This window comes from Streptomyces iconiensis (genome assembly GCF_028657195.3).
GTDB lineage: Bacteria > Actinomycetota > Actinomycetes > Streptomycetales > Streptomycetaceae > Streptomyces > Streptomyces iconiensis.
Genome location: NZ_JANCPR020000033.1, coordinates 1 through 56,520 on the forward strand (window position 1 = coordinate 1; position 56,520 = coordinate 56,520).

General features: G+C 71.4%; 52 protein-coding genes and 2 pseudogenes (1 of these 54 only partly in view). 20 read left to right on the plus strand and 34 right to left on the minus strand.

The features are described 5' to 3' along the window. Positions 1-151: 151 nt before the first annotated feature. Positions 152-568 carry a hypothetical protein gene (locus NMN56_RS28495; protein ID WP_274044923.1) on the plus strand — a complete coding sequence of 139 codons (417 nt, stop codon included), beginning with the start codon at positions 152-154 and terminating at the stop codon, positions 566-568. Between the two features lie 47 nt (positions 569-615). Further along, on the plus strand, positions 616-1,326 hold the full coding sequence (locus NMN56_RS28500; RefSeq protein WP_274044922.1) for a nucleotidyltransferase family protein: 711 nt from the start codon (positions 616-618) through the stop codon (positions 1,324-1,326). A gap of 333 nt (positions 1,327-1,659) precedes the next feature. Here the strand turns inward: NMN56_RS28500 and NMN56_RS28505 are convergent, their stop codons facing one another. The 11 genes from NMN56_RS28505 to NMN56_RS28555 form a co-directional block, all read right to left on the minus strand. Then, positions 1,660-3,420, minus strand: coding sequence for a DoxX family protein (locus NMN56_RS28505; protein WP_274044921.1), 1,761 nt, complete (start codon positions 3,418-3,420; stop codon positions 1,660-1,662). 83 nt (positions 3,421-3,503) lie between these two features. Further along, positions 3,504-4,430, minus strand: coding sequence for a 23S rRNA (guanosine(2251)-2'-O)-methyltransferase RlmB (gene rlmB / locus NMN56_RS28510; RefSeq protein WP_274044920.1), 927 nt, complete (start codon positions 4,428-4,430; stop codon positions 3,504-3,506). 185 nt (positions 4,431-4,615) lie between these two features. After that, a complete protein-coding gene (gene cysS, locus NMN56_RS28515) occupies positions 4,616-6,013 on the minus strand; it encodes a cysteine--tRNA ligase (RefSeq protein WP_274044919.1) in 1,398 nt (465 codons plus the stop codon). Between the two features lie 73 nt (positions 6,014-6,086). Then, the gene (locus NMN56_RS28520) at positions 6,087-6,488 is read right to left on the minus strand and encodes a PPOX class F420-dependent oxidoreductase (protein WP_274044918.1); all 402 of its coding nucleotides are present in this window, start codon (positions 6,486-6,488) and stop codon (positions 6,087-6,089) included. A 70-nt stretch (positions 6,489-6,558) separates the two neighbouring features. Continuing rightward, complete coding sequence (locus NMN56_RS28525) at positions 6,559-7,821, minus strand: MFS transporter (protein ID WP_430542730.1); 1,263 nt, start codon at positions 7,819-7,821, stop codon at positions 6,559-6,561. Beyond that, complete coding sequence (locus NMN56_RS28530; RefSeq protein ID WP_274045069.1) at positions 7,797-9,524, minus strand: ABC transporter permease subunit; 1,728 nt, start codon at positions 9,522-9,524, stop codon at positions 7,797-7,799. The genes NMN56_RS28525 and NMN56_RS28530 overlap by 25 nt, the downstream gene beginning before the upstream one ends. A gap of 149 nt (positions 9,525-9,673) precedes the next feature. Then, a complete protein-coding gene (locus tag NMN56_RS28535; protein WP_274044917.1) occupies positions 9,674-11,203 on the minus strand; it encodes an ABC transporter substrate-binding protein in 1,530 nt (509 codons plus the stop codon). Between the two features lie 27 nt (positions 11,204-11,230). Then, complete coding sequence (locus NMN56_RS28540; RefSeq protein ID WP_274044916.1) at positions 11,231-11,821, minus strand: GNAT family N-acetyltransferase; 591 nt, start codon at positions 11,819-11,821, stop codon at positions 11,231-11,233. 147 nt (positions 11,822-11,968) lie between these two features. Beyond that, the gene (gene ispF / locus NMN56_RS28545) at positions 11,969-12,475 is read right to left on the minus strand and encodes a 2-C-methyl-D-erythritol 2,4-cyclodiphosphate synthase (RefSeq protein WP_274044915.1); all 507 of its coding nucleotides are present in this window, start codon (positions 12,473-12,475) and stop codon (positions 11,969-11,971) included. Further along, the gene (ispD, locus tag NMN56_RS28550; protein WP_274044914.1) at positions 12,465-13,244 is read right to left on the minus strand and encodes a 2-C-methyl-D-erythritol 4-phosphate cytidylyltransferase; all 780 of its coding nucleotides are present in this window, start codon (positions 13,242-13,244) and stop codon (positions 12,465-12,467) included. Before ispD ends, ispF begins: the two co-directional genes overlap by 11 nt. Before the next feature lie 244 nt (positions 13,245-13,488). Further along, entirely contained in the window at positions 13,489-13,971 is a 483-nt protein-coding gene (locus tag NMN56_RS28555; protein ID WP_016472332.1) for a CarD family transcriptional regulator, read from the minus strand. Positions 13,972-14,581: 610 nt separating this feature from the next. Between NMN56_RS28555 and NMN56_RS28560 the strand changes: the two genes are divergently transcribed. After that, a complete protein-coding gene (locus NMN56_RS28560; RefSeq protein WP_274044913.1) occupies positions 14,582-15,340 on the plus strand; it encodes a copper chaperone PCu(A)C domain-containing protein in 759 nt (252 codons plus the stop codon). 121 nt (positions 15,341-15,461) lie between these two features. On the opposite strand, the gene phoP is transcribed toward NMN56_RS28560, so the two are convergent. Both phoP and phoR read right to left on the minus strand, forming a co-directional pair. Beyond that, entirely contained in the window at positions 15,462-16,142 is a 681-nt protein-coding gene (phoP, locus tag NMN56_RS28565) for a two-component system response regulator PhoP (RefSeq protein ID WP_274044912.1), read from the minus strand. After that, positions 16,139-17,431 carry a two-component system sensor histidine kinase PhoR gene (phoR, locus tag NMN56_RS28570; protein ID WP_274044911.1) on the minus strand — a complete coding sequence of 431 codons (1,293 nt, stop codon included), beginning with the start codon at positions 17,429-17,431 and terminating at the stop codon, positions 16,139-16,141. Before phoR ends, phoP begins: the two co-directional genes overlap by 4 nt. 192 nt (positions 17,432-17,623) lie before the next feature. Between phoR and phoU the strand changes: the two genes are divergently transcribed. The 3 genes from phoU (at position 17,624) to NMN56_RS28585 (ending at position 20,381) form a co-directional block, all read left to right on the plus strand. Next, entirely contained in the window at positions 17,624-18,322 is a 699-nt protein-coding gene (gene phoU / locus NMN56_RS28575; RefSeq protein WP_274044910.1) for a phosphate signaling complex protein PhoU, read from the plus strand. Between the two features lie 731 nt (positions 18,323-19,053). After that, positions 19,054-19,638, plus strand: coding sequence for a DUF4232 domain-containing protein (locus tag NMN56_RS28580; RefSeq protein WP_274044909.1), 585 nt, complete (start codon positions 19,054-19,056; stop codon positions 19,636-19,638). A gap of 434 nt (positions 19,639-20,072) precedes the next feature. Next, positions 20,073-20,381, plus strand: a complete 309-nt coding sequence (locus NMN56_RS28585; protein ID WP_274044908.1) for a putative quinol monooxygenase — start codon at positions 20,073-20,075, stop codon at positions 20,379-20,381. A gap of 198 nt (positions 20,382-20,579) precedes the next feature. Here the strand turns inward: NMN56_RS28585 and NMN56_RS28590 are convergent, their stop codons facing one another. Continuing rightward, complete coding sequence (locus NMN56_RS28590) at positions 20,580-21,338, minus strand: phosphoglyceromutase (RefSeq protein WP_274044907.1); 759 nt, start codon at positions 21,336-21,338, stop codon at positions 20,580-20,582. 295 nt (positions 21,339-21,633) lie between these two features. On the opposite strand from NMN56_RS28590, the gene NMN56_RS28595 reads away from it, so the two are divergent. From NMN56_RS28595 to NMN56_RS28615, 5 genes are all read left to right on the plus strand, one after another. After that, a complete protein-coding gene (locus NMN56_RS28595) occupies positions 21,634-22,395 on the plus strand; it encodes a DeoR/GlpR family DNA-binding transcription regulator (RefSeq protein WP_274044906.1) in 762 nt (253 codons plus the stop codon). A 195-nt stretch (positions 22,396-22,590) separates the two neighbouring features. Further along, entirely contained in the window at positions 22,591-23,949 is a 1,359-nt protein-coding gene (locus NMN56_RS28600) for an ABC transporter substrate-binding protein (RefSeq protein WP_274044905.1), read from the plus strand. A gap of 4 nt (positions 23,950-23,953) precedes the next feature. Next, positions 23,954-24,925: a carbohydrate ABC transporter permease gene (locus NMN56_RS28605; RefSeq protein WP_274044904.1), complete on the plus strand. Its 972-nt coding sequence runs from the start codon at positions 23,954-23,956 to the stop codon at positions 24,923-24,925. A 119-nt stretch (positions 24,926-25,044) separates the two neighbouring features. Next, complete coding sequence (locus NMN56_RS28610) at positions 25,045-25,911, plus strand: carbohydrate ABC transporter permease (protein ID WP_274045068.1); 867 nt, start codon at positions 25,045-25,047, stop codon at positions 25,909-25,911. Further along, complete coding sequence (locus NMN56_RS28615) at positions 25,908-26,897, plus strand: zinc-dependent alcohol dehydrogenase family protein (RefSeq protein WP_274044903.1); 990 nt, start codon at positions 25,908-25,910, stop codon at positions 26,895-26,897. The genes NMN56_RS28610 and NMN56_RS28615 overlap by 4 nt, the downstream gene beginning before the upstream one ends. A 132-nt stretch (positions 26,898-27,029) precedes the next feature. On the opposite strand, the pseudogene NMN56_RS28620 reads toward NMN56_RS28615, so the two are convergent. Both NMN56_RS28620 and NMN56_RS28625 read right to left on the minus strand, forming a co-directional pair. Then, positions 27,030-27,469 (minus strand): annotated as a pseudogene (locus NMN56_RS28620) (GAF domain-containing protein); the annotation flags it as partial. A 527-nt stretch (positions 27,470-27,996) separates the two neighbouring features. Beyond that, complete coding sequence (locus NMN56_RS28625) at positions 27,997-28,800, minus strand: 3-hydroxybutyrate dehydrogenase (protein ID WP_274044902.1); 804 nt, start codon at positions 28,798-28,800, stop codon at positions 27,997-27,999. 307 nt (positions 28,801-29,107) lie between these two features. Here NMN56_RS28625 and NMN56_RS28630 point away from each other — a divergent pair, with 307 nt between their 5' ends. Next, positions 29,108-30,529: an MDR family MFS transporter gene (locus NMN56_RS28630; protein ID WP_274044901.1), complete on the plus strand. Its 1,422-nt coding sequence runs from the start codon at positions 29,108-29,110 to the stop codon at positions 30,527-30,529. 165 nt (positions 30,530-30,694) lie between these two features. Continuing rightward, positions 30,695-31,594 (plus strand): SDR family NAD(P)-dependent oxidoreductase, encoded by a 900-nt coding sequence (locus tag NMN56_RS28635; protein ID WP_274044900.1) that lies wholly within the window; start codon positions 30,695-30,697, stop codon positions 31,592-31,594. A 46-nt stretch (positions 31,595-31,640) separates the two neighbouring features. Here NMN56_RS28635 and NMN56_RS28640 read toward each other — a convergent pair whose 3' ends face one another. Continuing rightward, the gene (locus tag NMN56_RS28640; protein WP_274044899.1) at positions 31,641-32,006 is read right to left on the minus strand and encodes a darcynin family protein; all 366 of its coding nucleotides are present in this window, start codon (positions 32,004-32,006) and stop codon (positions 31,641-31,643) included. Between the two features lie 127 nt (positions 32,007-32,133). After that, entirely contained in the window at positions 32,134-33,024 is an 891-nt protein-coding gene (locus tag NMN56_RS28645; RefSeq protein WP_274045067.1) for an NAD(P)H-binding protein, read from the minus strand. Between the two features lie 115 nt (positions 33,025-33,139). On the opposite strand from NMN56_RS28645, the gene NMN56_RS28650 reads away from it, so the two are divergent. Together NMN56_RS28650 and NMN56_RS28655 are read left to right on the plus strand one after the other, a co-directional pair. Then, positions 33,140-34,084, plus strand: a complete 945-nt coding sequence (locus tag NMN56_RS28650; RefSeq protein WP_283742517.1) for a LysR family transcriptional regulator — start codon at positions 33,140-33,142, stop codon at positions 34,082-34,084. Positions 34,085-34,330: 246 nt separating this feature from the next. Beyond that, a complete protein-coding gene (locus NMN56_RS28655) occupies positions 34,331-34,651 on the plus strand; it encodes a hypothetical protein (protein WP_274044897.1) in 321 nt (106 codons plus the stop codon). Between the two features lie 63 nt (positions 34,652-34,714). On the opposite strand, the gene NMN56_RS28660 is transcribed toward NMN56_RS28655, so the two are convergent. Both NMN56_RS28660 and NMN56_RS28665 read right to left on the minus strand, forming a co-directional pair. Further along, the gene (locus NMN56_RS28660; protein WP_274044896.1) at positions 34,715-36,418 is read right to left on the minus strand and encodes a pectate lyase family protein; all 1,704 of its coding nucleotides are present in this window, start codon (positions 36,416-36,418) and stop codon (positions 34,715-34,717) included. Between the two features lie 73 nt (positions 36,419-36,491). After that, the gene (locus NMN56_RS28665; protein ID WP_274044895.1) at positions 36,492-37,094 is read right to left on the minus strand and encodes a TetR/AcrR family transcriptional regulator; all 603 of its coding nucleotides are present in this window, start codon (positions 37,092-37,094) and stop codon (positions 36,492-36,494) included. Between the two features lie 109 nt (positions 37,095-37,203). Between NMN56_RS28665 and NMN56_RS28670 the strand changes: the two genes are divergently transcribed. Both NMN56_RS28670 and NMN56_RS28675 read left to right on the plus strand, forming a co-directional pair. Next, positions 37,204-37,731, plus strand: a complete 528-nt coding sequence (locus NMN56_RS28670; RefSeq protein ID WP_274044894.1) for a nuclear transport factor 2 family protein — start codon at positions 37,204-37,206, stop codon at positions 37,729-37,731. Further along, complete coding sequence (locus tag NMN56_RS28675; protein ID WP_274044893.1) at positions 37,728-38,588, plus strand: NmrA family NAD(P)-binding protein; 861 nt, start codon at positions 37,728-37,730, stop codon at positions 38,586-38,588. The genes NMN56_RS28670 and NMN56_RS28675 overlap by 4 nt, the downstream gene beginning before the upstream one ends. 110 nt (positions 38,589-38,698) lie before the next feature. Here NMN56_RS28675 and NMN56_RS28680 read toward each other — a convergent pair whose 3' ends face one another. Together NMN56_RS28680 and mshA are read right to left on the minus strand one after the other, a co-directional pair. After that, positions 38,699-39,229, minus strand: a complete 531-nt coding sequence (locus tag NMN56_RS28680) for a type III secretion system chaperone family protein (RefSeq protein WP_274044892.1) — start codon at positions 39,227-39,229, stop codon at positions 38,699-38,701. Next, positions 39,222-40,580, minus strand: coding sequence for a D-inositol-3-phosphate glycosyltransferase (gene mshA / locus NMN56_RS28685; RefSeq protein ID WP_274044891.1), 1,359 nt, complete (start codon positions 40,578-40,580; stop codon positions 39,222-39,224). Before mshA ends, NMN56_RS28680 begins: the two co-directional genes overlap by 8 nt. 439 nt (positions 40,581-41,019) lie before the next feature. On the opposite strand from mshA, the gene NMN56_RS28690 reads away from it, so the two are divergent. After that, positions 41,020-41,892, plus strand: coding sequence for a class I SAM-dependent methyltransferase (locus tag NMN56_RS28690; RefSeq protein ID WP_274044890.1), 873 nt, complete (start codon positions 41,020-41,022; stop codon positions 41,890-41,892). Between the two features lie 163 nt (positions 41,893-42,055). On the opposite strand, the pseudogene NMN56_RS28695 reads toward NMN56_RS28690, so the two are convergent. From NMN56_RS28695 to NMN56_RS28705, 3 genes and pseudogenes are all read right to left on the minus strand, one after another. Further along, a pseudogene (locus tag NMN56_RS28695) lies at positions 42,056-42,451 on the minus strand (DUF2267 domain-containing protein); the annotation flags it as partial. Positions 42,452-42,630: 179 nt separating this feature from the next. Further along, entirely contained in the window at positions 42,631-43,041 is a 411-nt protein-coding gene (locus NMN56_RS28700) for an Hsp20/alpha crystallin family protein (protein ID WP_274045065.1), read from the minus strand. 275 nt (positions 43,042-43,316) lie between these two features. Then, a complete protein-coding gene (locus tag NMN56_RS28705) occupies positions 43,317-43,907 on the minus strand; it encodes a TetR/AcrR family transcriptional regulator (protein ID WP_274044889.1) in 591 nt (196 codons plus the stop codon). A gap of 259 nt (positions 43,908-44,166) precedes the next feature. On the opposite strand from NMN56_RS28705, the gene NMN56_RS28710 reads away from it, so the two are divergent. Further along, on the plus strand, positions 44,167-44,901 hold the full coding sequence (locus NMN56_RS28710) for an SDR family oxidoreductase (protein WP_274044888.1): 735 nt from the start codon (positions 44,167-44,169) through the stop codon (positions 44,899-44,901). Between the two features lie 87 nt (positions 44,902-44,988). Here the strand turns inward: NMN56_RS28710 and NMN56_RS28715 are convergent, their stop codons facing one another. Further along, entirely contained in the window at positions 44,989-45,864 is an 876-nt protein-coding gene (locus tag NMN56_RS28715; RefSeq protein ID WP_274044887.1) for an SDR family oxidoreductase, read from the minus strand. Between the two features lie 96 nt (positions 45,865-45,960). On the opposite strand from NMN56_RS28715, the gene NMN56_RS28720 reads away from it, so the two are divergent. Then, positions 45,961-46,737, plus strand: a complete 777-nt coding sequence (locus NMN56_RS28720; RefSeq protein WP_274044886.1) for a TetR/AcrR family transcriptional regulator — start codon at positions 45,961-45,963, stop codon at positions 46,735-46,737. Between the two features lie 166 nt (positions 46,738-46,903). On the opposite strand, the gene NMN56_RS28725 is transcribed toward NMN56_RS28720, so the two are convergent. The 8 genes from NMN56_RS28725 to NMN56_RS28760 form a co-directional block, all read right to left on the minus strand. Continuing rightward, positions 46,904-47,338 carry an NUDIX hydrolase gene (locus NMN56_RS28725; protein ID WP_274044885.1) on the minus strand — a complete coding sequence of 145 codons (435 nt, stop codon included), beginning with the start codon at positions 47,336-47,338 and terminating at the stop codon, positions 46,904-46,906. After that, entirely contained in the window at positions 47,335-48,579 is a 1,245-nt protein-coding gene (locus NMN56_RS28730) for a CHAD domain-containing protein (RefSeq protein ID WP_274044884.1), read from the minus strand. The genes NMN56_RS28725 and NMN56_RS28730 overlap by 4 nt, the downstream gene beginning before the upstream one ends. Positions 48,580-48,612: 33 nt before the next feature. Beyond that, positions 48,613-50,853, minus strand: a complete 2,241-nt coding sequence (locus NMN56_RS28735) for an RNA degradosome polyphosphate kinase (protein ID WP_274044883.1) — start codon at positions 50,851-50,853, stop codon at positions 48,613-48,615. Between the two features lie 175 nt (positions 50,854-51,028). Beyond that, a complete protein-coding gene (gene mshD, locus NMN56_RS28740; protein ID WP_274044882.1) occupies positions 51,029-51,925 on the minus strand; it encodes a mycothiol synthase in 897 nt (298 codons plus the stop codon). Positions 51,926-51,963: 38 nt separating this feature from the next. Then, positions 51,964-53,370, minus strand: a complete 1,407-nt coding sequence (locus NMN56_RS28745; protein ID WP_274045063.1) for a HAMP domain-containing sensor histidine kinase — start codon at positions 53,368-53,370, stop codon at positions 51,964-51,966. 53 nt (positions 53,371-53,423) lie between these two features. Next, on the minus strand, positions 53,424-54,170 hold the full coding sequence (locus NMN56_RS28750) for a response regulator transcription factor (protein ID WP_274045062.1): 747 nt from the start codon (positions 54,168-54,170) through the stop codon (positions 53,424-53,426). Positions 54,171-54,222: 52 nt separating this feature from the next. Next, positions 54,223-55,356 (minus strand): S1C family serine protease, encoded by a 1,134-nt coding sequence (locus NMN56_RS28755; protein WP_274045061.1) that lies wholly within the window; start codon positions 55,354-55,356, stop codon positions 54,223-54,225. Between the two features lie 246 nt (positions 55,357-55,602). Continuing rightward, positions 55,603-56,520: the 3' portion of a LacI family DNA-binding transcriptional regulator gene (locus NMN56_RS28760; RefSeq protein ID WP_274044881.1), read on the minus strand. It continues 156 nt past the right edge of the window; the window shows 918 of its 1,074 coding nt (coding positions 157-1,074); its start codon lies off the right edge, out of view; the stop codon is at positions 55,603-55,605.

Genomic DNA, 56,520 nt, shown 5'->3' on the forward strand with positions numbered 1-56,520 from the left:
CTCCCCTCCCTGCCCCTCCCCTCCCCCTGACTGGGCCCTGTGCGGCCGTGACCGGCCATGACCGGCCCACTCTCGAACAGCTCAAAATCGCCGTCCCTCGATGTGGTGACAAAATGTCGCCAAATCACTACCGCTCGCTACCATCACGGTCGTGAACCACGCAGCCCGCCGCATCGGCCGATCCCTCGCCCTCGTTCTCCCGGTCGTCCTCGTCCTGTCGGGGACACTCGCCGTCACCCGCGTCCCCTGGGCCACGGCACCCTCGGATTCCCAAGTGCTCACCGCCTCCGCCGAGAAGGCGTCCACACAGGCGAAGTCCCGTGCCCCGCAGGACGTGCTCAGGGAACGCCTCGTCGCCGAGCTACAGGAGGAGAACCCCAGCACGGCGCTGACCAGCCTCCAGCGCGAGATCACCCGCAAGCCGACCCTGGCGCGGCACTGCGCGGCGATCGCGCGGGCGCTGGGCAAGGCGGCGGTCAGGAAGTACGGCAGTGCGCACCGCGCGCAGCGCTACTCGCGGCCCGTGTGCGACACCTCCTTCGCCTACGGCGTCGCCCAGATGCACTGAACCGCGGCTCGAAGAGCGCGCCCGCCGGGGCGCATAGGCTGCGGCTCATGACCCAGCACCCGACTCAGGCCGTGATCCTTGCCGGTGGACAGGGATCACGGCTGCGGCCGTACACCGACGACCGCCCCAAGCCCATGGTGGAGATCCCCGGTACGGGCATCCCGATCATCGGCCACCAACTGGCCTGGTTGGCCTCCGAGGGCGTCACCGACGCCGTCGTCTCCTCCGGCCACCTCGCCGAGGTGCTGGAGGACTGGCTCGCGCAGGCCGAACTCCCCTGCCGCGTCACGACGGTGATCGAACGCGAGCCGCTGGGCCGCGGTGGCGGGCTGAAGTTCGCCGCGAGGTCGCTGCCCCGCCCCGACGAGCCGTGGTACGCGACCAACGGCGACGTCTGGACCCGCTTCTCGCTGCGCGAGATGGCCGCCTTCCACGCCGAACGTGACGCGACCGCCACGCTCGCACTGGCCCGCCCCCGCATTCCCTGGGGCGCCGTGGAGACGGACGAGTTCGGGCACGTTCTCGACTTCATCGAGGCCCCGCCGTCCCCGTACCTCATCAACGCGGGCGTCTACGTGTTCTCGGCCGGCTTCGCCGGTCTCCTCCCCGAGCGCGGCGACCACGAGCGCACCACGTTCCCCGGCCTCGCGCGCGAACGCCGCCTGGCGGGCTTCCCTCTCCCCCAGGGCTCCTACTGGCGTGCCATCGACACTGCCAAGGACCTGACGGAGGCAGCCAAGGAACTGGCGGACAAGTAGCACGCGAAAACGGCCCGCCGGGCCGGGAGCAACCAGCCCCGCAACATGCCCGTGGAGCACCAGTAGCGCGCCCGCACAGGCAGGGCACCAGTAGCACGCCAGCACAAGCAACGCACCAGTAGCGCACAACAACAGGCTTGGTCCTTATGGGCGTTCAGCGCGCCCGTAGTGCGCACGGCGCACGCGAAAGGGCTGCCGGCCCTCCCCTCGGAGGAGCCGGCAGCCCTCGTTCTGTGCCGCCGCCCGGACGGTGCGCGTACCGTCTGCGCCTGCGTGGCGCCTGCGTGGCGCTTACGTATCGGCTACGTGCCGCCTACGTGCCGTCCGCGCGGCTCAGCCCAACAGGCCGCCCAGGGCGCCGCTTCCGCCACCGCCGCCTCCCGACGACGAGCCACCGCCGTCCGAGGACGAGCCACCGCCGCCGTTCGCGGACGACGAGGAGGTGGCGGCACCGCTCTCCGGGCCGGCCGTCGTGCCGCCCGTCGCGGTCGGTGCCTGCTGCGGTGTGCGCTGCTGCTGCGGAGGCGCCGACTGCTGGGCGGCCGGGTCGCGCCGCGGCTGTGCCTGGCCCTGTCCCTGGCTCGGCGTGGTCTCGGGCCCGCTGGTGGCGCGCTGCTCGCCCGGGCTGGCAGCGGGGGACGAGGGGCGCTTCTTGCGGCGGTCTTGGCGCTCACCTGGCGTGCCCGTCGCGCCGGGGCCCTGGGACGCCTGGCCCGAGGTCGCGCGGTCTCCGGGCACCTCGGGGAGCGGGGAGCCCGGCAGCCTGTTGGTGGGCGTCTCACCGCGTTCGGGGACTGTGGCCGTCTGCGAGGAGCGTACGGCGCTGCCGAGCAGCGAGCCGACGAGCAGCGCGAGCCCGACGATCACCGTGGCGAGAACCGTGCCCCTGCGCAGTACACGGCGGCGCAGATCGCCGATCTCCACACGGGGTCCGAGCCTGCGCCATGCCTCGCTCGCGAGGCGCCCGTCGACGGAGTAGACCGGCGCTCCCGCGATGATCAGCGGGCTCCAGGCGGCGAGGTAGATGATGTCCGGCGCGTCGTAGGCGGGAACGGTGCTCCAGCTGACGGTCATCAGCAGGGCGGCCGAGAGCAGCGCGCCGAGCGAGGCCGCCACCCGCTGCCACAGGCCGAACATCGTCAGCACGCCCACGATGACCTGGAGGAAGGCCACCGTCAGGCCGGAGCCGACGGGGTGTGCCAGCGCGAAGTCGCGGAGCGGTGAGGCGATGGTCCACGGGTCGAGGGAGCGCAGCCAGGTGACCATGGAGCCGCGCCGGCCGCCGTCGAAGTAGACGGGGTCGCAGAGCTTGCCCATGCCGGCGTACACGGTGATGAAGCCGAGGAAGACGCGCAGCGGGAGGAGCACGACGCCGAGGTTCATCCGGCGCCCGGGATAGTACGCGTGCCGCACGCCGTCGCGGCGGCGCCGGTCGTCGGCGCCGGTGGCGTCCTGCTCGCCCTCGTAGGAGACCGTCTCCAACTCGCCGGTCTCGTACGGTTCGTCGTAGGCGCCGCGGGTGGGTCGTACGCCGCTCAGCAGCGGTTCGGCCTCGGAGGGCTGCGGGCTGCGTGGCGGCCCCACGACGGTTGCCGGGCCCGGACGGCCTTGGGGTGCGGGGTCGTTGACGCGGGGCAGCGCCTGTGTCGAGTCCGCCGGTGCGGGTTCCGTCCCGGTGAGGGTCGTGCCCCCCGCCGTCCGTACGGCCTGGAGCAGCCTGGTCGCTCCGGTGTCCTCGGGGCCGGCGTGACCGCTCCATACGACGGGCGCGCGGCGCCTGTTGCCCCCTCCCTGCGCCGGGGTGGGCGCGTGGCCCGTGACGGCGGGGAGGGGTGCGGTGTCCTCGAACGTCGTATGCCGGGCGCCGCGCACGGGAGTTGGGGGCGTGCCGGGCGGTGCGGCGGCGGACGCCGAGCCGAGCCGCACACGGAAACTCGCGTGGCTGACGACCACTTCGGCGGGGTCTGACGGGACCTTGACCGTGCTCAGTACCGGCTCGTCGTCGAAGAAACCGCGCGGGCTTGCCCCTGGGCTGCCCCCAGGGCTTCGGCCCGGAGCGCCGGGTGCGCGGGGTGTTCTGGTGTCCACACTCATCTAACCGAGTGATGGACGCTTAGGACACTGCCTTGACCCCGCCGATCTGTCCGAGACCCGTCAAGATCACCAGCGTCGCGACGTCAGCGGCGCCGTGACGCCTCGTAGAGGACGACGCCCGCCGCGACACCCGCGTTCAGCGACTCGGCGCCACCCGGCATCGGGATGCGCGCGAGGATGTCGCAGGTCTGCCCCACCAGCCGGGAGAGGCCCTTGCCCTCGCTGCCGATGACCACGACGAGCGGCCCGTCGAGGGCAGCGACGTCATGGAGTTCGACATCGCCGTCGGCCGCGAGGCCCACGACGGTGAGACCCGCCTTCTGGTACTGCTCCAGGGTGCGGGTGAGGTTGGTGGCGCGCGCGACCGGTGTGCGCGCCGCCGTACCGGCCGAGGTCTTCCACGCGCCGGCCGACATCCCGGCGGCACGCCGCTCCGGCACCACCACGCCGTGCCCGCCGAAGGCGGAGACGGAACGGACGACGGCGCCGAGGTTACGCGGGTCCGTCACGCCGTCCAGCGCGACGATCAGCGGCTCCTGGCCCTTGTCGAACGCCGCCGAGGCGAGGTCCTCGGGGTGCGCGTACTCGTACGGCGGGATCTGGAGGACGACGCCCTGGTGGTTGAGCCCGTTCGTCATCCGGTCCAGCTCGGGCTTGGGCGCCTCGACCAGGTGGATGCCGCCGCGCTCGCCCGCGTAGCGGACCGCCTCGCGCACGCGCTCGTCGTTGTCGATGAACTGCTGTACGTAGAAGGCGTTCGCCGGGACGCCCTCGCGGAGCGCCTCGACGACGGAGTTACGGCCTACGACCAGCTCGGAGGTGCCCTTGCCGCCGCGGGGGCCACCGCGCTGCTGCGGCTTGCCCTGCGTGCGGCGTGCCTTGGCCTGGGCGGCGCGCTGCTTGGCGTGCCCCTTGCGCATCTCGGCGGGCGGGGTCGGGCCCCTGCCCTCCAGGCCGCGTCGGCGATTACCGCCGCTGCCGACCTGCGCGCCCTTCTTCTTCCCGGCCATCAGGGCACCTACCTGTTTCCTACTACGTGTCGTTTGTGCGTACGGATACCAACGGTACCTGGCCGCGGCCCCTCCCTTTCCCGCTTCTCGCGGGGGAGGGCGCCCGCGCACCCCGTTCACGCGCGTCCGCGCTCGTCCTCAAGCGCCGCGGGGACCTGCCGCCCGGCGGCGCTTGAGGACGGGTTTCACTCTCCGCTCAGCTCCCAGCGGGGTCCGGACGGGGTGTCCTCGATGGCCAGCCCCGCGCGCTTCAGCTCGTCCCTGATCGCGTCGGCCGTCGCGTAGTCCTTGCGCTCGCGCGCTGCCTGCCGCTGGTCGAGGACGAGGCGGACGAGGGTGTCGACAGCCGAGGTCAGCTCGGAGGAGGAGCCGCCTTCGGAGGCCCAGGAGGGGTCCAGCGGGTCGAGGCCGAGGACACCGAGCATCGCGCGTACCTCGGCGGCAGCCGTGGCGACGGCCGGCTTGTCGCTCTCGCCGAGCGCCGCGTTCCCTTGGCGGACGGTGGTGTGAACGACGGCGAGGGCCTGCGGCACGGAGAAGTCGTCGTCCATGGCCTCGGCGAAGGCCGCGGGTACCTCGGGGGCCGGTGCCGTCTCGCCGACGAGTTCGCCGGCGCGCTGGAGGAAGCCCTCGATACGGCCGAAGGCCGACTCGGCCTCGCGCAGCGACTCCTCGCTGTACTCGATGGTGGAGCGGTAGTGCGGTCCGCCCAGGTAATAGCGCAGCACAATGGGGCGCCATTTCTTGACCATCTCGCTGACCAGCACGGAGTTGCCGAGCGACTTGCTCATCTTCTCGCCGCTCATGGTGACCCACGCGTTGTGTGCCCAGTAGAGCGCGAATTCGTCGCCGTACGCCTTGGACTGCGCGATCTCGTTCTCGTGGTGCGGGAAGACCAGGTCGACGCCGCCGCCGTGGATGTCGAAGGCGGAGCCGAGGTACTTGTGCGCCATCGCGGAGCACTCCAGGTGCCAGCCGGGTCGGCCGGGCCCGAACGGGGTCATCCAGGCGGGCTCGCCGGGCTTGGCGGCCTTCCACATGGCGAAGTCGCGCGGGTCACGCTTGCCGGTCTCGCCCTCGCCCGATGGCTGGAGGAGGTTGTCCAGCTCCTGGTTGGAGAGCGCCAGGTAGCCGGCGTAGGAGCGCACGTCGAAGTAGACGTTGCCGTCGGCGGCGTAGGCGTGGCCGCGGTCGATGAGGACGCGCATCATCTCGACCATCTCGGGGATGTGGCCCGTGGCGCGCGGCTCGTAGGTGGGGGGCAGGCAGCCGAGTCCGTCGTACGCGGCGTTGAAGGCGCGCTCGTTCTCGTACCCGATCGCCCACCAGGGGCGACCCTGCTCTGCGGACTTGGCGATGATCTTGTCGTCGATGTCCGTGACGTTGCGTACGAACGTCACTGCGTAGCCGCGGTAGGCGAACCAGCGGCGCATGATGTCGAAGTTCAGGCCGGAGCGGATGTGGCCGATGTGGGGCGCCGCCTGGACGGTCGCGCCACAGAGGTAGATCGAGACGCAGCCGGGCACGAGGGGGCTGAAGTCGCGGATCTGCCGGGCGCTGGTGTCGTACAGGCGAAGAGTCACGGGTTCAAGCCTAGTAGCCCGGGGACCGTGCCATGCCGCCACCTCGGCAAGGTCCCCGAGCGCCGCGGCCCTGTCAGACGGCCCCGACGAGCTTGCGGGGCGTGATGCGGACGACGACGCGCTCCGCTTCCTGCTCCGACTGCGGGTTGAACTCGGCGTAGCTCTTGCCGACGTACTTGCGCGCCAACTCGTCGATCAGTTCCTGACCGCCCTCGGTGCTCAGGGTGGCGGTGCCGCGCACCTCCACGTACGTGTACGGCGACTCGGCCGGGTTCACCAGGACGGTGACGCGGGGATCGCGGCGTATGTTCAGCACCTTGCGGCGGTCCACGGTGGTCGAGATGAGCAGGTCGTCGCCGTCCCGCTTGACCCAGACCGGGGACACCTGGGGGGTGCCGTCGGGCTGGACGGTGGCGACGGCGACGAAGACCTTGCCGTCGAGGATCTTCTTGAGGTTGTCGGAGAGCTGTGCCACGGGATGGGTCCTTCCCTCACGGTGGTGTGTCTCGTACGTACCTGTGCCTCGAAACGTAACCAACGTGCCGTCAGCGGCAGGGGTTCCGCACCCGCACAGCGCGGCCGGCGACGGCTCCCAGGAGGGGGACGCAGGCGAGCAGCGACCAGACGACCACTGGCGCGAGCCCTGTGCCGAACAGAGCGCCGGTCGCGGCGCTGCCGCCGAGGACGACGAGGCCGGAGAGCGACGACAACGCGCCCATGCTGAAGCCGAGATGGCGCTCGTCCACCAGTTCCGTCACCAGGGCGCGTGCGGCGGGCACGGCGAGCATCTGTCCGAGCGTGAGCAGCAGTACGTACACCGCGGCCGGGCCCAGCCCCGGCGTGCCCCGCAGCGCCGCGGGCGCCGCCGCCGCGACCGTGAGGAAGCCGGCGGAGACGACGGCCAGGCCCAGGCAGAGGGCCGTACGGTGCCCGATCCGTTCACCGGCGGCGCGGGTGACGGGGAGCTGCGCGCAGACCACCAGGAGGGAGGAGAGCGCGAAGAGCCAGCCGAGCGCCGCCTGGGATCCGGTCGCGCGGACGACCTCTTCGGGCAGGGCGAGGTAGAGCTGGTTGTAGGCGAGCAGGTAGGTGCTGTAGGCGAGGCAGAGCAGCAGGAAAGGGCCGTTCCGCGCGGTCGCGCGCAGCGCTCCTTGCGGGTGCCGGGCCGCGGCGCCGTCCCTGTGGTGCTCACCGCGCGGCATCCAGCGCCAGTGCCCTGCCAGTACGGCGACGAAGACGGCGGCGCCGGCCCAGCAGGCCGTACGGAAGTCGGCGAGCAGCAACAGGGAGCCCAGCAGCGGTCCGAGAAAGGCGCCTGCCTGCCCGGCGGCGGAGAAGACGGCGAGGGTACGGGCGCGCGGGTGCCCTGTGGCCTGCTCGTGGCGTACGGCCTGCCGTGCCGTCTCGGACTCGACGGCGGGCGAGAAGAGCGCGGCGGCGAAGCCGACGCAGACGACGGCGGAGACGACGGCCACCGTGCTCTGCGCGTACCCGAGCCACACGAACCCCGCTATGCGCAGCACGCACCCGGCGAGCACGACGGGACGCGGGCCGTAGCGGTCGGTGAGCGCTCCGCCGACGACGAACAGGCCCTGCTGGCTGAACGTCCGCAGCCCCAGCACGAGGCCCACCAGCCAACCGCCCATCCCGAGCGCACCGCCCAGGTGCTCGGCGAGGTAGGGCAGCACGGCGAAGAACCCGACGTTGAACGCGAGCTGGGTTCCGGCGAGAAGGCGTATGAAGGGCGGGAGCGTACGTATGTCGCCGAGGGAGCGGCCGGACTTCACCCCGAACGCCCCCGTCGCCACGGACGTACGCGCAGGCCGCCCAGCGCCCCCAGCACGACGGCGAGTACCCCGACCACCACCAGCGCGCCGGCGGGCGCGAGAACGGCCCAGGGCGCGCGCTCGGCGTACGGCATGTTCTCCGAGAGCATCCGGCCCCACTCCGGGGCCGGTGCCCCGGCGCCCAGGCCGAGGAAGCCCAGCGAGGCGAGTGCGAGGGCCAGCGCGGGGATGCGCAGGACGGCGTGGCGCACGACGGGCGGCAGGACGCCCGGCAGCACGTGTCGCCGCAGCAGGTACCAGCGTCCCGCGCCGAGCGCGAGCGCGCCTTCCAGGTGCCCCGAGGCCCGTTCCTCCTCGTACAGGCCCGCCGTGTGCGCGGCGAGCGGCGCCCAGGCGACCAGCGCGACGGCAGCGGCGGCGCCGTACTGGCCGGGCCCCGCGATACCCGCGACGACGAGCCCCGACAGGACGGGCGGCAGCGCGTTGACGACCTCGCGCAGGCCCTCGGTCCAGCGTGTGAGCACCCCGAGTGCGACGCCCGCGACGAGCGCGACGGCGGCGACGGCGACGGCCGTGAGCGCGGTACGCGCGGCGCCGTGGCCGAGCCGGGCGAGGATGTCGCGGCCGAGCGAGTCGGTGCCGAGCGGATGTGCGGCGCTGGGCGCTGCGAGCCTGGCCGCCGCGTCGACGTGCAACGGGTCGCGCGTGAGCCCGGCGACGACCACGGCGGCCAGCAGGGCGCCGAGCCCGGCCGCCGACCAGATCAGCGTGCGGCCGGGGCGCGGCTCGGCGCGGCGCAGCGCCGGCATGGCGCCCGCCTCCAGGGCAGGCCCGATGACGGCCCTGCGTACGGCGCGTACGGCGACGCCGACGGCGAGACCGAGCGCGAGCAGCGCCAGGACGCACGCCTGGAGCACGGGCAGGTCCTGTGCGAGCGCGGCGCTGAGCGCGGTGCCGCCGAGGCCGGGGATGGAGAACAGCGTCTCGACGGTGACGGCGCCGCCGGTCAGGCCGACCATGACGAAGCCGAACTGCGGGAGCAGCGGCGGCAGTACGCGCCGCAGCGCCTGCCGCGCGACGTGCGCGGGCGGCAGCCCGCAGGCGAACGCCGTACGGACCCACGGTTCGGCGAAGGCACCGGGCAGCGCGTCGTCCAGGAGCCGCCCGAGCAGCCCGCCAGCGGGGATGCCCATGGCGAGCGCCGGCAGCACGGCGGTGGCCGCTCCGCCCCAGCCGAGCGCGGGGAACCAGCCGAGCTGTACGGCGAACACGGTCGCGAACACGGCGGCCAGCAGGAACTCGGGCAGCGCCGCCAGCAGCGCTCCCACGGCGCCGGCCCGCGTCCGCCGGGGACGCGCGGCGGGGCCTCGCGCACCGGCGCTGAGCGTACGGAAGCTGAGCGCCGCGGCGACCAGTACGGCGACGGCGAGGGAGACGCCCATGAGGGAGAGCGAGACGCCGAGCGCGGACAGTACGTCGGGCGCGACCGGCTGCCCCGAGACCCAGGAGGTGCCGAAGTCGCCGCGTACGGCGCCCGCGAGCCAGTCACCGAGCAGCCTGAGCGGCCCCGCGTCGAGCCCGGTCCCGGCGCGGATGGCGTCGAGGGCGCCGGGGGTCGGCTCGCGGTCGGCGTAGCGGGCGTGCAGGATCGTGCGGGCCGGGTCCGTACGGGTCAGCCACGGCAGCAGCCCGACGACGGCGAGCACCCCTGCGGCGGCGAGCACGCGGCCCGCCGTGGCCCGGGACGCGAGGCCACGCACGGGCGCCGCCCAGCGCCTGCCGCTTCCCGCCGAGTCACCTGTCGCGCCGCGACGCCCTGCCCCGGCTGCGCGCGCGAGGCACGCGCGGAACACGCACGCGGCCAGGCGCGCGCTCACCCGACGCGGGTGTCGGCGGTGACCAGGGTGCGCTCCATCGGGTCGAGCGAGACGCCCTTGACGCCGCTCGCGATGCCCTGGATGAAGCGCTCGTGCAGGAGCGGCACGACGGCGTCGGTACGCAGCACGCGCGCCTCGGCCCGCATCTCGGCGTCCTGCCGCTCGGTCGCCGACTCGGTGCCGGCCGCTTCGTCGACGGCCTTGTCGACGCCCTTGTCGCACAGCTGCGACATGTTGAAGGAGCCCTTGCAGGTGAAGTCGGACTCCAGGTAGGAGACCGGGTCGCCGGTGTCCAGCAGGGTGTTGCGCGCCTGGACGAAGATGTCGTACTTGCCGGCGAGCGCGTCGGCCTCCATGCGCGCGTAGTCGCGCACCACTTGCTTGACCTTGAAGCCCGCCTTCTCGAACTGCTGCTGGAGCGCGGTGACGACCTCGGGCAGTTCGGGACGGTTGGTGTAGGTGGCGAGCGTGATCGTGCCGGTCTTCTTCACCTCGGACCTGGAGGCTGCCTTCGTCCTGTCCTTGACGGGAACCCGCTTGTCGGCCGCCCACTTCACGCCCGGCCCGAACAGGCCCTGCGGCGCGTCGGCGTAGCCCTCGTAGACGCTCTTGATGAGCGCCTTGCTGTCGATGGCCGCACGCGCTGCGGCGCGCAGCGCGGGGTCCTTCAGCGGGCCTCGTGCGGTGTTCATGTAGAGGCTGTTGGTGCGCGCCGTGGGCACCTCGTGGATCTGGCCCTTCTCCAGGACGGACGCCTGGGAGACGGGCACGTACTCCGCGATGTCGGTCTCGCCCGAGCGCAGCGCGTTGGCACGGGTGGTGCCGTTGGCGCTGAACCGCACGTCCACGCCAGGGGCCTTGGCCTTGCCGCCCCAGTAGTGCGCGTTTCTGTCGAGCTTCGCGCTGACGGTGCCGTTGAGCTTCGTGAGGGTGAACGGTCCCGTCGCGTGCCCTGCCACCTTCACCTTGCCGCCCTTGCCGTAGGCGGCGCCGGAGAGCACGGCCAGCGACGGGTTGGCCAGCCGCTGGGGCAGCAGCGCGTCCGGCTCACTACTGGTGACCCGTACGGTCCTCGCGCCCTGGGCCCGCGCCGTGAGCTTGCCCGCGTCGCTGAGCACACGGGGCTGCGGAGAGGCGGCCGACGCCTCGTCGAGCGAGCGCACGACGGCCTTCGCCTCGACGGGACTGCCGTCCTGGAAACGGGCCTTGCGCAGCGTGAACGTCCACGTGCGGTCGCCGTCCGACGGCTTCCACGAGGTGGCGAGCGCGGGCTTGGCGACGCCGGAAGCGTCGAGTTTGGTGAGCCCCTCGATGACCGAGAGGCGGCTGAGGGTGACGGCGTCGTCCCCGTACGGGCTCATCGCCTGTGCGGGCGGGAAGGCCATGGCGACGCGCAGCCGCCCACCGCTTCCACCGCCCGCCGAGTTCTCCCCACCGCAGGCGGTCAGCGCGGTGACGGAGAGCAGCGCGACGGCCGCGAGCGCGGCGGGGGTGCGGACACGGCGGGCCTTGAGTATGGGCGACATGAACGGGACTCTATCTGGAAATCATTGTCAACAACTGGCCGCGGTCGCGGCCATGGTTCCGGCACCCGCGCCACCCTGAGCGGCGGGAACGGGCAGCGGCAGCTCGAAATGGACGATCCCCTGCCCGCCGCCCGGCAGTTGACGTTCGTCACACACCTCGGCCGCCAGCGAGCGCCAGAACGGCTCGGCGCCCGGCACGGCCGGGTCGGTGTGCAGATAGATCGCGCGGTAGCCCCCGGCCTCCGCCACGAAGGCGCACAGTTCACGCACCATCGCGCGCGCGATGCCGAGCCGGCGGTACGCCGGCCGCACATAGATCCGGCACAGCTGCGCCGTGCTCCCCGACGGGAAGCGCTCAGCGACCCACGCGGGGTTCGGCGGCGACTGCGGACCCCGGTCCCGCACGGCGCCCGTCGCGACGATCTCGCCGCTCGCCCCGTCGGCGGCCACGAGGAGCGTGCGGCGCTCCGGGCGCAGATACGTGTTCTCGACGTCGATGATGTCGGCGTGCCAGCGCGGCACATAGCCGGAACGCAGGTCGCCGTACACCGTGTCGAGCATGACGCTGCGTGCGGCGTCGGCATCGTCGGTTGTCGCGGTGCGGAGTACGTAGGACATCCACACCAGACTAACTGCGTCTCATGTGCAACAACCGGGCGCTCGCGTTAAGCAGCCGGTGTCGACCTCGCCACACCCGCCCCCGGCCGGAGATGTGCCCCTTCGGCGGCGACGGGCCGGGGCGGCTGGGGGCACCCCAGGGGCGCCTCAGACGCGGACGACCAGCGCGGTGGCCAGGGCGGCAAGCCCTTCGCCCCGGCCTGTGAGACCGAGGCCGTCCGTGGTGGTGCCGGAGACGGAGACCGGGGCACCGACGGCTGCGGAGAGCGCGGCCGACGCCTCGGCCCTGCGGCGCCCGATCTTGGGACGTACGCCGATGACCTGGATCGCGACATTGCCGACGGAGAAGCCCGTCTCGCGGACGATACGGGCGGCCTCGGTGAGCAGGGTGACGCCCGAGGCACCGGACCACTCGGGCCTGTCGGTGCCGAAGTGCGCGCCCAGGTCGCCGAGCCCGGCGGCCGAGAACAGCGCGTCGCAGGCGGCGTGCGCCGCGACATCGCCGTCGGAGTGCCCGGCGAGCCCGTAGCGCTCGCCCTCCCACAGCAGTCCTGCGCACCACAGCTCACGGCCCTCTTCGAACGCGTGGACATCGGTGCCGATCCCGACGAGCGGCAGGGCGGCGAGGGGCGGAGCGGGGGGATCAGTAGGCATCGCGGGCCCTCCTGCGTGCGAGAACGGCCTCGGCGAGCACGAGGTCGAGCGGGCGGGTCACCTTGAACGCCTCCTCGTGGCCCGGCACGACGACGACATCGACGCCGAGCCGCTCCACCATGCCCGCGTCGTCGGTCGCGCCCTCACCCTGAAGAGCCACCCGCGCGTGCGCCTCGACGAGGACCTTGCGCGCGAAGCCCTGCGGGGTCTGCACGGCGCGCAGCCGCGACCTGTCGGGCGTGCCGGTGACGGGCTCGGGGCCGCCTTCACCGTGCGGCTCGACCTCCTTGACGGTGTCGGTGACGGGCAGCGCCGGCACAACGGCGGGCGCTCCGTTCCGTACCGCGTCGGCGACGGCGTCCACGGTCTCGGCCGGGACGAGCGGGCGGGCCGCGTCGTGCACCAGCACGGTGTCGACGGAGGGTGGCAGCACGTCCAGGCCGAGCCGTACGGACTCCTGGCGGGTCTCGCCGCCTGGCACGACCACGACACCGGACAGCTCGTTCTCGTCCAGGAGCGCGCGGACCTCGGTGGTCCCTCCGGCCGGCGCGACCACGACGACGAGGCCCACGGCGCGTGCCCGTGCGGTCGCGCGGACGGCGTGGATGAGCATCGGTGTGCCGCTCAGCACGCGCAGCGCTTTGGGAGCGCCGGGGCCCAGTCGTACGCCCTTGCCCGCGGCGGGAATGATGACGGCGGTGCGGGCGCCGGGGCCCTCAGAAATCGCCGTACCCCCGGAAGGGGCCAAGTCAGGGGATTCGATTGACATCGGTAGCGCGTTCAGGGTTTGTGTCCTCAGCCGAGTTGGGTATGGCCACAGCATGCCGGGCGCGACGCCCCGATCGGACCCTTCCGTGATCACCGGTCGAGGCAGCCGCCCGGGCCCGGCACACCACGGAGCCGCAGGTTCGGGCCCCTTGCACCACAGGGGCCCTCACACTGGGGCGAACGACGCAGACATGCCGCAGCGCCCGGCGACGACAGATGTCACCCGGGCACCGCGGCATTGTGTATCAGGACGCGAGAACCTCGTCGAGAAGTGCCTCGGCCTTGTCCTCATTGGTGTTCTCCGCGAGAGCCAGCTCGCTCACCAGGATCTGGCGTGCCTTGGCGAGCATCCTCTTCTCACCTGCGGAGAGCCCGCGCTCACGCTCACGGCGCCACAGGTCACGTACAACCTCCGCCACCTTGATCACGTCGCCGGACGCGAGCTTCTCAAGATTTGCCTTGTAGCGACGGGACCAGTTGGTGGGCTCCTCTGCATACGGTGCGCGGAGCACCTCGAAGACCCTGTCCAGCCCGTCCGAACCCACTACATCGCGCACGCCCACGAACTCCGCATTGTCCGCTGGCACACGAACCGTCAGGTCGCCCTGCGCTACCTTCAGAACCAAGTAGGTCTTGTCCACGCCTTTGATCTGGCGAGTTTCGATGGCCTCGATCAGCGCGGCCCCGTGATGGGGATAGACCACGGTGTCGCCAACCTTGAACGTCATGTGTCAGGTACCCCTTCCGTGGCTATCTAGGGTAACACGGGAACGCCTTCTTCTGAATGGCGTTTTCGCAGGTCAGGGCATATCTCGGGGCTTGACAAGCGCCCCTGTATCGTGCTGCGAGCGCGCAATGCAACCGGGTATTCGCAGGTGGGAGCGGTTGCGCGTACGCCCCGAAACGCGCCGGACACACCTCATGAAGCCCCGTGAGACACGGCCCCGTTGACCGTTTTGTCCTGCTGTAGGGAGCGGCGAGTTCGGCACGTGTTCCGCCTTTCCCAAGAATTGATCAAAGGGCACCCAAGGGCCTGTTGATCAATTCTTCATCAACCTCTCGCATTCACAGGAATCCCCCGTACGGATGTCCTCCGCGTTGTCACGTACTCGGTCATGCACTCGGTCACGGAGACGGTCATGTACTCGTCGCCGGATGACGTATGGCTGTATTGCCGTGAGTGCGGTTACCCGGTGGAGCGGGGCGCGGGCGGAGGGTCGGGTGCGGGGTCGCCACAGGCTGTCGGTAACCTGAGCGCGCACGAAAAGCCCATCCGTACGCGGCCGGCACGCTCACGATCGTGCTGCCGCCATAGCTCGCCTAGGAGTTGCCGCCGCCGTGAGCAGCAGCCTTCGACGCGGCACTCTCGCCGCCACCACCCTCGCGCTCGCCGCCGCCGTACTCACCGCCTGTGGAGCCGGGAACGGCGCGCAGACACTTGAGGTCAAGCCCGACAGCGCCGCGATGCGCGTCGGCACCATCAAGGTCCAGAACGTCAACATCGTGTCCGACACCGAGGGCTCCGGCGCCGCCACCGTCACCGGCCGCATCTTCAACGACGGCAAGAAGGACCAGACCCTCAAGGCCGTCAGCGTCGACAGCTCGGGCGAGCGTGCCGAGCTGAGCCCGGCCAAGGGCGAGAAGGCGGTGACCGTCCCCGCCGGCGGCTCGCTGGCGCTGGGCGGCAAGAACCACGCCGCCGCGCTCTTCACCGACGCCAAGGGCGCGGGTGTCAAGGACGGCAACGCTCAGGCGATCACGTTCGACCTCAGCAGCACGGGCGCGGTCAAGCTGCGCGCGACGGTCGTCGCGGCGAAGGGCGACCACAAGGCGTACGGGCCGAGCGCCCAGCCGACCGAGGGTACGCGGAACGGCTCCTCCGCCTCGCCCGGCGACTCGGCCTCGCCCGGCGACAAGCCCAAGAACGGCCGGCAGGCCGAGGACGGGCAGAAGCAGAACGGCCAGGAGCAGAACGGCCAGGAGCAGGGCGGGCAGGAGCAGCAGGGGCGCGGCGGCTCGCAGAGCAACGCCCCGGAGGCGCCGGGCGCCGGGGATGCGCAGGGCGCAGCGGAGCAGGGCACACACGCCGGGCACTGAGCCCGGGACGCCGCACAGGCGGCGGTCATCGCACGGCACGAGGCCGTGCCCCTCATGAAGGGGCACGGCCTCGCTTGCTGCGGCTGGGTGCCGGGGGGACGCCTTCCGGGCGTGGGCCGGTTTACGGCTCGAACTTGTAGCCGAGGCCGCGCACCGTCACGAGGTAGCGGGGTGCGCCCGGGTCGGGTTCGATCTTCGCGCGCAGGCGCTTGACGTGGACGTCGAGGGTCTTGGTGTCGCCCACGTAGTCGGCGCCCCAGACGCGGTCGATCAGCTGCATACGCGTGAGCACGCGGCCCGCGTTGCGCAGCAGCATCTCCAGCAGGTCGAACTCCTTGAGCGGCAGGTCGACCTTGTCGCCGCCGACCGTGACCACGTGCCGGTCGACGTCCATCCGTACGGGTCCCGCCTCCAGCGCGGCGGGGGTCACCTCCTCGGGCTCGCCGCGGCGGCGGAGCACCGCGCGGACGCGGGCGACCAGTTCGCGGGAGGAGAAGGGTTTGGTGACGTAGTCGTCGGCTCCTATCTCCAGGCCGACGACCTTGTCGATCTCGCTGTCCTTGGCCGTCACCATGATCACGGGAACATTGGAACGTCCGCGCAGCTGGCGACAGACCTCGGTGCCGGGCAGGCCCGGCAGCATCAGGTCGAGCAGCACCAGGTCCGCGCCGTTCCGTTCGAATTCATCGAGCCCATCCGGCCCTGTGGCCGCTATCGCGACCTCGAAGCCTTCCTTGCGCAGCATGTACGACAGTGCGTCGCTGAACGATTCCTCGTCCTCGACGACGAGCACTCGGGTCACGGGAGGACCTCCGGGGCGGAAAGTTGTTCGTCTGCCTGATCGACATAAGGCCGCTCTTCGTCGTCGAAGGCGGCCGGTTCCTGCAACGCGCCTGACAGGCGGTTCCGGCCCAGCCGGTCCGCCTCGGCCTTCTCCCGGGCGCTGCCTGCCTCCGGCAGTCGCAGGGTGAAGGTGGAGCCCTGGCCCTCGGCGCTCCATACGGTGACCTCCCCGCCGTGCGAGGCGGCCACGTGTTTGACGATGGAGAGCCCGAGACCGGTCCCTCCTGTGGCCCGGGACCTGGCCGGATCGACGCGGTAGAACCGCTCGAAGATCCGCTCCTTGTCCCGCTCGGAGATGCCTATGCCCTGGTCGGTCACGGCGATCTCGATCAGGTCGCCGCCGGGTGCGGCTATCCCGCGCCCGGCGACCTTGACCCTCGTACGGGCCGGGGAGTAGTTGACCGCGTTCTCGACGAGGTTGCCGAGCGCGGCGGCGAGCTGGCCCCTGTTGCCCCATACGTGCAGGCCCTCGGTGCCTCCCGCGCCCAGCGTGATCTGTTTGCTGTCCGCGCTCTGGCGGCTCCGTTCAATGGCCTCGTTCACCAGTTCGTCCACACGTACGGACTCCGAGTCCTCCAGTGGATCGTCGTTCTGTACTCGGGAAAGGTCGATCAGCTCCTGGACGAGGTTGGTCAGCCGCGTCGCCTCGTTCTGCATCCGCCCCGCGAAGCGCTGCACCGCGTCCGGTTCGTCGGCCGCGTCCATCACGGCCTCGGAGAGCAGCGAGAGCGCGCCGACCGGGGTCTTCAGCTCATGGCTGACGTTGGCGACGAAGTCACGGCGTACGGCCTCGATCCTGCGGGCCTCCGTCAGGTCCTCCACCAGCAGGAGCACCAGACGGGAGCCGAGCGGAGCAACCCGTGCGGAGACCGCGAGGGCATCACCTCTTCCCGTACCGCGCCGGGGCAGATCCAGCTCGACCTGGCGTATCTCGCCGTCGCGCCGGGTGTCCCTGGCCATCTGGAGCATGGGTTCGACCGCGAGCTTGCCGCCGCGCACCAGCCCCAGCGCGTACGCCGCCGAGCTGGCCTTCACCACCGCGTCACTCTCGTCCAGCACCACGGCGGAGGAACGGAGTACGGACAGGACGGTGTCGACGCCCGGTGGCAGCCCCGCCTCGGTGTGCAGCGAGCTCCGGGTGGGGCGGGACTGCTCACGCTCGCTCCAGCGGAACGCCAGCACCGCGATCACGCCGGTGCACAGCCCGGCGAGCGCTGCTGCCGCGGCAACAGCCGCATTCACGTCCATACATCCAGGTTATGCGCCCGCGCAGGCACACCCCCAGTCCCGGCGGCCCGAGCGGAAGAGCTGTCGCCCAGTGTTTACCCGGAGTGGGCCCCGGGTTCACCGGAGAGGTCGGAAGCCGTCGCATTCCGGGCAGACCGTGGGAGCGTAGGGGCCAGGCCCCTGACAGAAGATCCGTGCGAGGGAAGGACAGCCATGCGGGACGCGTACCACGAGGAGCTGGACTCGATCGGGGACAGCCTGGTCGAGATGGCCCGGCTCGTCGGCTCGGCCATCGGACGCGCCACCACGGCGATGCTGGACGCCGACCTGAAGCTCGCCGAAAGCGTCATCGCCGCTGACGACAAGGTGGACGACCTTCAGCGCGACCTGGAAACCCGGGCCATACAACTGCTGGCCAGGCAGCAGCCGGTCGCCACCGATCTGCGGATCGTGGTGACCTCGTTGCGGATGAGTGCCGACCTGGAGCGCTCAGGGGACCTCGCACAGCACGTGGCCAAGGTCACCAGACTGCGGTTCCCCGAGTCGCCCGTACCGCGCGATCTCCAGGCGACCCTGCTGGAGATGGGGCAGCTCGCACAGCGGCTGATGGCGAAGGCGGCCGAGGTCATCATCACCAAGGACGTCGATCTGGCCATGCAGCTGGAGCAGGACGACGACGCGATGGACCTGCTGCACCGCACGCTCTTCCAGCACCTGATGGACGACCGCTGGAAGCACGGCATCGAGACGGCCGTGGACGTGACGCTGCTGGGCCGCTACTACGAGCGGTTCGCCGACCATGCGGTGTCGGTCGCGCGCCGGGTGGTCTACCTGGTGACGGGCGACTACGCCGACGAGATCGACGCCGCGGGCGCCGACAACGACGGGACGGCGCCGGTCGAGGGCAGGTGACAACGGGCCGCCGGAGCGCCACCTGCGCCTCGGCGGCCTTTCGTTCGGATCTCAGTGGCCTTTCGTTCGGACCACGGCGCCCTTCCGTACGGGGTGACCGGAGCGCGCGGGTGCGGTCCGGGTGGTGCACGTATGCGAACGCCATATGCCCGCAGGTCATACCCCTCGGCGCCACTCTCCGTGTGCACCCGCGCGCCCTTGATGCGCCCGTGGCGGCCGGGCGTGCAATGAGTACGTCATGCCTGTTCTTGCTTGCCGAGGAGGGAACCATGGCTGACACCGCGAAACCCGCGACAATCCACCGGTCACCGTGCGCGCCGCGTGAGGCGTGGAGGTTGCCCCTGCTGAGCTCGTGCAGCTGCGGTCCGGGGTGCGGTTGCGGGTGCCAGTCGGGCGGGCCCTGCCAGTGCGGGGGCTCCTGCGGCTGACGTTCCGTTCCGAGCACGTTCCCTACAACCCCACACGGACACGGGCGGGGCCCTGACCTGTTCGACGGGTCAGGGCCCCGCGTCTCGCGTTTTCGGGGGTGGTGCCTCCGGCTGAACGTGCGTCCGGCCGGCCTCGCGCGGTCGTCAAAGTGCCCACTACGGGCGCCCGTTACGCACTCCGGACAATTTTCTCGTACTTCACCGTGAACCTTCTGCCCCTTCCGTGCATCCAAGTAGATGTAAAAGGCATTAATTGCGGGTTGCACCGGGCGAGTGCCCGGCGCACAGGAAAGAGGGAACACGATGACCACGAAGTTCTCCCGCCTCGTACGCGGATCCGCGACCGTCCTGGCCGTCGCCGCCGTGGGGGTCGGCGCGACGGCCGCCACCGCGTCGGCCGCCGGTTCGGGGACAGGCACCGGCACGGCGAAGGCAAAGAAGAGCGTGAGCCGGTGTCACACCGGTGAACTCACCGCCGGCTGGGGCTCCGAGGGCGGTGGGCGGCCCGACATGGACAGCGTGGAGCAGCAGACCGTCACGATGTCGCTCAAGAACAGCAGCAAGCGGACCTGCACGCTGCACGGCTTCCCCGGCGTCAGCATGGAGAACACGCTCGACGCCAAGCACCCCATGGACCTGCGCCGTTCCGCGAGCAAGCCCGTCACGGTGACGCTCAAGCCGGGCACGCACACCTCGTTCACCATGCGCATCCTGCCCGTTCCCAAGGGGCAGACCGGCGTGAAGAAGGTGGCGCCCGGCCGCGTGCTGGTCACCCCGCCCGACGAGAAGGCCCACTTCACGCTCAAGTGGCCCTACGGGGGCGCCATTCAGGACCAGTCCGGCGCCACGCACCCCGGCACCTTCGTCAACCCGATCGGCGTCGGCTGACCCGACCGGCGACCACAGGCGCGTGCCCGGGACGGATGCCGTCCCGGGCACGCGTGCGACTGTGCGGCACACGCTGCTGTGCCGCCCCGAGCCGGTGCAGCGCCAACACGGGACCGCCGGCGGGGTTGAAGCCCGGCGAGTGCTTCCGCTTCACACCCGCCTTCGCGAACCGTGCGACCGCGCGTTGGGACAAGGGGTTCGCGCTGGTGCTGTGCGGGTACGGCGACGCGCCGGAACTCACGGTGCACACAGCGACTGCTTCTGCTCGAAGGCCGATCCGGAGGCGCGTAGTGCGAGTTCGACCCGGAGTGTTCGGGGCACTCCGGACAGGGACCGGGGGCCGGTACGAGGACGGGGCCTGCCCCGCGTGGAGTGCCCGAGGCGCCGTGCGGACACCGGGCGGCGCGTACGGCCAGTGGGAGGGAGATCACCGCATGTTCTGTTTGATGGTCCGCTTCACCTGCAAGAACGAGCAAGCGGCGACGGCGTTCGACGAGTTGGTCGAGCGGACGGCCGAGCAGATCAAGGCGCACGAGCACGGAACGCTCGTCTACACCGCGCACCGGGTGGAGGGCCGCCCCCTGGAGCGGATCGTCTACGAGCTGTACCGGGACCAGCTCGCCTTCGAGGCGCACGAGTCGCAGGACTACGTGAAGGAGTTCCTGTCGGCCCGCGAGCAGTATCTGTCCGTCACCCAGGCCGACCGGTTGGAGTTCGTGACCGGCAAGGGCGTGGGGGCCTGAGCGCTACTGGCGTGACGGGTGTGCCGCGTCCGGAAGCGGTCGGCAAGTAGAGCGCGTTCCTGCGTGGGCGGTGCGTCCGCGCGTGCGGCCCGAACGAACGGCCCGAACGCGCGCCCGGAACGGCGCGAGCCCCCGACACCGCGGGAAAACCGCAGGCGGGGGGCTCGCGCAGGGAACGTGGTGACTACTGGTGGGGTGCTACTTCTTGCCCTGGTTCTTGACCGCCTCGATGGCTGCCTTCGCCGCGTCGGGGTCGAGGTAGGTGCCGCCGGGGTTGAGGGGGTGGAAGTCGGCGTTCAGGTCGTAGACGAGGGGGATGCCGGTGGGGATGTTGAGGCCCGAGATGTCCTCGTCGGAGACGTTGTCGAGGTGCTTGACGAGGCCGCGCAGAGAGTTGCCGTGGGCGGCGACCAGGACGGTGTGGCCTGCGAGGAGGTCGGGGATGATGCCGTCGAACCAGTACGGCAGCATCCGCTCGACGACGTCCTTGAGGCACTCCGTGCGGGGGCGCAGTTCGCTGGGGACGCCCGCGTAGCGGGGGTCGTCGCTCTGGGAGAACTCGGAGCCGTCGGGCAGCTCGGGCGGCGGGGTGTCGTAGGAGCGGCGCCAGAGCATGAACTGCTCCTCGCCGAACTCGTCGCGCACCTGCGCCTTGTCCTTGCCCTGGAGGGCGCCGTAGTGGCGCTCGTTGAGGCGCCAGGAGCGGCGGACGGGGATCCAGAGGCGGTCGGCCGCCTCAAGGGAGAGCTGCGCCGTGCGGATCGCGCGCTTCTGCACGGAGGTGTGCAGCACATCGGGGAGCAGGCCGGCGTCCTTGAGCAGCTCGCCGCCGCGGACCGCCTCCTTCTCGCCCTTCTCGGTGAGGTTCACGTCCACCCAGCCGGTGAACAGGTTCTTCGCGTTCCATTCGCTCTCGCCATGGCGGAGGAGGATCAGCTTGTACGGTGCGTCGGCCATGTCTCCGAGCCTACTGCGTGTGCCCGGCACGGTCGGCGGAGCCCGGCCGGAGGGGCGGCTGAGGCCGCTCAGGGGCTGAACGGGCGGGAAACGGGCGAGCGGGGAGGCCCGGACGGGCATACGGGCACAGCGCCGGGCCCGGAACGCTCGGTCGTCGGTCCGGTACCAGCACCGGAACGGGCAGAAACGGGCAGGATCGTGCCCGCGCCAAGCATGTTCACGCGTTGTCACCACAGGTAAAACGTCTCCCACAGGCCCGAACGGGCGACGTACCACCTGGGAGGTGTGTGTGGCCGTGACCGCCGAGGAGCGCCAGCGCGAGATCGTCGGGGTGGCACGGCAGGACGGCTCCGTCGAGGTGGCGGAGCTGGCCGAGCGCCTGGGGGTCGCGCGGGAGACCGTGCGCAGGGATCTGCGCGTGCTGGAGAGCCACGGACTGGTGCGGCGTACGCACGGGGGCGCGTACCCCGTGGAGAGCGCCGGTTACGAGACGACGCTGTCGTACCGCACGACGGTGAACGTTCCCGAGAAGCGGCGGATCGCCTCGGCGGCTGCGGGGCTGCTCGGAGAGGCGGAGACCGTCTTCGTCGACGAGGGGTTCACGCCGCTGCTGATCGCCGAGGCGCTGCCCCGTGACCGGCCGCTGACAGTCATCACGGCCTCGCTGGCAGCCGCGGGGAAGCTGTCCACAGCGGGCGAGTTCACCGTGCTGCTGCTGGGCGGGCGCGTCAGGGGCGGCACCCAGGCGACCGTGGACCACTGGACGACGCGCATGCTCTCCGGGTTCGTGATCGACCTGGCGTACGTCGGCGCGAACGGGATCTCCCGTGAGTTCGGGCTGACGACCCCCGACCCGGCGGTCGGCGAGGTGAAGGCACAGGCGATAAGGGCCGCACGGCGGCGCGTCTTCGCGGGGTGCCACACCAAGTTCGGTGCCGTGAGCTTCTGCCGTTTCGCCGAGGTGGGCGACTTCGAGGCGGTGGTGACCGGTACGGCGCTGCCGTCGGCCGAGGCGCACCGCTACTCGTTGCGGGGGCCGCAGGTGCTGCGCGTGTGAGCCGGCGGCAACTGGACGTGCGAGCCAGGCAGGTGCGGCGCGGGTGAGCCGGCGGCAACTCGGCGTGTGCGTCCGGCGGATGCCGCGTGTGTGGCCGGCGGGCCGCGTCCTTCCTCCCCTTCTCCCCCCACCCCCTCACCCGACTTCTCCCCACCCCCTCACCCAACCCATCCCCGATCCCACCAGGAGTGGTCCATGCTGCGATCCACGAGGAGCCGCACGGCGCGCTCCTTGCTCGCGGTGGCTCTCGCCGGGTCGCTGCTCTCCGCATGTGCCGGGGCCGGAAGCCTCGGCACGGGCGGCGACTCCATCAATGTGCTGATGGTCAACAACCCACAGATGGTGGAGCTGCAGAAGCTGACAGCCGCGCACTTCACCAAGAAGACAGGCATCAAGGTGCACTTCACCGTGCTGCCGGAGAACGACATACGGGACAAGGTCAGCCAGGACTTCGCCAACCAGGCGGGGCAGTACGACGTGGCGACCATCAGCAACTACGAGACCCCGATCTACGCGAAGAACGAGTGGCTGCTCCCGCTCGACGACTACCTCGCCAAGGACGAGAAGTTCGACCAGAAGGACATCCTCAAGCCGATACGGCAGTCGCTCAGCGGTGAGGACGGCAAGGTGTACGCGGAGCCGTTCTACGGCGAGTCGTCGTTCCTGATGTACCGCAAGGACGTCTTCAAGAAGGCCGGCCTCACCATGCCGGAGCGGCCCACCTGGCAGCAGGTGGCTTCGCTCGCCTCGCGGGTGGACGAGAAGCGGCGCGGCATGAAGGGCATCTGCCTGCGCGGGCTGCCGGGTTGGGGTGAGCTGGCGGCTCCGCTGACGACGGTCGTGAACACCTTCGGCGGCACGTGGTTCGACAAGGACTGGAAGGCGCGGCTGGACTCACCTGAGTTCAGGAAGGCGACGGAGTTCTACGTCAAACTCGTGCGCGAGCACGGGCAGTCGGGAGCGGCGCAGTCCGGTTACGCGGAGTGCCTCAACAACCTGACGCAGGGCAAGACGGCCATGTGGTACGACGCCACGGCGGCGAGCGGTTCGCTGGAATCGTCGAAGTCACCCGTGCGCGGGAAGATCGGCTACGTACGGGCGCCGGTGGAGAAGACCGCGTCCTCCGGGTGGCTCTACACCTGGGCCTGGGGAGTGCAGAAAGCCTCGCGGAACCCGGACAAAGCCTGGAAGTTCATCTCGTGGGCGTCCAGCAAGGAGTACGAGCGGCTGGTCGGCGAGAAGATCGGCTGGGCCAACGTGCCGGCGGGCAAGCGCGCCTCCACACACGCCGTACCGGCCTACCGCAAGGAGGCCGCGGCGTTCCAGAAGGTGACCCGCGAGGCCATCGAGGGCACCAGGCCGCGTGACCCGGGAGTGCAGCCGCGTCCGGCGCCCGGTGTGCAGTTCGTCGGCATACCCGAGTTCACGGACCTGGGCACCAAGGTGTCGCAGGAGATCAGCGCGGCCATCGCGGGGCGCCAGTCGGTCAGGACGGCGCTGGAGAAGTCGCAGCGACTGGCCGAGAAGATCGAACGCGACTACGAGGGGCGGTGACGAGATGGCCGACACGACCGCGACACCCACACCACCCGTGACCCACACGGCCGCGGGACCCGTGGCTCCGGCGCCGCCCGCGAGGCCACGCAACAAGCTGCGTGCCTGGGCCATCAGGGCGCCGCTGCTGCCGGCGCTGGTCTTCATGATCGTGGTCACCCAACTGCCCTTCGTGGCAACGCTGGTGATCTCCTTCTTCGACTGGAACTCCCTCTACCCGGACGCGCGCGAGTTCGCCGGTTTCCAGAACTACAGCGAGATCCTCTCCGACCCCGACCTGCGCAAGTCGGTGCTGACCACGCTCACGCTCACGGCGACCACGGTCATCGCGAGCCTCGTGCTGGGGCTGGCCCTCGCGCTGCTGCTGGACCGCAGGTTCCGGGGCAGAGGGCTGGTGCGCACGCTGCTGATCGCGCCGTTCCTCGTGGTGCCCGTCGCGGCGGCGCTGCTGTGGAAGCACGTGCTCTACAACCCCGAGTACGGGCTGTTCAACGGCATGCTCACCTGGTTCGGCGGGGACGGCGCTCCACAGCCCGACTGGGTCTCCAGCATGCCGCTGGTGGCCGTCGAGGCGTCGCTGATCTGGCAGTGGACACCGTTCATGATGCTGATCCTGCTGGCGGGGCTGCAGAGCCGCTCGGCCGAGCAGATCGAGGCGGCGCGCATCGACGGCGCGGGCACCTGGCAGGTCTTCAGGTTCCTCACGCTGCCGCATCTGCGCCGCTACCTCGAACTGGGGGCGCTGCTCGGTTCGATCTACGTGGTGCAGAACTTCGACGCGGTCTTCACGATCACCTCGGGAGGGCTCGGCACCGCGAACCTCCCGTACACCGTCTACCAGACCTTCTACCAGGCACACGAGAACGGTGTCGCCTCGGCCGCCGGTGTGCTCGTCGTCATCGGGTCCCTCATCATCGCGACCTTCGCGCTACGGGTCGTCTCGTCCCTCTTCCGCGAGGAGGTGTTCAGCAAGTGACCACAGCGAAGGCCGGAGCGAGTGCAGGAGAGACCGGAGAGAACGGCGGCGCGAAGGGCGGTGCGCAGGGCGGTACGAAGGGCGGTGCCGCTGTCGTGGCCAAGGGTGCGGCGAAGGCCGTGTCCCGGGCCGGCGCGGGCGAGGCCCCGCCTCTCCAGCGCAAGGCGCGCAGAAGGTCGGCCGCTCTCGGGCTGCTGGCCTGGCTGACGGGAATCGTCTTCTTCCTGCCCGTCGCCTGGATGGTGCTGACCTCTCTGCACTCGGAGAGCGACGCTGCCACCAACCCGCCGTCCGTCGCGGCGTCGCTCACCCTCGACGGCTACCGGGAGTTCTTCGGCGCCGAGGGAGGCGCGAGCCCGTGGCCCGCGCTGATCAACTCCATGACGGCGTCCGTCGTCTCCACGGCGCTGGTGCTGCTGCTCGCGCTCCCGGCCGCCTACGCGCTGTCGATCAGGCCGGTGCGCAAGTGGACGGACGTGCTGTTCTTCTTCCTGTCGACCAAGATGCTGCCCGTCGTCGCCGGGCTGCTGCCCGTCTACCTGTTCGCGAAGAACACCGGACTGCTCGACAACGTGTGGCTCCTGGTCATCCTCTACACCTCGATGAACCTGCCGATCGCCGTGTGGATGATGCAGTCGTTCCTGGCCGAGGTGCCCGTCGCCGTCATCGAGGCGGCACAGATCGACGGGGCCAGGCTGCCGGTCGTGCTCAGCCGCGTGGTGGCGCCCATCGCCGCGCCGGGCATCGCGGCGACCGCGCTGATCTGCTTCATCTTCAGCTGGAACGAGATGCTGTTCGCACGGGTGCTCACGGGCGTGATCGCACAGACGGCGCCCGTCTTCCTGACCGGATTCATCACCAGCCAGGGCCTGTTCCTGGCGAAGGTGTGCGCCGCGTCAGTCGTCATCTCCCTGCCGGTGCTCGCCGCGGGGTTCGCCGCCCAGGACAAACTTGTCCAGGGCCTGTCTCTGGGAGCCGTCAAATGAGGGCCGCCGTCATCCAGTCGCCCGGTGAGGTCGTCGTCACCGAGGTGCCCGACCCCACGCCGGGCCCGCGCGAGGTCGTGGTCGAGGTCGCGGCCTGTGGGCTGTGCGGTACCGACCTGCACATCCTCCAGGGTGAGTTCGCGCCGACCCTGCCCGTCGTACCGGGACACGAGTTCGCCGGCGAGGTCGTCGGCCTCGGCAGCGAGGTCACCGGGCTGCGGGTCGGCGAGCGGGTCGCGGTCGACCCCTCGCTGTACTGCTTCGAGTGCCGCTACTGCCGTCAGGGCCACAACAACCTGTGCGAGCGCTGGAACGCCATCGGCGTCTCGGTCGCGGGCGGCGCGGCGCGCTACGCCGTCGCACCGGCGGCGAACTGCGTACCGCTGCCCGACCACATCCGTACGCAGGACGCGGCGCTGATCGAGCCGCTGTCCTGCGCGGTGCGCGGCTTCGACGTGCTCTCCAGCCGGCTCGGCGCCCATGTGCTGATCTACGGCTCGGGAACGATGGGCCTGATGATGCTGGAGCTGGCCAAGCGTACGGGCGCCGCTTCGGTGGACATCGTGGACCTCAAGCCCGAACGGCTCGCCACCGCGAAGCAGTTGGGCTGCTCGGCCTCCGCGACGAACGCCGACGAGCTGGACAGGCCGCAGGGCTGGGACGTCGTCGTGGACGCCACGGGCAACGCCGCCGCCATCCAGGACGGGCTGGGCAGGGTCGCGCCCGCCGGTACGTTCCTCCAGTTCGGCGTGGCCGACTACGCGACGACGGCGGTCATCGAGCCGTACAGGATCTACAACAAGGAGATCACCATCACCGGTTCGATGGCCGTGCTCCACAGCTACGAGCGGGCCGCCGAACTGTTCGCGCTGGGTGTCATCCCGCCCGAGACGTTCATCAGCGACCGCTTCCCCCTGGAGCGCTACCCCGAGGCGTTGGCGCAGTTCGCGGCCGGAGAGGGCCGGAAGATCATCGTCACGCCGTGAGCGCGGGCCGCACGGAACGGCGGGGGTGTCCTGGACGGCGGGGCGCCCCCGCCCCCATGCGACGGGCCCGAACTGTGGTGCCCCGCCACATACGCCGCCGTCGCGCGCTTCGCGCTGGGCGGGGAGTGGGGCGCCGCCGCGCAGCACGAGTTCGGTCAGCCTGTCGTGCACGTCGCCGGCGCGGCGGATGGTCGCGTTCGCGTCGCGGAGCCCGGACAGCGCCTCTGTGGTCTCGGTCAGCAGCCGCGCGTTGTCGATGGCGACGGCGGCGTGCGTCGCGAACGAGCGGAGCAGCGCGATCTGTTCGGGTTCGAAGACGCGGGCCCGCCGGTCGGCCGCGTACAGCACACCGATCACATCCCTGCCCCCGAGCAGCAGCGGCACCCCGAGGATGGCGACGAGGCCCTCCTCGCCGACGCCTAGTCCTCGGTGACGTACGGGCGTGCCGTCTGCGCGACCAGCCCGCCCAGCCCCTCCCCCATGCCGAGCCGCAACTGCTGGAACCGCGCCGAGACCGAGCCCTCGGTGACGCGCATGTAGGTGTCGCCGCGTTCCGGATCCGTCAGGGTCATGTACGTGACTTCCGTACCCAGAAGACGGCGGGCGCGCTGCACGAGCGCCCGTAGTACGTCGTCCAGGTCCCGCAGCCCCGCCAGGTCGTGCACCGTCTCGAACAGCGCGGTCAGCTCGGCCTCACGGCGCCGCCTGCCCTCCAGTTCGGCCCGTACACGCAGCGCCAGGCGCCTGCCCTGCTCGGCGTCCCGCACCCCCTCGTGGCGCGCGTGCAGCGCGTCGTAGGCGTCAGGAGGCGCGTCGTGCGTGAGGAGTTCGAGGTAGCCGAGGCATGCGGACACCGGCGGGTCTTCCCGACCCGGAGGGGCCGCGGAGGCCGACCGTCCCGGAGGGGCCGCGGAGGCCGACCGTCCCGGAGGGGCCGCGGAGGCCGACCGTCCCGGAGGGGCCGCGGAGGCCGACCGTCCCGGAGGGGCCGCGGAGGCCGACCGTTCTGTCGAGGCCGACGGGACCAACGGGGCCGATGGGACGGACGGGACCGAGGGGACCGGTGGCTCTCCAGGTGTGCGGGGCATGGGATACAGGTTCAGTGTGCTGTCCACGCGCCGTCGAGGGGCAGGGAGGCGCCCGTGACGAACGACGCGGCCGGCGTGCACAGATACGCGACGGCCTCGGCCACCTCCGAGGGCTCCAGCAGCCGCTTGAGCGCCGAGTCGGCCAGCAGGATGTCCGTCACCACCCGCTCGGGCGGGATGCCGTGCGCCGCGGCCTGGTCGGCGATCTGCCGCTCCACCAGTGGCGTCCTCACATAGGCAGGGCTCACGCAGTTCGATGTCACACCGTGTGCAGCCGCCTCCAGCGCCGTCGTCTTCGACAGGCCCTCCAGGCCGTGCTTCGCGGCGACGTAAGCCGACTTGTACGCCGAGGCACGCAGGCCGTGCACGGACGAGATGTGCACCACGCGACCCCAGCCGCGCGCGTACATGTGAGGCAGCGCGCCACGCGTCGTACGGAAGGGCGGCTCCAGCATGAGAGTGAGCATGCGCCGGAACTCCTCGGGCGGGAACTCCTGTACGGGCCGCACCAGTTGGGTGCCCGCCGCGTTCACCAGCACATCGGCGTCCCGCGCCGCGTCCTCTGCGGCTGCCAGGCCCTCGTCCGAGGTGAGGTCCAGTACGTGCGGGGCCACCGTGCCCCCGTGTTCCTCCGCCTCGGCCGCCAGCCCCGCGAGGCCCCGCTCGTCCCTGTCCACCGCCGTGACCTGCGCACCCGCGTGCGCGAGCCTGCGGGCCGTCTCCCGGCCGATACCGCCGGCCGCGCCCGTGACGACCGCGGTGCGGCCGGACAGGTCCAGCGCTACGGAGTACGCGGTGCTGTCGTGAGGAGCCATGCCCCCAACGTACGCACGCCTCCTGGTCGGCCCCGATGTGCGGCGGCCCCACGGTGCGGGCGCGCGCTGTGTGTGCCACGCACGCGTACGGGCAAGCAGTAGTACGCAGTTACCCCGGGGCCTCCCATGAAGCCAGCCTCGGACCGACCTCAGACCGGCCTCAGAGCGACCTCGGACCGACTCCGGACCCGCCTCAGACCGGTCTCACATGGCGGATTGACGGTGAACGTCAATCCAGTAGCGTCTCCCCGGCAGCTTCGGTAATTTGCGCCTCGGCTATCAGCCACTTACACCAGGGGGAGCAGCCATGGCCGCCAGCACGTCGTTCAGCGGGCTCAGACGGGCCGCGACAGAGAGCGTCGGCGGGCTGCCGCGCCAGTTCTGGTGGCTGTGGCTGAGCACGCTGGTCAACCGCCTCGGAGGGTTCGTCGCGACGTTCCTCGCGCTGTATCTGACGGTCGAGCGCGGCTACTCGGCGTCGTACGCGGGCCTGGTCGGCGCCCTGTACGGGCTCGGCGGTGTGGTCGCGTCCATCGGCGCGGGGGTGCTGACCGACCGACTGGGCCGGCGCCCCACGATGCTCATCGCGCAGTTGTCGACGGCTGCCTCGATCGCCGCGCTCGGTCTGATGACGCATCCGGTCGCGATCGCGGCGGTCGCCTGTGTGGTCGGCATGGCGTCCAACGCGTCACGGCCCGCCGTGCAGGCGATGATGGCGGACATCGTCAAACCGGAGGACCGCGTACGTGCCTTTTCGCTCAACTACTGGGCGATCAACCTCGGTTTCGCGGTCTCCTCCGCCTCGGCCGGGCTCATCGCGCAGTACAGCTACCACCTGCTCTTCTTCACAGAGGCCACCATGGTGCTGGCCTGCGCCGTCGTGGTGTTCGTGAAGCTGCCGGAGTCACGCCCCGTACGCGAGGAGAAGAGCGGCGGCCCGCAGGCGGGCGGTGACCCGCACACGGGAACGGCGGGGAACGCGGCAGGTACCGCGGGGACACACCACCCCGAGGAGCCGGACGTGTCCATGTGGACGGTGCTGCGGGACGGCCGGTTCATGACGGTCGTCGCGCTCAGCCTGCTGATGGCCACGCTCATCCAGCAGGCGTTCGTCGCCATGCCGATCTCCATGGGCGAACAGGGCTTCTCCAGCGCGGACTTCGGTACCGTCATCGCCCTCAACGGCGTCATGATCGTGCTGCTCCAGCTCCCGGTGACCCGCCTGATCCAGCACCGTTCCCCGAGCCGCGTCCTGATCGTCTCCGCGCTGCTGACCGGCTACGGCTTCGGCCTCAACGCGTTCGCCGGCTCCGTGGTCTTCTTCGCCATGGCGGTCCTCGTCTGGACACTCGGCGAAATGATGAACACGCCCACGCAGATGGGCCTGGTGGTCAGGTTCTCGCCCACCCACGGCCGCGGGCGCTACCAGGGCATGTACAACCTCTCCTGGGCCCTGGCCTCCCTCGGCGCGCCCCTGGTCGGCGGCTACGTCATCGACCACTTCGGCTCCGCGACCCTGTGGTCGGCCAGCGCGGCCATCGGCACCATCGCGGCACTCGGCTACTGGCTCCTCCTGCGCGACGAGGACGACGAGCCCGCACCCGAACCGGAACCGACTACGGCTACGGAACCGGAACCGGGCCGGACCCCCGCGCCCACGACAGAGACCACCCCCGCCCCCGGAACCCCGGACGAACCCACCGCACCCCGCACGGATTCCGTGGCCTGACGGGCACGGCCCGACACCCGTGCCCTGACACGGGCGTACGGAAGCGGAACGGACGGGAACGGGGACGGAGGCGGAACGGGCCGGGGCGCGCCCTTGGCTCACGGGCGCACCCCTGACAGGGTCGTGATCTCCAACTGGGCGCGGTGAGAGGGACCTTTGATGCCAATGACGAGTACTGCGGTGGTAACGGGCGCGACGAGCGGTATCGGCGAGGCCATCGCGCGGCGCCTGGCGGCGGGCGGGAGGAGCGTCGTCCTGGTCGGCCGCAGCGACGAACGGCTCGACCGGGCACGGCGCCGCATCCTCGGTACCGTGCCGGACGCGGACCTCCATACGGAACGCGCTGACCTCTCCCTGCTCGCTGACGTACGCGCCCTCTCCCAGCGCCTGGTGACCGAGCACCCCCTGCCGGACATCGTGGTCAGCAACACGGCCGTCATCGCGGCGGTCGGCGACCGTACGGCCGAGGGAATCCAGCGCACGCTCGCCACCAACCACCTCGCGCCCTACCTGCTGCTGCGCTCCCTCGCCGACTCCCTCGGCGACCGGGCCGCCAGGTTCGTGGTCGTGGGCGCCTCTCCGCGCGTGCTGAAACGGATACCGGTCGACCTCGACGACCTGGACTGCGCGAACGAGAGCGGGCTCAGCCCCGTGCCCGCGCTGCGCCCGTTCCTCTGCTACAGCCGCACCAAGAACATGAACGCGATGTTCGTGCACGCCCTCGCCCGCCGCCTTGAGGGAACCCGGATCACCGTGAACGGCGTACACCCGGGCATCATCAAGGGAACGGGCCTGTCAGCGCGCCTGCGTGGCCCGCAAAAGCTGGTGGGCTCCGCGCTGAGCCCCTTCTTCCCCGGCCCCGAAACCGGCGCTGACACACCCGTGTGGCTGGCCGTCTCCCCCGATGTGAAAGGAACGACGGGCAAGTTCTTCGTCGCCCGCGAACAGGTCGCCACCGCCCCCCACACCACGGACCCCGACCGCTGCGACCGCCTCTGGAACCAGAGCGCCGACCTCGTCGGCCTCTCCCCCGCGCCACCTTCACGCGTGCCCGACGAGCGGTGAGGGGTCGCCCGGCGGGGAGCGCGCGGCGGGGAGCGGCGGCGGGCGTTCAGGCGGTGATCGTGGTGACGGCGTCGACGCCGTAGGTGCGGGCGTAGCCGTTCTCGCTGCCGACGAGCAGGTCGACGACCTCGAAGTAGCGGTCCCAGAACGGGGTTTCCCGCAGCGCGTCGATCAGCAGTTGGTAGGCGTGGTGGTCGCGGGCCTCCCAGACCCAGACGTCGGTGACGCGCGCCGAGTAGAACTCGGTGTCGTAGAAGCGCGACGTGACGCCGGTGACCTTGCCCTTGATCACGGGCACGACCTCGGTGGTGAACGCGTCCACGCGCTCCTGCGGACTCATGGCGAGCCACTCGGGCGTGGTCTTGACCAGTATGAAAGCGGTGACCGGAGCTTCGGTTTGCTCGGTGGACATGGGGTTCCTTCCGTCTGTGCGGGTGGTGCGGTCTGTACGGGTGGTGCGGGTGAAGCTCTTCGTACGGCTGAGGCTCTTCGTACGGCTGAGGCTCTTCGCACTGGCGGTGCGGCGGGCCTCGGGGACGTCAGCCGTGGACGGCGGGCAGCAGCGTCTCGGTGCACCACTGCTCGAACGAGGTGGGAGTGGCCGTCTCATCGGTGCGGGTGACGCCGGCGTCGAGGCCGTCGTCCTTGGCCCGCTTCATGTCGACGATGCCCTGCACGAACGCCTCGTTGAGGCCGTGGCCGACGAGCGTGCGGAACACCTCGCCGGTCGGCTGGTGTTCGTAGCGCACCGGCCGGCCGAGCTGCTCGGTCATGATCCGGGCCAGGTCGTTCGGGGACACGTCCCGCGGCCCGAGGACGGGCACGTCGGCGGTGCCGCTCCAGGACCGGTCCAGCAGCAGGCCGGCGGCGACGCCGGCGATGTCGGCGACGGCGACGAGAGGTGCCTTGCGGTCGGCGGCGACGGAGTCGGTGAAGACGCCGTTCTCGCGGATCGAGTCGGCCTCCTCCAGCACGTTCTCGAAGAAGGACGGACAGGCGACGGCCCGGTAGGCGACGCCGGTCTCCGCGATGAGGTCGTCCATGGCGAGGGAGGCGGTGACGAGCCCGGCGCGTCCGGCGACCGGGGTGCCCCGGCCGAGCGCGGAGAGGCCGACGACGTGGCCGACGCCGTGGGTGGCGAGCGCCTTCGCGGCGGGGCGCGTGAAGCCGCAGTAGGCGTCCATCGGGGTCAGGGACGAGTCCGGTGGGACGAGCCAGAAGACGGCGTCCGCGCCCTCGAAGGCCCGGTCGACGGTCCCGGGGTCGCCGTGCGAGCCGGTGACCACCTCGACGCGGTCGCGTACGGCGTCGGAGAGCCGGGCCGGGTCGCGGACGACGACACGGAACGTTTCGCCGTCGGGTACGGGCTCCAGGAGCAGGGGCAGCAGATGGCGGCCGATGTTCCCGGTGGGAGCGGTGATGACGATCATGAAGAACCTCGTGGGTCGTACGGGAAAGGTGACACCCGTCATGCTGCGGAGCCGAACCGCATTGCCACAATGGGAACTTCAGCACGCAATCATTGCCTGAAATGGAATCCACCTGGTGAACAGCCCGGATCCGGTCATCGACGCCAACCTCGCGGTCGCGCTGGACGCCCTGCTCGCCGAGCAGAGCGTCACCCGCGCCGCCGCCCGCCTGCACACCTCCCCCGCCGCCATGAGCCGCACCCTCGCCCGCCTGCGCCGCGTCCTTCAGGACCCGTTGCTGGTCAGGTCGGGGCAGCTGATGTTCCCGAGGCCGCGCGCCGAGGAGCTGCGCGACGCGGCCGCCGCGGTGGTGCACCGCCTCGGGGTGCTGCTCGCCCCGGGCGACGGGGTGGACCCGGCCACCCTGAACAGCACCTTCACCCTCCAGGTCGCCGAGCTGGTCGGCACGGCGCTGGCCCCCGGACTGCTGCGCCTGGCCCGGCAGGAGGCGCCCGGGGTCTCGCTGTGGTTGCGGTCCGAGGGGCTGGAGGCCGGTTCGGCGCTCCGTGACGGGCGGATCGACCTGGAGGTCGGTTCCATCGACCACGCCGACCCCGAGACCGAGGTGGAGGAGCTGGTCACCCTCCGCATGGTGGCGGCCGTCAGGCCCGGCCACCCCCTCGCCGACGGCCGGCTGACCCCGTCACGCCTCGCCGCCGCTGAACATGTCACTGTCAGCCGCCGCGGCCTGTTCACCGGGCCCCTCGACGCCGCCCTGGCCGAACACGGCCTCCGGCGGCGGGTCACGGCCGTGCTCCCCGGTCATCTGGCGGCGATGACCCTCGCAGCCCGCAGCGACGTCGTCTGCCTGGTCCCCGCCGAACTGCCGGGCGCCGCGCCCTCCCCCTTCACCGACGACGCCGCCGCGCTCGGCCTGCGGCTGCTCGACATACCCCTGAAGCTGCCGCCGGTGACGATCGGCATGGCCTGGCACCCCCGCCACGCCGCTGACGGCTCCCACCGCTGGCTCCGCTCGATCGTCCGCCGCGCCCTTCTCGCCCCGGGAACCCCGCGCGAATGACGCCACCGGCCCCCGGTCCTGGGCAACCCGTCGGCGAAGTTCACCGAACCCCTTGCCCATGGTCGTCCCTTGCCCGTACGGTCAAAGGTTTTCCGCACCCCTCACCAACTCACCTCCGGGTAAGCGGAAAGCGGGAAACCGCACGGTCGCAGACACAGGAAGGAGCGTGGCCTCCATGAAGTTCTGGATCTGGCCGCCCGCCCGGAAGGTCCGGGAGCACGGGCGGCGGGTTCCGGAAGGAACGAGATGTCCCGTACGGACAAGACGAAGCCCCCATGGGTACGTTCGGTCGAGCACGGCAGCCGGCCCGCCCACGATCACTGCTACGGACCCTGTGACCTGCCGCCGCGTCCGACGCGGCCCCCGCACCCGACGCGGCCCGAACAAGACGCGGTCACGCGCTGCTACTGGGACTTCTCCTGGTTCGGCAACGCCTGCTGTTCCGGCCCTCACGGGCGTGCCGCCTCGAAGGAGATGGGAAGGATGAACCGGGCCGACAACCGCAGGGACCGCTACGCGGCCCGCCGCGAGGCCCGCCGTCTCCTCACCGGTGCGGCCCGCGACTGACCACCCCTCGACCGACGGCCCTCGACTGAACCCCGCGCCTCACCGGTGCGCCAACTCGCCCGCTCACATGTCCCGTTGTGCCTCGTACAGGTTCCGGGGCCGGACCCCGCCCGGGTCGCCGTAGGACTCGGCGCGGGTCCGGAGGGCGCCGGTGAAGTCGGGGGTGTCGATCTGGTCGAAGTCGCGGACCTCGCTGATGCCCACGGTCGCGCTGTACGGGGCGATCCCGTCGAGGCGTACGCAGCCGGCGCGTTCATTGGTGACGGTGACGTTCCAGTGGGCGAAGCGGGCGCCGTACAGCGGGCCGGCCGAGGCGTCGCCGCCGTGCCGGCCGTCGTTGTGAACGGTGATCTGCGTGCGTACGTTCGCGAAGGGCATGCCGCGGTGCGTGTCGAAGGTGCCCGTCTCCATCACCCCGCGCGACCACACGTTGTGGCTGCTGAGGCCCTCGACATTGATGCCGTGCAACTGGGTGCCCGGCGGCGCCGGCACGGTGCGGCGGTCGATACGGAAGTCCTCCACGAGGTTGTCGTGCGAGCCCTCCCTGCAGAAGTACGGGTGGTGGCTGCCCCGGCCCGAGACGCGGGTACGGCGCAGCGTGCAGGCAGAGGCGGCCACGAGCCCGAAGCCGTTGTCGGCGTTGACGACATGGATGTCCTCGGCGCGGCAGTCGTAGGCGCACTGGAGGACGACCCCGTTGTAGCCCTTGTCGAGCAGGTGCGGCGACTGCTCCGTCCTGTCGAAGGCGACGGTGAGCCCGGTGACGCCCGCGCGGGTCACCGGGCGCACCAGCGTGGTGAGCCGGGGCTTCCAGGCGGCGCGCGCGTCGAGCGGCAGGGGCCGCTCCAGGGTGACGGTGTGACGGCGCCTGTCGACGCGGGTGAGACGTACGGGCCACTCGTACGGCACGTAGCTGACCAGCTTCTCCTTGTCGGCCCAGGAGTACGTGCGCGCACCGGGTATGTCGCCCGCCATGTGCCGGAGCAGCGTGTGCTCCGTGTCGTCCGCCAGGCGGAGGAGCACGAGTTGCCCCGCGCGTAGTGCCCCTGCGTCGGCGACGGTGAGCGTCCAGTCGCCCCTGGCCGCCTCGCGTGTGGGGGTGAGGGTGCGCCACTCGTCACGCCTGTTGCCCGTCCAGCCCTCGAAGGGCCACGCCCTGTCCTTGATGGCGCCGGTCAGGCTCTCCCATCTGGCCTGCGGGCAGACCCAGATGAGGCCGCCCGCCCAGGACCAGGACGACTTGTCGCCGCCGTAGCGGCTGCCATAGGGGCCGATCAGTTCGGTCAGATGGCGGGTGGGCCGCAGCGTCGTACGGGCGCTGCCGGCGCCCCTGAGCGTGACGTCGTCGTGCGCGATGCGGAGGACGCCGCCGATCTCGTAGGTGCCGGGGCGCAGTTGGACGGTGCCGCCGCCCGCGCGGCCCGCCTCCTCCAGCGCGCGGTTGATCGCGGGGGCGCTGTCGCCGCGCGCGGGCGTAACGGTGACCGTACGGCCGTGACCGTGGCCCTCGCCGTTTTCCCCGTGTCCGTGGCCGTGCCGCGTGGGGGCCGCGCCCGCGCGGCCTATGTAGGGGATGTGCGGGTGCGTGTACGGGTTCGCCGTGAACTCCGACCACAGGTCGGCCACGGGCACCTGGCCCCTGAGTGACGGGCCCGTGGGGGCCGGGCCCGCCGGGGCCGCTGTGGCGTGGGGGACGAAGGCCGTGGTCGCCGCGGCTGCCGCGAGGGCACCGGCACCGCCGAGCGCTTGCCTACGGGAGAGGGACATGAACTCGCCTTTCATGTACATGAATTGCGTTCATGTAACGGATGCCCGGCGAGCATCCCACGCCCCCGAAACGTCAGTCCAGAACCCGGGCCACATACGCCGCGAGAGAAGCCCTCATCCGTTCAGCGCCCATGCCCTCACGCCCGGCGAGCTGCTCCACCAGATCGGCCCGCGTCGCGGCGAGGAGCGCGTGCGCGGCGAAACCGGCCTCGTCCGCGCCCTCTTGACCCGCCCCGCCGAGCACCTGGGCAAGCTCCTCACTGAGCACCTCGTGCCACCACCCGTAGTGCGCGGCTTCGTACGGGCTGCCACGCCCGGCCTCCTCCAGGGCGAGCATGAGCGGCCGGTTGTCGAGCTTGAAGCGCTGGAGCGCCTCCAGCAGTGCCGGAATCCGTTCGCGGGGCGGCGTCCCAGGTCCCAGCGGCCCGGGGCCCGAGGCGATGGAGTCCCGCAGCGGCGTGATGCGGGCCCCGACCAGGGCCTCGATCAGCCCGACGCGGTCCCCGAAGTGCCGGAAGAGCGTGCCCTTTCCGACGCCGGCAGCCGCCGCCACCTCGTCCATCGAGACACTGCCCGCGCTCTTGGCGCGCGCGAACAGCCCGTCAGCCGCTGCGAGCACCGCCTCTTTGTTGCGCTGCGCGTCCGCGCGTGGGCGCGCGACCCCGCGATCGGCCATGAGCCGTCCTCCCGGTCTCTTCACATCGGTTTCCGTGCCGCACTTGCAAAGCGGACTGTCAGTCCGTATCGTCAAACGGACCGACAGTCCACATCCTAGAGGAGATCCCGTGCCCGACCGAACCCCGCACACCGAAACCGCCGTTTCCGGCACACCCGCCGCGTCCAGCGCATCTGCCGCGCCCACCGGCCCGGAAGGCACCGAAAGCCCGGAGAGCCCGGAAGGCGTCTTCCGGCGCGGCCTTCAGTTCCTCCTCGACAAGGACATCGCCGGCTGGGTCGCGCTCTGGCACGAGGACGGCGTGATCGAGTTCCCGTTCGCGCCCGAGGGCGCACCCCGCAGGCTGGAGGGCAAGGAGCGGATCGCCGACTACATGGGCGACTATCCGGACCTCCTCGACGTGCGCGCCTTCCCCGAGGTGACCGTCCACCGCACGGCGGCGGCGGAGACGATCGTCGTCGAGATGCGCGCCGAGGGCTTCGTCGTCGCCACGGGCGAGCCGTACGAGATGACGTACATCTGCGTCGTCACCGTCAGCGAGGGCCGCTTCGCGCACTACCGCGACTACTGGAGCCCTCATGGCGCCCCCGTCTCCCTCTCCGTGACCGAGCTGACCGACACGGAGGCCGCCCGATGAACCGTCCGGACACGGTCCTCGTCACGGGCGCGACGGGAACGACAGGCAGCCGCGTCGCCGACCGGTTGGCCGCACAGGGCGCCGCCGTCCGGGCGGCGAGCCGCGCCCCGGTGCCCGGCACCCGGCACCCGCAGGTCCGGTTCGACTGGAACGACACCGGCACGCACGGGGCCGCGCTCCAGGACACCTCGGCGCTCTACCTCGTACCGCCCGTCGGCGCCCCCGACCCGGCCGCCGTGATGGTGCCGTTCCTGGAGCGGGCCCGCGCGGCCGGTGTGCGCCGGGCGGTGCTGCTCAGCTCCTCGGCGCTGCCCGAGGGTGGCCCGGCGGCGGGTGCCGTGCACGCCGTGCTCGGCGACCTGTTCGAGGAGTGGGCGGTACTGCGCCCGTCCTGGTTCATGCAGAACTTCACGGGCCGCCACACGCACGCCGAAACCGTCCGCGCTTCCGGCGTCATCAGGACGGCGACGGGCGACGGGCGGGTCGGGTTCGTGGACGCCGAGGACATCGCCGCCGTCGCCGTCCGCGCGCTCACCGACGAGGAGGCGCCCCGCACGGACCTGGTCCTCACGGGCCCCGAAGCCCTCAGTTACGACGACATCGCGGCCGTCCTCACCCGCTTCTCCGGACGTGCCGTACGGCACGACCACCTCACGTACGAGGCGATGCGGGACAGGCTCGCAGCCGAGGGGGTTCCGGCGGAGTTCGCCGCACTGCTCGCGGGGATGGACCGGTCCATCGCGGACGGCGCCGAGGACCGCGTCACCGGCACGGTGGAAGCCGTGACGGGCCGCCCGCCACGCTCCTTCGCCACACATGTGCGGGACCACGTGAGGGACAACGCAGCGGACCGCTGACGGACCCGCTGACCGACCGCTGACCGGCCGCGTGAGGGGACAAGGCGCACGCCTCGCAGCCGGGCGCGCGGGGGGAGAGGACGACGACGTCCGTCAGCGTCCGTGCCGGTTCAGCGGGACTCGCCCTGGTTCGGCTGGGGTTCGCTCTGGGTCAGGTGTGTGAACGCGTCCAGGTTCCGGGTGGACTCGCCCCGCGAGGTGCGCCACGCGTACTCGCGCCGGATCGCGGAGGCGAAGCCCAGCTCCAGGAGGGTGTTGAAGGATCCGTCGGCGTTCTCCAGGACACTGCCGAGAATCCGGTCGACCTCGTCGGGGGTCACGGCGCCGAGCGGAAGCCGCCCGACCAGGTAGATGTCACCGAGCCTGTCGATGGCGTAACTCACCCCGTACAGGCGCGTGTTGCGCTCCAGCAGCCAGCGGTGCACGGCGGCGGCGTTCTCGTCGGGGTGGCGTACGACGAAGGCGTTCACCGAGAGGGAGTGGGCGCCGACGGACAACGAGCAGTTCGTGGACAGCTTGCGGGTTCCGGGGAGCTTGACGACGTACGTGCCGTCCGCCGGGTGCTCCCACTCCAGCTCGGCGTCCTTCAGCGTCCGCTCGATCGCCGCTTTCGCCGCACCGGTCCGCTCCGAGTCACCCATGGGGCGATCGTAGGCGACGGCGCCGCTCCTGGATCGCGGCGGTGTAGACGTCCGCTGTCGCCTCCGCGGCGGCGCCCCAGCCGAAGCTCTGCGCGTGCTGGGCCGCGATACCGCCCAGGCGGGGTGCGAGCCCTGCGTCGGCGGCGAACCTGCGCAGCGCACGCGCGTACTCCGCCGGCTCGTGCCCGGCGACCAGATAGCCGCTGGCACCGTCCCGCACGACTACGGGCAGCCCGCCGACGGCGGCGGCGACCACTGGTGTGCCGCACGCCTGCGCCTCGGCGGCCACGAGGCCGAACGACTCGCTGTAGGAGGGCATGACGAGTACGGAAGCCGCGCGGTACCAGTCGGCCAGCTGCTCCTGGTCAACCGGCGGCCGGAAGAGTACGAGATCCGCGATGCCCAGCTTGGCCGCCAGCTTCTGCAGCCCCTCCGGCTTGGCGAGACCGCTGCCGCTGGGCCCGCCCACGACCGGTACCACCAGGCGCGAGCGCAGCTCGGGTTCCTCGTCCACCATCAGCGCGACGGCGCGCAGCAGCACATCGGGAGCCTTGAGGGGCTGGATGCGCCCCGCGAAGAGCGGAATCATCGCGTCCTGCGGCAGCCCGAGGCGGGCACGTGCCGCGGCGCGGCCGTCGGCGGGACAGAACCTGTCGAGGTTGACGCCGGGGTGCACCACGGCCGTACGCCCGGTCGGCGCCTCGTAGTGGCGTTCCAGCTCGGCCGCCTCCTCCGAGGTGTTCGCGATGAGCCGGTCGGCTGCCCGCACGATCTGCGTCTCGCCGATGACGCGCGCCGCCGGCTCGGGCGCGTCGCCCTGGGCGAGCGCGGCGTTCTTGACCTTCGCCATCGTGTGCATCGCGTGCACCAGTGGCACGCCCCAGCGCTCGGAGGCGAGCCAGCCGACGTGTCCTGAGAGCCAGTAGTGCGAGTGCACCAGGTCGTAGTAGCCGGGCTTGTGCCCCGCCCACACCTGCATCACGCCGTGCGTGAACGCACAGAGCTGCGCGGGCAGTTCCTCCTTGGACAGTCCTTCGTACGGCCCCGCGTCTATGTGGCGTACGAGTACGCCGGGAGCCAGCTCGACGGTGGGAGCCAGGGTGCCCGTGGTGGCGCGGGTGAAGATCTCGACCTCGGTGCCCTGGGCTGCGAGCTGCCGGGCCAGCTCGACTATGTAGACGTTCATCCCGCCCGCGTCGCCCGTACCGGGCTGATGCAGGGGAGAGGTGTGCACGCTGAACATGGCCACCCGCCGCGGGCGGCGCTGGCCCGGCAGTCGGAGCAGATGCTGCCTGGGCTGCTGCGCGTTCCGTCCGCGCCGCTGACCGAGCCGGGACACGTACTGGCTCACGGTGCCGATGCCTCCTCCGGGACAGGACAGGACAGGACGGGGCGTGTATCCGGCCCTCGACCTACAACAGCGGAGGGGTTGCCTCCCATTTCCACTTTGCCCAATCGTGACAATGACAGCCCGGTAGAGCCGGAACCCGCCGGTCCCACCCGTCCCGCCGCCTCCCTTCCCGCCGCCGTCGACCGAGCCGGCGGGGGCGCCGCGAAGTGCCATGAACCATCACTTACCGATCACTCACCGACTGTCGCGAACAGTGACGTCCAGGGAGTCCGGCCCACGGCTTCCACCGAGACCGCGACGGGTACCCCCGCGCGCACCTGGTGGAGACCCCGAGCGGGCTCCCGGACACCGACCGCCCGGGGGCTTACCCGCAGGCGTGTCCGCCGGGAGCTCATACCCGCCGGGAGGCGTGTCCGCCGGGGCCTCGTACCCTCGTGGTATGCCCTTCCGCGCCCCCTCACGGCCCGTGGGCTCGGTGACGCGCGGAACCACCAGTCCGAATCGGCTGCGGCGTATGGACCGCTGGATCGCCGGGACGCACGGACCCGCACTGCGCCGCTCACCCGGTCTGCCGGTCGCCGTCGACCTCGGTTACGGGGCCGCTCCCTGGACCGCCGTCGAACTACTGGGGCGGCTGCGTGCCGTGCGGAGCGACGTGCGCGTGTACGGCGTCGAGATCGACCCCGTACGGGTCGCGGCGGCGCAGCCCTACGCGCGCGAAGGGCTCGCGTTCGTCCGGGGCGGCTTCGAGATACCGCTGCCCCCGCACGAAGGACTGCGCGAAGGACCCCGCGAAGGCCCGCACGGAGGGCGGCACGGGACCGTGCCCGGCGTGCAGCTGATCCGGGCAGCGAACGTGCTGCGCCAGTACGACGAGGCCGAAGTGCCTCCCGTGTGGGACCGCCTGTGCGCGCGGCTCGCGCCCGACGGACTGCTGGTCGAGGGCACGTGCGACGAGATCGGCCGCCGTCATGTGTGGGTCGCGCTCGGTCCCGAAGGCCCGAGGACCGTCACGTTCGCCGCCCGCCTCGCCTCCCTGGAGACCCCCTCGGCGCTGGCCGAACGCCTGCCCAAGGCGCTCATCCACCGCAATGTGCCCGGCGAGCCCGTACACCGCTTCCTCCGAGACTTCGACCGCGCCTGGGCGGCTGCCGCACCCTACGGCGCGCTGAGTGCACGGCAGCGCTGGCTGCGCGCCGTACAGGCACTGGCCGATGACTGGCCACTGGCGGACGGACCCCGCCGCTGGCGCCAGGGCGAGGTCACCGTCCGCTGGGAAGCGCTGGCTCCGCGCGGGCCGCACCACCGCTGACGCGGCCCCGCGCGGTGCCTACGTACGTACGGGGCAGCGCGCCGGGCCACAGCGCGGGCCGCAGGGGCTACGCCGCGGTGGCCTGCGCCGTCGCGGGCTGTGCGGCCGGGGGTGGGGAATCCTGGTCCGTGCCCTGCGCCGACAGGGCTTCCGCTACCGGGGGCGCGGCAGGCGACAGCTCGGCGCGGCCGAACAACAACGCGTAGCCCGGGGGCAGTTCGCCGAGCAGCCGAGCAAGTAGCGCGTCGCCCGCCAACTCGCCCACCACACACAGCACCGAGCTGACGTCCCAGCGTGCCGTCGCCGGAGTCGCCCCCTCCCTCCGCGCGGCGACGCCGTCAACGAACTCGGAAGCGGTCAGCGGTCGCAGCGCCGGAACCTGGTCGACGAGCACGCGCGCCGCCTGCTCGGGCAGCATCCGCGCCAGCTCCACCCGTTCCTCACCTGTGACGTGCCCGCCAAGTGCCGAAAGCACCGTACGAGTGACCTCGCGGGCCTCCGCCTCGGTGGCGTACTGCCCGTACTCACGCACCCTGTCCACGAGTTCACTCCAGCGCATCGCCGTGTACCCCTCTCGTCGCTCTCAGGTTGTCGTTGTGGTGTGGCCCCGGCCGCACAGGCGTCCGGGGCCGGGATGGAATGGGATCGGATGGAATCGGATCGGATGGAATCGGGGCAGGCCCGGGGGCGGGAACGGGGGCCGGGGCGGGACCGGGGCGGGTGGCCGAACGGCCGGGCTCAGCCGGAGAGTTGCCTCTTCCCCTCACCCGTCGCGATCTCGATCCTGCGGGGCTTGGCCTGCTCGGCCACCGGGATGCGCAGGGTCAGCACGCCTGCCTCGTAACTCGCGTCGATACGTGCCGTGTCCAGCGTCTCGCCGAGGAACAGCTGCCTGCTGAAACGGCCGGAAGGGCGCTCGGCCGCCAGGAGTTCGGCACCCTCGGGCGCCGGGGAGCGGCGCTCGGCGCGGACCGTCAGCACGTTGCGCTCGATGTCGAGGTCGACGGTGTCCGGGTCGACGCCGGGAAGATCGAAGTGGATCACGAAGTCGTCGCCTGCCCGATAGGCGTCCATCGGCACCCCGGCCGGGCGCGAAGGCGTCCCCAGGACCTGTTGGGCGAGGCGGTCGAACTCGGTGCGCATGAGCATCACGGTCATCTCCTTCCGTGTGACACTCCGGTGCGATGCCCTACGCCATCTATATACCCCAGGGGAAGGAAAGTTGACAAGTAGAGACTCAAGTCACCGGAATGCGCAGGTCAACGCCGGACCTGTCGGCGGACCTTCGGGCACGAGGACTTCGGTCGCGGAACGTCGGCCGCGAACCGCACTTCTACCGCGGATTACGGGTCGCGGATTACGGGTTACGGGTTGCGGATGACGTGCCGCGGGGCTCCCGGTGCCGTACGGGAACCCGCGCGCCGTCACCCCTCGGAGAGCTGCGGGGGCAGCGGCCTCAGGCCGTCGAGGAGGAGGGCGATGAGGCGTTCGGCCTGCTCACGTTGCTCGGGCCCGGCCGAGGTGAGGGCGATACCGGCGAGCGCGGCGAACATGTCGGTCGGGAGGATGTCGGACCTGACCGTACCGGCGGCGACACCGGCTTCCAGGAGGGTGGAGAGTGCCGCCTGGATCAACTCCCGGCTCTCGGCATAGGGGTTGACCCCCGAGGCGACGACGGCACGCAGCGCTTCGGCCATGCCGAGTTTGGCGGTTGCGTAGTCGACGAAGCGGTGCATCCAGGCGCGTAGGGCCTCATGGGGCGGCATGGTCGCCAGGAGGTCGGGGGCCGCGTCGCACAGCCGGGCCACTTCGTTGCGGTAGGCGGCCTCTATCAGGGCCTCCCGGGTCGGGAAGTTGCGGTAGAGGGTGCCGGTCCCCACCCCCGCCTCCTTGGCGACGCGCTCGAAGTGCGCGGCGAGCCCCTCTTCGGAGAACACGCGCACTGCGGCGGCCAGGATCTTGTCGCGGTTGCGCTGCGCGTCAGCCCGCAGCGGACGCCCTGCCTCTCGGACCATCGGCGATCTCTCCCCACTCTCCGCTTGCTAAGTGGAGGCACCGCCACTTAATGTGAGTGTCAGCGAACTGGAGGCGCCTCCAGTTCCACCCTAGGGCACGAATGCGCGCCGCCCCCAGGCCGCGCCCACGCCCGCACACGGGCCCAGACCCAGGTGCAGGCCCGGATTCAGGCCAGACCAAGCCAGGGCCGGTCGGAGCCCGTTCTCGTTTTCTCGTTCTCGTTCTCGTTCTCGTTCTCGTCCGGAAGGACGGTCACCCATGTCAGGAATCGAAGGCAAGGTCGTCGCGATCACAGGCGCCGGCAGCGGCATCGGCGAGGCGACCGCGCGTCTGCTCGCGGAGCGCGGCGCGAAGGTCGTTCTCGGGGCACGCCGCGAGGAGCGCCTTGAAGCACTGGCCGCCGACATCGAAAAAGCAGGCGGTGAAGCCGCCTGGATCCGCACGGATGTGACGCGGGCAGGCGACATGTCCGCGCTCGTCCAGTTGGCACGCGACCGGTACGGCGCGCTCGACGTGCTCGTCAGCAATGCCGGGGTCGGTCTGATCTCCCGTCTGGACGACCTCCGCGTCGAGGACTGGGAGGAGATGATCGACGTCAACTTCAAAGGCGTGCTGTACGGGATCGCCGCCGCTCTGCCGGTCTTCCGCGAACAGGGCTCAGGGCACTTCGTCAACACCGTGTCCACCGCCGGACTGCGCATCGTGCCCCTTCAGTCGGTGTACGCGGCCACCAAGAACGCCGTGCGCACCCTCTCCGAGGGACTGCGCCAGGAGGCGGGGGACAGCCTGCGCGTCACCGTCGTCTCACCGGGCTACGTCAGCACGGAGTTCGCCGACCGCATCGACCCCGGCGTGAAGGCCCAGGTCGGCAACTCCATGGACGACATGGGCCTCTCACCGGACGCGGTGGCCCGCGCCATCGCCTTCGCCGTCGAGCAGCCCGACGGTGTCGACGTGGGCGACATCGTCGTCCGCCCCACCGCACAGGGCTGAGGCCAGCGCCACGCGGGAGCCGTTGCCTACGAACGGCTTCCCGGGCCAGCTCTCACCTCAGCCCTCAGCCCTCAGCCCTCAGAGCGCTCAGCCCTCGGCCCGGTCCTTGGCCAGGTGCTCGCGCAGCACCGCGTCCAGGGTGAGGGGTTCGCGGCCGAGCAGGGTGCCCAGTGTCGGGTCGACGGCGGCGAACTCGCCCGCGCGGCTGGCGGCGAAGATGCCCAGCAACTGTCCGGCCGCCTCTGCGGGCACGCCCCGGCCCAGCAACTGCTCCCTGAACTGGTCGTCGGATGCGGTGACCCTCGTCATGGCCCGGCCCGTGATCTCGGTGGCCATGCCGGCGATGTCGTCGAAGGTGAGTGCCTGGCCCGCGGTGAGTGGCGGGGTAGGGCCGTCGAAACAGCCTTCGTCGGCCAGGATCGCGGCTGTTGCGTCGGCGAGGTCGGCGTGCGCCGTCCAGCTGACCGGCCCGTCGGCGGGGAGCACGATCCGGCCCGACTCCAGGGCCTGGTCGAGGAAGCGCGCGGCGCTGGCGGCATAGAAGCCGTTGCGCAGCGACGTGAACGGCACACCACAGGCGCGCAGCGCTTCCTCGGTGGCGGCGTGGTCGCGGCACGCCTGGAAGTGCGACGCGTCACCGGCCCCCATCTGGCTGGTGTAGAGGATGCGGCGGGCGCCGGCTGCGACGGCCCCCTCGATCGCGGCACGGTGCTGCGCGACGCACTCTTCGCCCATCTTGTCGACGGAGACGATGAGCACCTGAGAGGCGCCCTCGAAGGCATGGGCGAGGCCCGCGGTGTCGGTGAAGCTGCCCTGCCGTACCCGTACCCCCTGGTCGGCGAACGCCTGTGCCTTCTGCGGGTCGCGGACGCTGACGCCGACCTGATCGGCGCTCACGCGCGTGAGCAGCCCCTCGACGATCCGACGGCCCAGCTGTCCGGTGGCTCCGGTCACGATGATCAAGATGTGCTCCGTTGTCGCAGTGATGTTTCCAGTGGAATCAACTTTACGTTATCACTGATATTAACGATGGAACCGGCGTCGCAGTACCGTTGAGTCATGCCATCGCGTTCACACAGCAGGGACGGCACCGCCGGCGTCCCAGCCGGCGCCACGTCCGGCGTCGCGTCCGAGTCCGACAGCGCTTCCGCGAGCCGGGAGCGGACCCGGCAGCGGGTCGTCGAGGCCGCCATCGACCTGCTGACGCGCGGAGGCCGGGACGCGGTCACCACCCGCGCGGTCGCGGATGCGGCCGGGCTGCAACCACCGGCCATCTACCGGCTGTTCGGCGACAAGGAGGGGCTGCTCGACGCGGTGGTCGAGTACGGGTTCGGCGCGTTCATCGCCACCAAGCACATCGACCCCGATCCGCCGGACCTCATCGAGGACCTGAGAGCCGGCTGGGACGTCGCGGTCGAGTTCGGGCTGGCCAATCCCGCGCTGTTCACGCTCATGTACGCCGAGCCCACCAGGACGGCCTCGCCCGCTTTCAAAGCCGGGATGGAGATGCTGATGGGCCGTATCCGGCGGCTCGCCGCCGGTGGCTGGCTGCGCGTCGACGAGGAACTCGCGGCCCAGATCATCCATGCCACGGCGCGCGGCGCGGTGCTCACCTGGCTGTCCGTGCCCGAAGACCGGCGTGACCCCGCCCTGTTGAGCACGCTGCGGGAATCCATGGTCGCCGCCGTCACCCGCCAACAGCCGGCCGTGCGGGACGCGGGCCCGGCAGGCGCGGCGCGTGCCCTGCGCGCCAGGCTGCCCGAACAGACGATCCTCAGCAGCGCGGAGCGACACCTGCTGCGGGAGTGGCTGAACCGCCTTGCCGCGGACGGTTGACCGCCGCTGACCGTGCGGAGAGCTGTGGGCTGTGGGCTGTGGGCTGTGATCTGCGGCCTGTGGCCTGCGGGCTGTGACCGGTGACCTGCGACCTGCGACCTGCGACCCGCGGCTCCGTGCGGTCGGCGGTGCGGGTCAGCGGAGCGGAGTCAGCCGACGCCCGGAATCACCCGCCCGGGCGGGTGCCCGCTGTGCGGAGGGCTGTGAGGAGTGGGGGGATCAGCTCGGCGTCGCGGGGGCGGGTGAGGTGGGTGCTGGCGGCCTCGGGTGACAGCCAGAGCAGGCGGTCGACCTCCTGGTTGGGGGCGAAGGTTCCGCCGGTCGCCTTCGCCGCCCAGTAGCGCACGTATTTGGGCCGTCCCTGCGCGTCCGTGTAGTGCGCCGACGGCAGTTCGGTGCCCAGTTCACAGGTCCTCCCTGTCTCTTCGAACACCTCGCGCAGCGCGGCCTCCTCCGCGCGCTCCAGGGGCTTGAGCTTGCCCTTCGGGTGTGACCAGTCGTCCCACTTGGGCCGGTGTACCAGCGCGATCTCGATGGCGCCCCGCACGGCTGCGGGGCGCCACAGCACGCAGCCCGCCGCGCGGACCGGCGTCGCGGTCACAGGGCTTCGCCCCGCGCCGACGGAGCGCGCGAGGGCACCTGGGTCCTGCCCCACAGGCGGCCGAACGCGAAGCGTGCCGCCTCCACTTCGTGCCGCTGGTCGGCGTGCAGCACGCCCAGCGCGTAGGCGCTGGCCGGCGCGATCCTGGGGGTCGCCGCAGCCGAGGCAGCAGCCGCTGCGGCCTCGGCTGCCTCGCGGTGCCGGTCGAGCGCCGCGCACGCGGGTACGAGCCGCGAGTCGCCCTCCGCGTGCGGTCCCAGTACCTCCAGCGCGTAACGGTGCAGCCGCAGCAGCACCCGTACCTGGTGCCACGCGGCGTCCTGCCGCGCCTCGGCCGCCAGGGAGCGGGACAGCGCCTCGGCGTTGTACGGCGCTCCCGCGCGGGTCAGCGGCAGTCCGCCCACGGCCTCGGTGAGCTGCCGCCGTGCCTGCTCTGCCAGTGGCACCAGTACGCCCGGTGCGGGACGGTCCGCCGTCTCCTTGGTGTCCCTGCGGAACGGCACCTCGGAAGCGAGCACGGCCACCGCGTCCGCCACCGCGTGGAAGCGGGCCGAGCCCAGCGCCCCGAGCGCGGCCGAGTGCGCACGGGTACGGGAGAGGGTGAGCTGCCGGTCCAGCAGGGCACCCGCGCGGGCAGCGCCCACCGGGAGCGCGCCCCGTTCAGCACCCCGCTCCCCCTCGACGCCTTTCCGCCCTGCGCCGCCCTTCTCTCCCGCGCCGCCCTTGTCCCCAGCGCCCTTGTCCCCGCCGCCCCGCGTCCCGGCGCCGTCCTTCGACCCAGCGCCGTCCCGGTCCCCTGCGCCGTTCCGGTCTGCGGCGCCCGCGCGTGCGGTCGTCGTACCTCGGTCGGGGCCGCCGTCCCTGGCGCCGCTCGCCAGCCGGTGCAGGGCCGTCAGCAGCCGGTCGAGGCGCGCCGCGTAGGCGTACTCACGGGCGAGGGTGCCCGACAGCCAGCTGAGTTCGGTGCGGAGCTGGTCGGCCCAGGCCGGGTCGAGGAGTGGTCTGTAGGTGTGCAGCGCGCCGTTCAGCCGCCGGGCAGCCGCGCGCAGCGTCTCCACGGCGACGGCTGTCTCGGCCGCGCTCTCGGCGCTGCCCGCGCTCTCCGCGTGCGCACGCAGTCCGCGCAGGAACTCGGCTGCGCGGGCGTGCAGATAACCGCCCAGCACATCGGCGGCCGTGGCCCCCGTGCCCTCCGTCCCGTGCCCGGACTCGACGACCGAGTCCCGGCTCTGCCCCACCATCACAGCCCCTTCCCCGCACCGCGCGCACGCGTCTCATGTCGCAGGTCCACGCCTGCGTCGCCGCCCGTCGATCAGCATTTCCTGCACGTTGGGCAGGCACTGCCCCTCGTTCTCCCCTTCGACGGCGTACGCGTGCCGCGTCCAGTCGCCGTCCGGGCCCAGGTGCCAGGACGCCGTGGTGTCGGACATGCCCGTCTCCAGCAGCTTGTTGAGCGAGGCGCGGTGTGCGGGGTCGGCGACCCGCACCAGCGCCTCGATCCTGCGGTCGAGGTTGCGGTGCATCATGTCGGCGCTGCCCAGCCACACCTCGGACTCGCCGCCGTTTTCGAACGAGTAGATCCGCGAGTGCTCCAGGAAGCGCCCCAGGACGCTGCGCACCCGGATGTTCTCGCTCAGCCCCGCGACTCCCGGGCGCAGCGCGCAGATTCCGCGTACCCACACGTCCACGGGTACGCCCACCATGGACGCGTGGTAGAGCGCGTCGCACACGGTCTCGTCCACTATCGAGTTGACCTTGATACGGATGCCCGCAGGGCGCCCCTCCTCGCGGTGCGTGATCTCCTTCTGGATGCGGGAGATCAGCCCGTCACGCAGCGACCTGGGCGCCACCAGGAGGCGCCGGTAGGTCTCGCGCCGTGAGTAGCCCGACAGCCGGTTGAACAGGTCGGACAGATCGGCGCCCACCTGCGGGTCCGCGGTGAGCAGGCCCAGGTCCTCGTACAGGCGTGCCGTCTTGGGGTTGTAGTTGCCGGTGCCGACATGCGCGTAGCGGCGCAGTGTGTCGCCCTCCTGGCGTACGACGAGCGACAGCTTGCAGTGCGTTTTGAGGCCGACCAGCCCGTAGACGACGTGGCAGCCCGACTCCTCCAGCTTCCGCGCCCACTTGATGTTGGCCTGCTCGTCGAAGCGTGCCTTGATCTCGACGAGGACGAGCACCTGCTTGCCGGACTCCGCCGCGTCTATCAGCGCGTCCACGATCGGCGAGTCCCCGGAGGTCCGGTAGAGCGTCTGCTTGATGGCCAGGACGTCGGGATCGCTCGCCGCCTGTTCCAGGAACGCCTGTACGGAGGTGGAGAAGCTGTCGTACGGGTGGTGCAGCAGCACGTCGCGTTCGCGCAGCGCGGCGAAGATGTCGGGCGCCGAGGCCGACTCGACCTCCGCCAGGTCGCGGTGCGTGCCCGCCACGAACTTCGGGTACTTCAGCTCCGGCCTGTCCAGCGCCGTCGCGATCCCCGACAGCCCCGTCAGGTCCAGCGGGCCCGGCAGCGGATAGACCTCGGCGTCGCCGACCTTCAGCTCGCGCACCAGCAGGTCGAGCACGTACGGGTCGATGGACTCCTCGACCTCCAGCCGTACCGGCGGCCCGAAGCGGCGGCGCATCAGCTCCTTCTCCAGCGCCTGGAGCAGGTTCTCCGCGTCGTCCTCCTCCACCTCCAGGTCCTCGTTCCGGGTCACCCGGAACATGTGGTGCGCCAGCACCTCCATGCCGGGGAACAGCTCCTCCAGGTGCGCCGCGATGACGTCCTCCAGCGGGACGTAGCGGTGCGGCGAGGCTTCCAGGAAGCGCGGCAGCAGCGGCGGCACCTTGACCCGCGCGAAGTGGTGGTGGCCGCTCACCGGGTTGCGTACGACCACGGCGAGGTTGAGCGAAAGGCCCGAGATGTACGGGAACGGATGCGCCGGGTCGACGGCCAGCGGGGTCAGCACCGGGTAGACCTGCTGCCTGAAGAGCGAGAACAGGCGTGCCTGTTCCTTCTCCGTCAGCTCCTTCCACCGGATCAGGTGAAGCCCCTCGTCGGCGAGCGCCGGGGCCACGTCCTGCTGGTAGCAGGCGGCGTGCCGCGCCATCAGCTCGCGCGACCGCGTCCAGATCAGGTCCAGCACCTCGCGCGGCTGGAGCCCGGAGGCGCTGCGCGTCGCGACGCCGGTCGCTATACGGCGCTTCAGGCCGGCGACGCGCACCATGAAGAACTCGTCCAGGTTCCCGGCGAAGATCGCCAGGAAGTTGGCGCGTTCGAGCAGCGGGGTCTCCGGGTCCTCGGCCAGCTCCAGCACGCGCTCGTTGAACGCCAGCCAGCTGCGTTCCCTGTCCAGGAAGCGGCCCTGCGGCAGGTCGCTGTCGGCCTCCTCGGGACCCTGCCCCTCCTCGTACAGGCCGACGTCCGAGTCGATGTCGGGCTCCAGGCCCAGCGCGGGCCCCGTCACCGCGTTGGTCCGGTGGGCCGCGATCCAGCCGACGGAGGGCTGAGGGGCGTGCGCAGCGTGCTGGCTCATACCGTCATTGTTCCGCGCACGGGAGACGCCACTGCTCCGCGCGGCGGGTGCGCGGAACTCGGGTTGGTGCGGAAGGGCGTGCATTCCGTGAGCGTCGCAAGCGAGTTTGAATCGCCGGTTACGCCGACATGGCGCACGGGGGTGCCCAAGGTTGCGCCCAGCCGCCCGCGCGCGGTCAGCTCTCGGTGCGGTACATCAGGTCCGTCTCGTGGGTACGGAAACCGAGCCCCTCGTAGACCTTCACGGCGGCCACGTTGTCGGCGTCGACGTAGAGCATCGCCGTGGGCAGCCCGGCGTCCGCGAGATGCCGCAGGCCGATCGTGGTGAGCGCCTTGCCGAGGCCGCCGCCCTGCTCGTCGGGGCTGACCCCGAGGACGTACACCTCGCCGAGCCCCTCGTCGGCGTGCACCTTCGTCCAGTGGAAGCCCACCAGGGCCTCGCCGCGCACCGCGAGGAAGAAGCCGGCGGGGTCGAACCACGGTTCGGCCTTGCGGTCGTCGAGGTCGCGCTGGGTGAGCCCGCCCTGTTCGGGGTGGTGCGCGAAGGCGGCGGCGTTCAGCCGCAGCCAGGCCGCGTCGTCCTCCCCGGGCCGGAACGTGCGCACGTCCACCCCCGCCGGCAGCGAAGGCTCGGCGAGTGACAGCCCTTCCAGGGGCCGCCGCAGCTGGCGCAGCTCGCGGAAGAGCGTGAGCCCGAGAGCCTGTGCGAGGTGCCGGGCCGCCGGGTGACCGCCGTGCGCCCAGACGCGCAGCCGCTTGCCCGAGGTGTCGAGGAGTGCCTGCCCGAGGCGGCGCCCGTGGCCGTTGCCCCGGTGTCCCGGGGCGACGACGAGTTCGCCCGTGGGCGCTTCGACGGGGTCGGTGTCCTCAAGTTGCGCGTAGCCGGCGAGCGTTCCTGTGCCGGTACGCAGCAGCAGGTGGCGTACGCCCTCGCGGCGCCCGCCCCGCAGTTGGAGCCTGCCCTGTTCGGAGACGGCGGACTGGCCGTCCTCCCTGGCCGCTTCCTCGATCAGCTTCAGGGCCTCGCCCACGACGTCGGCGGGCACCTCGTCCACAACATCCACGTCAGTCATGGGGACGACCCTACGTCGCTGCACGGTGCCCGCGGCTGTCAGCGCCCGTCGGGGATCTCGGCGCCGGGCAGGTCAGGCGGGGGTTCGGGAGCGCCGGGCAGCCGCAGTACGGCCTCCGTCCCCGCGCCGCCGTCCGCCGGCTCCCGCAGCGCGACCTCGCCGCCCGCCTGGCGCACGGTCCTGGCGACGATGGACAGGCCGAGCCCTGAGCCCGGCAGGCTGCGCGCCGACGGTGAGCGCCAGAAGCGGTCGAAGACGTACGGCAGTTCGGCGGCGGGGACGCCCGTGCCGTGATCGCGTACCTGTAGTACGCCGTCGGCCAGTGTGACCTCGACGGCGCTGCCCTCCGGGCTGAACTTGACCGCGTTGTCGAGCAGATTGACCACGGAACGCTCCAGCGCGACCGCTTCGGCCCGTACGTACCACGGCGCCAGGTCGGTCGCGATCGTCACCTGCGGCCCGCGCAGACGGACCCGTTCCACCGCGCGCGCCACGGCCTCGTGCAACCCGGTGATCCCGGTCTGCGGCTGACCCTCGGCGCCGCCCTCCTGGGGGCGCGAGAGTTCCTGCAGGTCGCCGATGAGCGCGTTCAGCTCGGTCATCTGGGCCTTCACGGACGCCAGCAGCTCCCTGCGGTCCTGCTCGGGCAGCGGCCTTCCGGCCTCTTCGCTGCGCACCAGCAGTTCGATGTTCGTCCGCAGCGAGGTGAGCGGGGTGCGCAGTTCGTGCCCCGCGTCGGCGATGAGCTGCTGCTGCAGCTCGCGCGAGGCGGCGAGCGCGCCCGTCATCGAGTTGAACGAGCGGGACAGCCGGGCGATCTCGTCGTCGCCCTCCACGGGGATACGGACCGCCAAGTCCTCGGTACGCGCGATGTGTTCGACGGCCCCGGTCAGCCGGTCCACGGGCCGCAGCCCCGCGCGTGCCAGCGCGACACCCGCACCGGCTGCCCCCAGTACGCCGGCGCCGCCCACCAGGGTGAGGATCAGCGCGAGCTTGCGCAGCGACTCATCGACCTCGGTCAGCGGCCTGGCCAGCGAGACGGCGAGCCCCGTGCCCTCCACGGGCGTGGTGCGTACGCGGTACCCGGTGCCGTCGGGGCCGCGCGCCCCGTGCACCGACTCGCTGCGGGTGCGCTTGGCCACGTCCACATCGGCCCCGGTGACATCCAGCTTGCTGCCGACGATCACGCAGCTGGTCCCCGAGGTGTCCACGACCTGCACGGTGGCACCGAACGGGTTGGGCGCCGGCCGGTCCGGCGGGCTGCACTGCCCCGACTGCACCCGGTCGACGACGGTGCTCGGCGCCACGGTGTTGTCACGCAGCGAGTCGTCCAGCGAGCTGAGCAGCTGGGCCCGTACGAGGAACCAGCAGGCCAGCGCGCACGCCGCGACCGCGAGCGCGACCGTGCCGGCGGCCAGCAGCGCCAGCCGTCCGCGCAGCGGCATCGCGACGGCACGCGCGCCCCCGCGCCGGAAGCGGTACAGCGCCGTACGCACGGTCACACCCCGTCACCCGACGAGGCGTCGGACCGCAGCACATAGCCCACGCCCCGCACCGTGTGCACGAGCCTCGGCTCCCCGCCCGCCTCGGTCTTGCGGCGCAGGTACATGACGTACACGTCCAGGGAGTTGGACGAGGGTTCGAAGTCGAAGCCCCAGACGGCCTTGAGGATCTGTTCGCGGGTGAGGACCTGGCGCGGGTGCGCGAGGAACATCTCCAGCAGCGTGTACTCCGTGCGCGTCAGCTCCACGGGACGCCCGCCCCTGGTCACCTCGCGCGTGCCCAGGTCCATGCGCAGATCGCCGAAGGACAGCGTCTCGGGGCTCTCCTCCGCCTCGGCCAGCGCCTGTTCCCGCGCGTACGAGCTGCGCCGCAGCAGGGCCCGTACGCGCGCGAGCAGTTCGTCCAGCTCGAACGGTTTGACGAGGTAGTCATCGGCCCCCGCGTCCAGCCCCGTGACCCGGTCGCCGACGGTGTCCCGCGCGGTCAGCATCAGCACGGGCACCCGCTGGCCCGCCGCACGCAGCCGCCTGGCGGCCGTGAGGCCGTCCATACGGGGCATCAGCACATCCAGGATGATCAGCCCGGGCTGGTGCTCGGCCGCCTTCTCCAGCGCCTCGACGCCGTCGACCGCCGTTTCCGTCTCATATCCCTCATAGCTGAGGCTGCGGCGCAGCGCGTCAAGGACGGCGGGCTCGTCGTCGACGATCAGGATCTTCTGCGGGTCGGGCGAGGACTCAGGCATGAGTCCCAGCCTGTCACCGTCCGGCTCCAGGACGGTGTCACCGTCGAGCGGGTCACGCATTACCGTCCCGCAGCTTGCCCAGGTCCTTCTTCAGATCGTTGACGGGGATGGCGAAGCCGAGACCCACGCTGCCCGAACTGGACTGCGACGCCTGGCCGCCCTGCGAACCTGCGGGCAGCATCGCCGAGTTGATGCCGATGATCTGCCCCGCCATGTTCACCAGCGCGCCGCCGGAGTTGCCGGGGTTGAGGGAAGCGTCGGTCTGGATGGCCTTGTACGTGGTCGTCTCGCCCTTCACACCGCCGTTGAACTCGTCGCCCTTGTACTCGAACGGCCAGCCGCCGTCGCTCCCGCCCTGGCCCTGTCCCTGGTCCCCATCCTCCTTCTGCACCGTCACATCACGGTCCTTGGCGGAGACGATGCCGCTGGTCACGGTCCCGGACAGGCCCTCGGGCGACCCGATGGCCACCACCTGGTCACCCACGCCCACCGCGTTCGAGTCACCCAGCGCGGCCGGCTTGAGGTCGTCGGCGCCGCGCACCTTGAGCAGGGCGAGGTCGCGGTCGGAGTCGGTGCCGACGACGTCGGCCGTCATGGTCTTGCCACCGGTGAAGGTCACCTTCGCGGTGTCGGCGCCCGAGACGACGTGGTTGTTGGTGACGATCTCGCCATCCTTGGTGATCACGACACCGGAACCCGTCGACTGCCCGGACCCCGTCGCCGCCTTGATCTCCACGACGCTCGGACTCACGTCCTGCGCCACCCGCGCGACGGTCCCCTTGGCGGCTGCGGCGCTGCCCTTCGCCGCGGGGACGGAAGTGCTCGTCCCCGCGTCGCCGTTCAGCAGCTTCTCCATGCCGAAGGCCGTACCGCCCCCGACGACGGCGGCGGCAACGGCCACCGCCGCCAGCAGCGCGGCCGGCTTGCGCATCCGCCGCTTCTTCCCGCCACCACCGTGCGCCCCCGCACCGAGAGCCGCCCCAGCGTCCTGGCCGGTCGCCTCGCCGTAAGCGGACGCCTGACCGTGAGCGGGTGCCTGGCCGTACGACTGTGCCTGACCGTACGCGGGTGCCTGACCGTAAACAGGTGCCTGACCGTACGGGGGAGTGCTGTCATCAGCGGGTGTCCCGCCGTACGGCGGCAGTGTCGCGTAGGGCGGTGGCGCCGCATGGGACGGCTGTGTCACGTGAGACGGCTGTGCGGCGTAGGGCGGCTGTGCGGGCGGAGGCGGTACGGCTCCGTAGGCGCCTGCCCCGGCGTCCTGACCCGGCGCCCCCGCGTGCGTCGTTCCTGCGCTCGTCGTTCCTTCGCTCGTGCTCCCGGTGTTCGCGGCCCCGGGGTGCGTGCTCCCGGGGCCCTGGCCTGGCTCCCTCTCGGTGTTCTCCATGGAACCGAGGGTGGCCGGGCAATCTGAGAGCAGTCTGAGGAGCCGCTAAGAAACGCCGAAGTTCTCCCGCCCGTGCGGGGGGCACCCGCACGAACGCCGGATGACCAGCCCCGAAGGGAACTGCCGTACGCGGCCCTTGCCGCCGGGCACCCCCGCGTTCCGGGTGCCGGACACCCGCAGCGAATCGTCGAGAACGAGGTCGACCGCCGCCTTCGCCATCGCCTTGCGGTCCGAACCGACGGTGGTCAGCGGCGGGTCCGTCAGCGCCGCCTCCTTCACATCGTCGAAGCCCACGACGGCCAGCTCGCGCGGCACGTTGATGTCCAGCTCGCGCGCTGCCCGCAGCACGCCGATCGCCTGGTCGTCCGTCGCGCAGAACAGCGCGGTCGGCCGGTCGGGAGCGCTGAGCAGATCGAGCGCGACGCGGTACGTGTCGTAACGGTTGTAGAGCGACTGGAACAGGCGGCCCTCGACCGACTTGCCCGCCTCCTTCATGGCGCGGGTCCAGCCCTCGATGTGGTCGGTGACCGGGTCACCGTGCTCGGGCGTCGACTCGACGCCCCCGAGGCAGGCCACGTAGTCGTGCCCGTGCTCCAGCAGATGGCGGGTGGCGAGCTGGGCACCGCCGGTGTCGTCCAGTACGACGGCGACATCGTCGATGGCCTCGGGCCGCCTGTGCATCAGCACGACCCGCGCGTCCCACGCGTCGATCTCGGCCGCCGCGTGCTCGCTGGGGCCCGCGCTGATCAGGATGAGTCCCGAGACCCGCATCCCCAGAAACGCACGCAGGTAGTGCACTTCGCGCTCGTCGAGGTAGTCGGAGTTGCCGACCAGCACCATCTTGCCGCGCTCGGCCGCCGCCTGTTCGATGGCGTGTGCCATCTCACCGAAGAAGGGCTGGCGCGCGTCGGGGACGATCAGACCTATGAGGTCCGTACGCCGCGAGGCCATCGCCTGCGCGAC

Coding starts and splice junctions, on each gene's coding strand:
- NMN56_RS28500 (WP_274044922.1), top strand. CDS start 616: ATGACCCAGCACCCGACTCAGGCCGTGATCCTTGCCGGTGGACAGGGA.
- NMN56_RS28505 (WP_274044921.1), bottom strand. CDS start 3,420: ATGAGTGTGGACACCAGAACACCCCGCGCACCCGGCGCTCCGGGCCGA.
- rlmB (WP_274044920.1), bottom strand. CDS start 4,430: ATGGCCGGGAAGAAGAAGGGCGCGCAGGTCGGCAGCGGCGGTAATCGC.
- NMN56_RS28535 (WP_274044917.1), bottom strand. CDS start 11,203: ATGTCGCCCATACTCAAGGCCCGCCGTGTCCGCACCCCCGCCGCGCTC.
- NMN56_RS28540 (WP_274044916.1), bottom strand. CDS start 11,821: ATGTCCTACGTACTCCGCACCGCGACAACCGACGATGCCGACGCCGCA.
- ispF (WP_274044915.1), bottom strand. CDS start 12,475: ATGCCTACTGATCCCCCCGCTCCGCCCCTCGCCGCCCTGCCGCTCGTC.
- ispD (WP_274044914.1), bottom strand. CDS start 13,244: ATGTCAATCGAATCCCCTGACTTGGCCCCTTCCGGGGGTACGGCGATT.
- NMN56_RS28555 (WP_016472332.1), bottom strand. CDS start 13,971: ATGACGTTCAAGGTTGGCGACACCGTGGTCTATCCCCATCACGGGGCC.
- phoR (WP_274044911.1), bottom strand. CDS start 17,431: ATGGACGTGAATGCGGCTGTTGCCGCGGCAGCAGCGCTCGCCGGGCTG.
- phoU (WP_274044910.1), top strand. CDS start 17,624: ATGCGGGACGCGTACCACGAGGAGCTGGACTCGATCGGGGACAGCCTG.
- NMN56_RS28580 (WP_274044909.1), top strand. CDS start 19,054: ATGACCACGAAGTTCTCCCGCCTCGTACGCGGATCCGCGACCGTCCTG.
- NMN56_RS28585 (WP_274044908.1), top strand. CDS start 20,073: ATGTTCTGTTTGATGGTCCGCTTCACCTGCAAGAACGAGCAAGCGGCG.
- NMN56_RS28590 (WP_274044907.1), bottom strand. CDS start 21,338: ATGGCCGACGCACCGTACAAGCTGATCCTCCTCCGCCATGGCGAGAGC.
- NMN56_RS28600 (WP_274044905.1), top strand. CDS start 22,591: ATGCTGCGATCCACGAGGAGCCGCACGGCGCGCTCCTTGCTCGCGGTG.
- NMN56_RS28605 (WP_274044904.1), top strand. CDS start 23,954: ATGGCCGACACGACCGCGACACCCACACCACCCGTGACCCACACGGCC.
- NMN56_RS28615 (WP_274044903.1), top strand. CDS start 25,908: ATGAGGGCCGCCGTCATCCAGTCGCCCGGTGAGGTCGTCGTCACCGAG.
- NMN56_RS28625 (WP_274044902.1), bottom strand. CDS start 28,800: ATGGCTCCTCACGACAGCACCGCGTACTCCGTAGCGCTGGACCTGTCC.
- NMN56_RS28630 (WP_274044901.1), top strand. CDS start 29,108: ATGGCCGCCAGCACGTCGTTCAGCGGGCTCAGACGGGCCGCGACAGAG.
- NMN56_RS28635 (WP_274044900.1), top strand. CDS start 30,695: ATGACGAGTACTGCGGTGGTAACGGGCGCGACGAGCGGTATCGGCGAG.
- NMN56_RS28640 (WP_274044899.1), bottom strand. CDS start 32,006: ATGTCCACCGAGCAAACCGAAGCTCCGGTCACCGCTTTCATACTGGTC.
- NMN56_RS28645 (WP_274045067.1), bottom strand. CDS start 33,024: ATGATCGTCATCACCGCTCCCACCGGGAACATCGGCCGCCATCTGCTG.
- NMN56_RS28655 (WP_274044897.1), top strand. CDS start 34,331: ATGTCCCGTACGGACAAGACGAAGCCCCCATGGGTACGTTCGGTCGAG.
- NMN56_RS28660 (WP_274044896.1), bottom strand. CDS start 36,418: ATGTCCCTCTCCCGTAGGCAAGCGCTCGGCGGTGCCGGTGCCCTCGCG.
- NMN56_RS28665 (WP_274044895.1), bottom strand. CDS start 37,094: ATGGCCGATCGCGGGGTCGCGCGCCCACGCGCGGACGCGCAGCGCAAC.
- NMN56_RS28675 (WP_274044893.1), top strand. CDS start 37,728: ATGAACCGTCCGGACACGGTCCTCGTCACGGGCGCGACGGGAACGACA.
- NMN56_RS28680 (WP_274044892.1), bottom strand. CDS start 39,229: ATGGGTGACTCGGAGCGGACCGGTGCGGCGAAAGCGGCGATCGAGCGG.
- NMN56_RS28690 (WP_274044890.1), top strand. CDS start 41,020: ATGCCCTTCCGCGCCCCCTCACGGCCCGTGGGCTCGGTGACGCGCGGA.
- NMN56_RS28700 (WP_274045065.1), bottom strand. CDS start 43,041: ATGCTCATGCGCACCGAGTTCGACCGCCTCGCCCAACAGGTCCTGGGG.
- NMN56_RS28705 (WP_274044889.1), bottom strand. CDS start 43,907: ATGGTCCGAGAGGCAGGGCGTCCGCTGCGGGCTGACGCGCAGCGCAAC.
- NMN56_RS28710 (WP_274044888.1), top strand. CDS start 44,167: ATGTCAGGAATCGAAGGCAAGGTCGTCGCGATCACAGGCGCCGGCAGC.
- NMN56_RS28720 (WP_274044886.1), top strand. CDS start 45,961: ATGCCATCGCGTTCACACAGCAGGGACGGCACCGCCGGCGTCCCAGCC.
- NMN56_RS28730 (WP_274044884.1), bottom strand. CDS start 48,579: ATGGTGGGGCAGAGCCGGGACTCGGTCGTCGAGTCCGGGCACGGGACG.
- NMN56_RS28735 (WP_274044883.1), bottom strand. CDS start 50,853: ATGAGCCAGCACGCTGCGCACGCCCCTCAGCCCTCCGTCGGCTGGATC.
- mshD (WP_274044882.1), bottom strand. CDS start 51,925: ATGACTGACGTGGATGTTGTGGACGAGGTGCCCGCCGACGTCGTGGGC.
- NMN56_RS28745 (WP_274045063.1), bottom strand. CDS start 53,370: ATGCCGCTGCGCGGACGGCTGGCGCTGCTGGCCGCCGGCACGGTCGCG.
- NMN56_RS28750 (WP_274045062.1), bottom strand. CDS start 54,170: ATGCCTGAGTCCTCGCCCGACCCGCAGAAGATCCTGATCGTCGACGAC.